The sequence below is a fragment of the Leifsonia sp. Root4 genome (assembly GCF_001425085.1).
Lineage (GTDB): Bacteria > Actinomycetota > Actinomycetes > Actinomycetales > Microbacteriaceae > Microterricola.
This window is the reverse complement of sequence record NZ_LMDN01000001.1, coordinates 1253199-1309205: the sequence shown is the minus strand read 5'-3', so window position 1 is coordinate 1309205 and position 56007 is coordinate 1253199. Positions and strand designations below refer to the sequence as shown.

Here is a 56007-nt window from a genome sequence, read left to right as displayed (position 1 = left end):
ATCTCGAGACGGAGCGCCCGCACCTTCTGCCAGTCGGACTCGACGATGAGGTGCAGCGTGAATGGCGATGTGGTCATCGCTCCATCGTTGCAGCTTCGACACGTGCGCTGCACCGGAGATTCGGGAGACACCCCGGTCGGAGCGTCGGACGAGACGGCGTGTCCGCCGAAACTCCGGCCGACGGCACGGCCCGCTCGCCGGCCGACGGGTCGACCGTGGTTGACCCGTGGTTGACCCGTGGTCAACGGGTGGAGCAGCTCAGGCGTGCTCGGCCGAGTCGGCCAGGTAGCGCGTGATCGCGTCCTTGTTGCGGCTCAGGCAGGAGATGCGACGCTCGAGTTGTTCCCGCTGTTCGGTGAGTGAGGCGACGATCTCGGGGTCGAGGGTCGTGATGCGGATCGACGGGCTGCCCGTGTTCAGGCAGGGCAACAGCTGCTTGATGATCCGGGTGGGGATGCCGGCCTCGATGAGTCCGCGGATCTGCTCGACCCTGTCAACAGCAGCCTCGGGATAGTCGCGATAGCCGTTGTGCGCCCGCTCCGGGCTCAGCAGCTCCTGTTCCTCGTAGTAGCGCAGAAGCCGCGCGGGCGTCGCGGTTCTGGAGGAGAGTTCCCCGATGCGCATGGGCGGCCTTTCGACTGGATTTGACCTTAACACTAATGGCAAGGTTCCACACTGGGGTCATGTCATCCACACTCGCCGTTCCGGCAACGGGTTCGACCCCACTTCCAACCGCGCGGCTCCCCCTCGGCGGCCTGCTCGCGCTCGCCGCCGTCGTGTTCACCGGCGTCGTCACCGAAATCCTCCCGGCCGGCCTCTTGCCGCAGATGAGCGCCGACCTCGGCATCTCCGATTCCCAGGTCGGCGCCCTCGTCGCCGTGTACGCGGTCGCGACCGCGATCACCGCCATCCCGCTCACCGCACTCACCCGGGCGCTCCCGCGCCGCACGCTGCTCGTCTCGCTGGTTCTCGGTTTCGCGCTCGTCAACGCCGTGACGGCCCTCGCACCGAGCTACGCCGTCATCCTCGTGGCCCGCGTCATCGGCGGAATGCTCGCCGGGCTGCTCTGGGCCATGGCGGCCGGCTACGCCATGCGCATGGTCGCGCCCGAACGCGCCGGCCGGGCGCTCTCCGTCGCCATGGTCGGCACCCCGCTCGCCTTCGCCTTCGGCCTGCCGATCGCCACGGCGCTCGGCTCGGCTCTGGGCTGGCGCGAGGCGTTCGGCGCAATGGCCGTGCTCAGCCTCGGTCTGGCGCTCTGGGCGGCACTCGCCCTGCCGTCGTTCCCGGGCGAGCGAGCCGGCGAGCGACCGTCGCTGCTCGCCGTGCTGCGGATGCCGGGGCTCGCCGTCGTGCTCGCGACGACCGGGGCGTTCGTGCTCGCGCACAATGTCGCGTACACCTATATCGCCCCACTCACCCGGGATTCCGGGCTGTCGGAGCACCTCGATATCGCGCTGCTCGTGTTCGGGGTGCTCGCGGTCGGTGGCGTGCTGACGGCCGGTGCTCTGGTCGACCGGCAGCTGCGCGGCATGGTCGTGATCGCCGCGATCCTGCTCGGCGTCGCCATGCTGGCCATCGCCCTGTGGGGCGGTGACCCCGTCGTCGTCTTCCTCGCGATCGGGCTGTGGGGCTTCGCATACGGCGGGGCGCCGACCCTGTTCCAGTCCGCGCCTGCGCGCATCGCGGGATCGTCGGCGGACGTGGCCCAGTCGATGGTGGTCGCCACGTGGAACGGCTCGATCGCGATCGGCGCCTTCGTGGGCGGGGTGGCGCTGGATGCCGCCGGCGTCTGGCTGCTGCCGTGGCTGACGATCGCGCTGCTGGCGCTCTCGGTGGCGCTCGTCGCGAGCTCACGCGCCGCGTTCGCCCGGCTGAGCTGAGCCAGGCGCGGACCACCCGGCCCGGGCGCGGCAGAAACTGCGCCTGCGCGGCAGGCGGTACCGGCGCGAACCGGTGGTTTCTGCCGCGGATGCCGGGGGAAAAGCGCGGGAGGGCGCGGCCGGGCCTAGTAGAACATCGGCCGATCGTCGTCGTCACCGTCGAGCTCGACGTCGACGACGACGGGCACGTGGTCGCTCGGGCCGTCGCCCTTGCGCTCCTCGCGGTGGATGGCGGCATCCGTCACCGCGTCGGCGAAGGCGGGCGAGCCGAGGATGAAGTCGATGCGCATGCCCTCGTTGCGGGGGAAGCGCAGCGCCTTGTAGTCCCAGAAGGTGTAGCCCTCCGGCACAAGCGGGCGCACGACGTCGCTGACGCCGGCGGCCTCGAGCGTCGCGAAGGCGGCCCGCTCGGCGGGCGAGATGTGCGTCGAGACGCCGGGCACGAAGCTCGGGTCACCCATGTCGCTCTCGAGCGGCGCCACGTTGAAGTCGCCCATCAGCGCGAGGGCGAGATCGGGGTTCGCCGCCAGCTCGGCGCGCGTGTGCTCGGTGAGGGCCGCGTACCAGTCGAGCTTGTACGTGTAGTGCGGGTCGCCGAGCGCGCGGCCATTCGGCACGTACAGGCTCCACAGTCGCAGATCGTTGACGGTCACGCCGATGGCGCGCGCCTCCTGCGGTTGGTCGGGCCCCTCGAGCCCCTTCAGGAAGCCGGGCATGCCTGCGAAGCTCGTGCTGACATCGGTCATCGGATGCCGGCTGGCGAACGCCACGCCGTTCCACTGGTTCAGCCCGTGCACGGCCAGCTCATAGCCGGCCTCCTCGAAGGCCTCTGCCGGGAATTGCTCCGGCTTGCACTTGATCTCCTGCATGGCGAGCACATCGATGTCCTCGCGTACGAGCCAGTCGGCGACGCGGCCGACGCGGGTGCGGATCGAGTTGACGTTCCAGGTGGCAATGCGCATGGAACCAGCCTATTTGGCCGAACGGTGCACGGACACATCCGAACGGGTGCCCCGGGCTGGCAAGATGGGGCTGTGACGGGATTGCAGATCGGCTACGCCGCCATGCTGGAGCGCTTCGCCCCGGCGGAAGCCGTCGCGCTCGCCGCGCACGCCGAGGCGCACGGATTCTCCGGCGTCATGGCCAGCGACCACTTCCAGCCGTGGGTTCCGGCGCAGGGCGAGTCCTCCTTCGTGTGGAGCGTGCTCGGCGCGATGGGGGAGCGCACCCGGGGCGCGCTCGGCACCGGGGTGACGACGCCGGGGTACCGGATGCATCCGGCGACGGTCGCCCAGGCATCCGCGACCCTCGCCGCGCTGAACCCCGGCAGGCACTGGCTCGGCATCGGCTCCGGTGACGCGCTCAATGAGCACGTCGTCGGCGGCTACTGGCCGGAGGCCCCCGACCGCATCAACCGCATGTTCGAGGCGGTCGACGTGATCAAGAAACTCTTCTCCGCGTCAGCGGCCGGGCGCGACGTGAAGCACACCGGGCAGTACTTCCGGCTGGAGTCGACGAGGCTCTGGACGATGCCGGAGGTGGCCCCGCCGATCTACGTCGCGACCGCCGGGCCGATCACGGCCAAGCGGGCGGGCAAGACGGTCGACGGCCTCATCACATCCGGGGCTCCGCGCGAGAAGCTCGAGCATCTGCTGTCCCGGTTCGCCGGGGGCGCGCGCGAATCCGGGCGGAACGCCGACACGCTGCCGAAGGTGCTGCAGCTGCACCTGTCCTGGGCTCCGAGCGATGAGGAGGCGACGGCGAACGCGCTCCGCGAGTGGCCGAACGGCGGCATGCGCTTCGCCGGGAGCGACATCCGTTCGCCATTCGAGTTCGACCAGATCGCGCGCATGGTGCGCCCGGCGGATTTCGAGGGACGCATGCTCATCTCGAGCGACCCAGACGCGCACCGCGCGCACATCCAGAGCTTTCTCGACCTCGGCTTCGACACCGTGCACCTGCACAACGTCGGCCGCAACCAGCGCGAGTGGATCGAAGTCTTCGGCCGCGACGTACTGCCGAAACTGCGGAGGTGACGCAATGGCACAGAATCGTTTCATCCCGAGTCGCCTCACGACGTGGCCGCTTCCCGGCATGCCGGAGGTGCGGCCGGGCGACGACCTCGTCGCCATGATCGCGGATGCCGCGCGAGCGGCCGCAGAGCCGGGCGAGCCCGAGTCGGGGCTGGTGGACGGCGACATCCTCGTGGTCACCTCGAAGATCGTCTCCAAAGCCGAGAGTCGCATCGTCGCAGCCGCCGACCGCGAGGATGCCATCACGGCCGAGACGGTGCGCGTCGTGGCCACGCGGGCGCACCCGGGCGGCGTCACGCGCATCGTCGAGAATCGTCTCGGAATCGTCGCCGCGGCCGCCGGGGTCGACGCGAGCAACACCGCCGACGGCACCGTGCTGCTGCTGCCGCTCGACCCCGACGCCTCGGCCCGCGAGCTCGCGGTCGGCCTCCGCGCGTTGACCGGTGTGCGCGTCGGCGTGATCCTCAGTGACACCCTGGGCAGACCGTGGCGCGACGGCCAGACCGATGTCGCCATCGGGGCCGCAGGGGTGCACGTGTTTGACGACCTCCGCGGTTCGACGGATGCCGCAGGCAAGCCGCTGCAGGTGACGATGCCGTGTGTGGCCGACGAGATCGCGGCCGCCACCGACCTCGTCAAGGGCAAGGCGAGCGGGTGCCCGGTCGCCGTCGTGCGCGGTCTCGGCCGTTTCGTCGGCGAGCTCGATCTGCCGGGAGCCGCCTCGATCGTGCGGCCCTCCGAGCGGGACATGTTCCGACTCGGCAGCGAGGAGGCCCGCGCAGAGGGCGTCGCGGCGGGCTACGAGGCCGGTCTGGTCGAGGGCCGAGGGCTCGGCTACAGCGACGGTTACGCCGACGGCTTCGCCGAGGCCGACGCCGAAGACGCCTGAGCGCGCCACCTGAGCGCGCCACCTAAGCGCGCCACCTAAGCGCGCCGCCTTAGCGCGGCGCCGTAGCCGGTCGGCGGATGCGCGCCGCGACACGCCGCTGGCTGCCGCCCGAATGGCCTGTTTCGGGCCTCGCATCCGCGCACCGGCTGCAGTCGTGCGCGGATCGCATGCCGCCGATCCACCGGTGCACCCCCCCGAACGAGGGGCATTCTCCCAGTGGGGTTCGCGGGCGCGGCGCCTGCTCGCGCGACACGCCGCGAGGCTCAGAGCGAATACCCCCCGTTTGGTGGGTCACGCGCCCACTGTTGCCCGGGGTCTGCGCCGTGAGAGCATCGGAACTATGACTCTCACGCTCGGATACAAGGCCTCGGCCGAACAGTTCTCGCCCCGCGAACTCGTGGAGATCGCGGTCTCGGCCGAGAAGCACGGCTTCGAATCGGTTGCGGCGAGTGATCACTTCCAGCCCTGGCGGCACGAGGGCGGCCACGCACCGTTCTCGCTGGCGTGGATGGCTGCCGTCGGTGAGCGAACGTCGACCATCCGCATCGGCACCAGCGTGATGACCCCGACGTTCCGTTACAACCCCGCCGTCATCGCTCAGGCCTTCGCCACGCTCGGCTGCCTCTACCCGGGGCGCGTCATGCTGGGCGTCGGCAGCGGCGAGGCGCTCAACGAGATCGCGACCGGCTTCCGCGGTGCGGGCGAGCAGGACTGGCCAGAATTCCGCGAGCGTTTCGCCCGCCTGCGCGAGTCGATCAGCCTCATGCGTGAGCTCTGGGCGGGTGACCGCGTCAGCTTCGAGGGCGAGTACTACTCCACCCACGACGCCTCCATCTACGACCGCCCCGACGGTGGCGTTCCCGTCTACATCGCCGCCGGCGGCCCCGTTGTGGCCAAGTACGTCGGCCGTGCCGGTGACGGCTTCATCTGCACCTCCGGCAAGGGCATGGAGCTCTACACCGAGAAGCTGCTGCCGGCTCTCCGCGAGGGCGCAGAGGCGGCAGGGAAGGACTACGACGCCATCGACAAGATGATCGAGATCAAGCTCAGCTACGAGGAGGACGAGCAGACCGCCCTCGACAACTGCCGCTTCTGGTCGCCGCTCTCGCTGAGCCCGGAGCAGAAGCACGACATCACCGACCCGATCGAGATGGAGAAGGCCGCTGACGCGCTGCCGATCGAGCAGATCGCCAAGCGCTGGATCGTCGGCACCGACCCGGACGCGACCGTCGCCGAGATCAAGAAGTACACGGATGCCGGCTTCAACCACCTCGTCTTCCACGCCCCCGGTCACGATCAGGAGCGCTTCATGGAGCTGTTCGAGCGCGACCTGGCACCGCGGCTGCGCGCGCTCTGACGACGCGGCCCCGGCCGATCCTGAGTGTTCTCCACTGATCGCTTGCGCTCAGGGGGGACGGGCGTAGCCTGAACACATGCGCGCCCAGAGCACTCGGGCGTCCGGGGCAACACGCCGCTGGATTCCCGCAACAGTCATACCGGCCATCGCCGCGCCGATCGTGATCGGTGTCGGTGTCGTGCTCGTGCCGATGGCGGCCAACGCCGCGGTCGACCTCCCCGATCTGACGCCGGCCGAGCTCATCGAGCTCGCCGCGTCGAGCGAGGTTGACGCCCTCTCCGGCACGATCGAGCAGCGCTCGGAGCTGGGCCTGCCCGATCTGGCAGCGCTCGGCGGTGCGATGGGTGGCGCGGCAGGCGGCACGGGCGACGACGGTTCCCCGGATGGTGCCACGGCATCCGCCAGCGATCTTGACGACCTGCTCTCGCTCGCCACCGGCACGCACACGGCCAAGGTCTACCTCGACGGCCCGAACGCGCGGATGCAGGTGCTCGACCGGCTTGCGGAGCGCAACGTCTACGTGTCGCCGGACGGCGTCTGGATCTACGACTCGGCCGAGAAGGCCGCCACCCACGTCACCGTCGACACCGCAGCGCTCGCCGCGCTGAAGGACGAGCTGCGGGCCGAGCACGCCGCCGATCCGCAGGCTGACACCGCACCGCTGCCGACCCCCGAGTACACGCTCGAGCAGGCGCTGGCGGCGGTGGACGAGACGACGGAAGTCACCGTCGGCACCGACGCCCGTGTCGCCGGCCGCGGAGCCTACGAACTCGTGCTCACCCCGCGCGACAGCGAGACGCTCGTCGGCGAGGTGCGGGTCGCGATCGATGCCGTGACGGGTGCGGCGCTCGCGGCATCCGTCACCGCGAGCGGCGAGGATTCACCGGCGTTCAGCGTCGCGTTCACGGAGGTCTCCTTCACGGCGCCGGACGCCACGGTGTTCGCCTTCACCCCGCCGCAGGGGACCGCGGTGACCGAGCACGCCGTTCCCGTGCCGACCGCCGCCGAGCTGCGGCAGCTGAAGGCGGACCACGAGGCGGGCGCCGACGGCACAGACAGCGGCCAGCCGCGTCCGATCGTGCACGGTGATGGGTGGAGCACGGTGATCGAACTTCCGGCGGGCTCGGACGGCGCTGCGGCGGGTCTGGGCGCGGAGGGGATCGCGATGCTCGACACGATCGCGGAGCGCGTGGACGGCGGACGGATTCTGGCGACCTCGCTCGTGACGGTTCTCATCACCGATGACGGCCGCGTGTTCGCCGGTTCGGTGAGTCCGGAGCGGCTGCTCGCGACCGCGGACGCCGCGAGTGAGCGCTGACGGGCGCCGCGAGTGGCCGACTTCGCGATCGAGACGCAGGGCCTGTCCAAGCGTTTCCGCTCGCAGCTCGCCGTCGACGGCATCGACCTCGCCGTGCCGAGCGGTGCCGTCTTCGGCTTCCTCGGCCCGAACGGCTCCGGCAAGACCACCACGATCCGCATGCTCCTCGGGCTCGTCGCGGCCAGCTCCGGTTCGGCGCGGGTGCTCGGCACCGAGATGCCCGGTGGAGTCGGCCGGGTGCTGCCGCGGGTCGGCGCGCTCGTCGAGGGGCCGGCGTTCTCGCCGTACCTCTCCGGTGAGGCGAATCTGCGCCGCTTCGACGCGGCCGATCGCGGTGCGCCGGGGCGGAGCAGGTCGGCCAGGGTCGCCGCAGCCCTCGACAGGGTTGGACTCTCACACGCCGCCGGCAAGAAGGTGCACGCCTACTCGCTCGGCATGAAGCAACGGCTTGGGCTCGCGAACGCCCTCCTCATGCCGCGGGAACTCCTCGTGCTCGACGAGCCGACGAATGGTCTCGACCCGCAGGGCACGCGTGAGGTGCGCGGCCTGATCCGCTCTCTCGCCGATGACGGCACGACCGTCTTCGTCTCGAGCCATCTCCTGGCCGAGGTGGAGCAGATCTGCTCGCATCTCGCCGTGATGCGGGCCGGGCGGCTCGTGGCGCAGGGCACCCTCGACGACTTCCGCAGCGCCGGAGAGGCGACTGTGCGGGTGCAGACGCCGGACCCTGCGGCGGCACGGGCGGTGCTGGCGGGACTCGGGCTCGAGCTGGAGCAGGCGGTCGGGCCGGATGCCGCGGCGCCCGCGCCCGGCGGGGCGGCCGGCGCCGTCGACGGCAACGCGCTCGTGATCGCCCGCCTCGACGGGCGCCCACCGGAGACCGTCGTCGCCGCACTCGTCGCCGCCGGTGTGCGCGTGCGCGGCTTCGAGGCGGCACACGCGAGCCTGGAGCAGCGCTTCGTGGACCTCACCGGGGAGGGGTTCGACGTTGTCCAGTGAAGCCCGGTCCAGTGACGCCCGCTCCAGTGAGGCTCAGCCAAGTGCGCCCCGGCACCCCGATATCGCCGTCGGCGCGTCGGCGTCTGGCCTGGCCGGTGGTTCCGGATCGGGCGGTGTCGCGGCATCCGCTGCGCTCGTCGGCTCGGAGCTTGCCACGCTGTTTCGCCGGCGTCGCACCGCGGCGCTCGCGGCGGCGCTCGCGCTGATCCCGATCCTGATCGGCGTCGCGATCCGCCTCGCCGGCGATGGAGGCAGCGGCCGCGGGCCCGCGTTCCTCGACCAGATCACGAACAACGGCCTCTTCGTCGGCGTCACGGCGATCACCGTCGCGACCCCGCTGTTCCTGCCGCTCACGATCGCCGTCGTCGCGGGCGACACGATCGCGGGGGAGGCGAGCCACGGAACGCTCCGCTACCTCCTCATCGCACCGGCCGGGAGGGTGCGGTTGCTGCTGGTGAAGTACCTGAGCGCCGCCGTGTTCTGCCTCGCCGCTGCCATCACGGTGGTCGTCGTCGGCACGCTCGTCGGCTGGGCGTTGTTCCCGATCGGGCCGGTCACCCTGCTGTCCGGAGTGACGGTCGGGGTCGGGGAGGGGCTGCTCCGGCTGCTCGGCATCGCCGCCTACGTTGCCGTGTCGATGCTCGGCCTCTCGGCGATCGGGCTGTTCTTCTCGACGCTCACGACCGTGCCGGTCGGCGCGATGGCGGCGACGGCAATCCTCGCCGTGACCGCGCAGATCGTCGGTGCGCTGCCGCAACTCGAGTGGCTGCATCCGTGGCTCTTCACGAACCACTGGTTCGGCTTCGCCGATCTGCTCCGGGCGCCCATCTCCTGGGACTCCTTCGCCGACAACGCGCTGCTGCAGGCCGGCTACATCGTGGTGTTCGGCGCGCTGGCCTGTGCCCGATTCCTCAGCAAGGACATCCTCTCCTGAGCGCCAGCCGGACCGCACGATAGTCTGTCGAGAGCATTGGCCGGGCCGATCTCAGTGAGCGTGACGACGGACTCGGCCGCAAGGGGGAGGAACGTGGGCGTGCCGGAGGCGACATCAACCATCGAGCGCCCCGATGGCGCAGGCACTGGCAGCTCCGAGCGCGGGTCGGTCTTGGCGAGCGCCACCCGCCACGCCGCCTGGGGCCTGCTCGACGGCCCGGAATCCCTGGTCGTCATTCGCGCTCTGCCCGGCATGGGCAAGACCCGGCTGGTGCGCTCCTGGGTCGAGGAGCGACGCCGGCGTATCGGCGACGATGTCGTGCTCCTGAGCGCTCGTGATCTGGGCGCACCCTTCCGCGAGGTCTTCCGCGACGAGCAGCGCCGGATCGTCGTGATCGACGACGCCGATGCGCTCTCCGGAAGGCAGCTGGCCGAGCTCTACGCCGAGCTGCTGGCCGACCAGACGCGCAAGGGGGTCGTCTGCTTCGGCACTCTGGGCGGCGCGAGCGAGATCGCCGCTCCCGACGGGCTCACCCTGCGGGAGATCGGCGCCGCCCATCTCAAGCTCTCGCTGGAGCAGATGCCCGCCGCGCTCGCAGACTGGACGGGCGGCGTGGTGTCCGCGGAGTGGGCCCCTGCCATCCACGAGGTGTCCGACGGCTGGCCGGGGTTGGCGCGTCTGCTGGCCTCGGAGCTGGCGCACCCCTCGTCCCCGGAGCCGGCGGCGGGCGAGCGCATGGGCCCGGCCGAGCTGATCGCGGTTCCCCCGGTGGAGAACTGGATCCGCGCCGCGGTCGATGCGGCGATTGCCGATGCGCGCGCGCAATCGGTGCTGCGCCGGATGTCGCTGGCCCCCGTGATCGTGCCCCGCCACCGGGAGCTCATGGCGACGCACGACGGCGCCGGCATCGACGACGCTCTCGTGCGGGCGCTGGGCGGGCTCGGACTCTTCGAGCAGAACAGAACCGAGCAGAACCGAACCGAGCAGACCAGAACCGAGCAGACGCGCAGCGACGACGGCCGCGGCCGCCTCCGGCTGGTCTCCGGCGTTCGCACCGTGGTCGAGAACGACACCCGCAGCACTCACGCCGCGGAGTACCGCCGCTGGAATCGGCTCTTCGCCGATGGCCTCGTCAGCCACGGCGGACGGGACGAGATCTGGATCGCGCTGACACACGCCAGGGCCGGTGAGGACTGGGACCTGATGGCCACGCTCTGGCCCCGGCACGGTCTCGGCCTGCTCAACCGCAATTTTGCGGCATCCGTCGCCGCCTATTCCGGGCTGCCAGAGGAGGCCGTGCAGCTGCACCCGGGGTTGCGGCTGGCCCAGGTGGTGCTCGCGAGCATCGGGGCCTCGGCCGGAGACGGGCCGGGCATCTGGCTGCGCTCGGCCACGGGAACGGCCAGGAAACTGGCGTCGGCCCTGACCGCCGTGCCGACCGCCGACGGGCTGATCGGGCTGCTGAGCGCGGTCATCGTGCACCAGCGCGTGACGGGGTCGATCGAGGCCGCGCGCGACACGGCGAACAATGTCGAACGCGAGCTGCAGTTGCGGGCGGGGCGCGGCGACCTGCCAAGCGACTCCAACCGCGCCTGGTGGCAACTGCAGCGCGCCGTGACCATGCTGCTCGTCGAGGAGCTCTCGGAGTCGATCGCGCTGGCCACCGACGCCTACGAGCTCGCGGTCGGCGCCGGCATCGATGCCGAGCACGTCGTCGCCAATGCGACATCGCACCTCGCGCTCTGCAACGTGCTCATCGGTTCGGAAGGTGAGGCGGCGGAGTGGCTGGCCGTCGGCGAGCCGAGAGGGCCACTCCGCTGGCACGATTCCGTCACGAGGGCCCCCGCTCGGGTGGCGGAGACGCTGCTGGCCACTGAACGGCTCGACCGAGCGCGAGCCGAGCTCGCCGCGGCGCCCATGGGCAACGGCTCAGGGCCGCTCGAGATGTGGCCGTTCATCGCAGCCGCCGCGGCGCGCCGAGAACTCACCTTCGGAGATCCCGTCGTGATGCTCGCCGAGTTCGACAGGGTCGAGCGCGCGCAGACGCTGATCGGACGCACCGGCACGGGCGGCGGCGCCATCATGCTGGCCCGCACCCGCGCAGACGGGCAGATCGCGGTCGGGGATGCCGGCCGGGCCGTCGACGTGCTCGAGACAGCAGCCAACACGCTCTTCGGCGCGAAGGTGGATGAGGTGCCAGAGCTGCTGCTGCCGCTCGCGCGAGCCCAGCTCTATGGCGGGCAGAGCAAGAAGGCGGCGCGGCTGGCGTTGCGGGCCGTGAACTCGACGAGCACCTGGCACGGCGACCAACTGGAGGCGTATTTCATCGTCGCCGAGGCGCAGCTGCGCGAGGGCTCGCACCGGGAGGCTGCAGCGACCTTCGCACAGGCGCATGCGCTCGCCACCCGTCGGCAGAACTGGCGGGCATACCTGACGATCCCTGCGGCATCGCTCAGCACGCTGCTTGCGGCGATCGGCTCGGTGCTGCCGGATGCCGCGCAGGCCAGCATCGCCGCTGCCACCCCGTTCTACCCCGAATCGGAGTCGATCGCCGAGCTCTCCGGGCGGGAGAGCATTGTGCTCGGCGCGCTCGCCGACGGCGGGTCGACGGCGACAATCGCAGCCTCGCTCTCGGTCTCGCCGAACACGGTGAAGAGCCAGATCGCCTCGATCTACGCCAAACTCGGCGTGCGCGACCGCGAGGCCGCACTCGTCGTCGCCGAGCGGCGGGGGCTCATTCAGCGCCAGGACTGAGCATGGCCTCAGCGCCGTGCCACCGAGCCGGCAGTCACGGATTCGGCCAAGGCGATGGCATCTGCGGCGATAGCGGCCGTCTCCTCGACGGAGTGGAACCAGAGCGGGCGCACGAGCGGGCGGATGCCTGCCTCCTCAAGTCGCGGGGCGGCCGCGGCATCGGCCGGGTCGACGAGCCACCCGTCGATGAGTCCGCCGCCGGGTCCGGCACCGTGGACCTCGCCGCTGGGCCCGCTGCCGCGCGCCCCGTAGTGCTCGGCGACGGCGACGGCGCTGGTCTCGACGCCGATCGCGTGCAGGCAGGCGTCGGCCATTCCGCGCACCACAGATCCGCCGATGATCGGGGAGACCGCGATGACGGGGGCAGCGGTACGGCGCACGGCCTCCGCGATGCCGGGGATGCCGAGGATCGTGCCGATCGAGACCACCGGGTTCGACGGCGCGAACAGCACGAGGTCGGCATCCGCGATCGCCTCGAGCACTCCGGGAGCCGGGCGCGCGTCGGCGACGCCGTCCTGGGTGAAGGCGAGCGCGGGCAGGGCGGCGCGGTGTCGCACCCACCACTCCTCGAAGTGCAGCTGGCGCGTGCCGTCTGGCGCATCGCCGTCGGCGACCGTCACGAGCGTCGGCACCTCGTCGTCGGTGGCCGGGATCAGGGTCACTCCCGGGCGCCAGCGGGCGCAGAGTCGCCTGGTGGCCTCACTGAGCGGCAGGCCGTCGCGCAACCACGAGCTGCGCGCGATGTGCGTGCCGAGGTCGAGGTCGCCCAGCGTGAACCACGGCCAGCCAACGCCGTAGGCGGTGAGCTCTGCGCTCACCCGCTCGCTCTCGTCGCGGCGCCCCCAGCCGCGCTGCTCGTCGGCCGCGTCGCCGAGGGCGTACATGATCGAGTCGAGGTCGGGGCAGACCCGCAAGCCGGCGAGCCAGAGGTCGTCGCCGGTGTTGGCCACGACGGTGACCGAGGCCGTCGTGCCAGAGCCCGGAACGCTCTCGGCCGAGCCCGCGGCGCCGGATGCCGGCCACTCCGTGCGCAGGTGGTGCAACAGCCCGCGGGTGAAGCGCGAGCCGCCGACGCCGCCGGCCAACACCACGATGTGCGGCGGGCGGCCATGCTCGACGCCGCTCACAGCGCGGCCGCCGTCTGGGAACCGATGGAATCGGCTTCGGCCGGCAGCGTCGAGAAGGCGAGCAGCAGCCGCCCGGTGCGCGGATGCGTCAGCGCCGTCGCGTCCACGCCGTAGACCGCGCGGATCAGCTCCTCGGTGAGCACGGAGGCCGGTGGCCCGGCCGCCACGACCCGGCCGGCTGCGAGCACGATCACGTGGTCGGCGAACGCCGCGGCCAGGTTGAGATCGTGCAGCGCGGCGAGCGCGGTGAGTCCGCGCTCGGTGAGGCCGCTGACGAGGGTGAGCGTGTCGAGCTGGGCCCGGATGTCGAGGTGGTTGGTCGGCTCGTCGAGCAGCAGCAGCCGCGGCTCCTGCGCCAGCGCCCTGGCCAGGTTGACCCGCTGGCGCTCGCCGCCGGAGAGCGTGCGGTAGAGCCGCCCTGCCAGCTCGAGGGCGCCGACATCGGCGAGGCAGCGCAGCGCGAACGCGCGGTCGTCGTCGCCCGGCGCGGCGAAGAGGCTGCGGTGGGGCGTGCGGCCGAGCAGCACGGCATCCGTCACCGAGATCTCCGACTGGCTGTCGGCGTGCTGCTCGGCCAGGGCCACGACGCGGGCCCGGCTACGGCGGGACGCCGTGTCCAGTCGCTCGCCGTCGAAGTGTACGGTTCCGGGCGATGCCACGGCGTGCGCGGTGCCGGGTGCCTGGCGCTGCGGTGCGGGGTCCTGGGTCAGGACCCCGGCGATCAGGTGCAGCAGCGTGCTCTTGCCCGCACCGTTCGGGCCGACGAGTGCGCCGAGACGGCCGCTCGGCAGGGTGCAGTCGACGCCGTCGATCACGAGGCGTCCGGCGCGGGTGATGCGCAAGCGCTCGGTCTGCAGGCCGGGCGCTGCGGCATCCACGAGCCCGAGGGCATCGGGCGCCGTTGTGCGCGTGATGGTCATTGCGCGCTCCGATTCTTGAGCATGATCATGGCGAAGACCGGCCCGCCGACGATGGCCGTGAGGATCCCGACCGGCAGTTCTCGCGGGTCGAAGAGGGTGCGGGCGCCGGTGTCCATCCAGAGCAGGAAGATGGCTCCGGCCAGGGCAGAGAGTGGCAGCAGGCCGCGGTGGCCGGGGCCGATGAGCAGGCGGACGGCGTGCGGCAGCACCAGCCCGACGAAGCCGATCGCGCCGCTGACCGCGACGAGGGCGCCGGTGAGCAGTGCGGTCGCGCCGAGCAGCGTCCAGCGCACCGGCGTGACCGGTACGCCGAGCGCCGATGCGGCCGTGTCGCCGAACGCGAAGGCGTCGAGCACGGTTCCGCTGAACAGCAGGGGAACGCCGATCACGAGCAGCGCGACGCCGGCGATCACGACGGCGGGCCAGCGGGCGCCGGCCAGTGAACCGAGCAGCCAGTTGAGGATCTCGCGGTAGCTGTCGCCGGTGGCGCTCCAGAAGATCACGAGGCTGGTCAGCGCGGCAAAGACCGCCGAGACGGCGATGCCGGCCAGGATCGTGCGGCTCGGGCTGAGGCCGCCGGCGGCGCTCGCGAGCCCGAGGGTGGCGACGAGCGCGAGCAGGGCGCCGACGAAGGCCGCGATCGGCAGGGCGATGGCCGCGCCGAGCACGATCACGATGACGGCTCCGAGGGAGGCGCCCGAGCTCAGGCCGAGCAGGTACGGGTCGGCGAGCGGGTTGCGCATGAGGGCCTGCATCACGGTTCCGCAGAGCGCGAGCCCCGCACCGACGGCCGCGGCGGTGAGCACGCGGGGCAGCCGCAACTCCCAGACGATGCCGTCGCGGAGCGCGGACGGGGCCTCGACCCCGAACAGCTCACCGAGGCCGAGGTGGGTCAGCACGCTCGCCAGCACCTCGCTCGGGCTGAGGTCTGCCGGGCCGATCGCGACGGCCAGCAGCACGGATGCCACGAGCACCAGCCCGAGCACCGCAGCCACGATCCCCGTGCGCCCGCGCCCGCCCGCCCGGCCCCCCTCCTCGGGGAGCGGGGCGGGCGCGATGGGGGAGCGGGCCGGGGCGGCGCTAGTCACCGAGCGACTCCAGCTGCGTGTTCAGCGAGGTGACGGCCTCGACGTTGCGGACTCCGGCCTCTCCGGCGGGGAAGGGCACGATCAGGTAGTCGCCTGCCTGCACCGCGCTGAGCTTCGCGGTCGCCGGGTTCGACTCCAACAGGGCGATCTTCGACTCCGCGGTGTTCCACGCGGCGTCGACGAGCACGATCACGTCCGGGTCGGCGGCCACGATGGCCTCCCAGCCGAGCGGCGACCAGCTGTCCTGCACATCGGCGGCGACGTTCTCGAGCTCGAGCGCGTCGAGGATCATCTGGGGTGCGCCGATGCCGGCGCCCACGTAGGGGGTGTCGCTGCCGGAGCTGTACCAGAGCGCGCTGCGCCCTGCACCGGCCGGTTCGACGGCGGCGAGCTCTGTGCGCTGCGCGGCGACGAGCTCTGCCGCGGCATCCTGCACGTCGAAGATCTCGCCGATCTGCGTGATCTCGGCGAAGACCTCATCGAAGTCGAGTGGGTTCGGGCGGTACGCCTCGCCTTTGCAAGCGGCGGGGGAGACGAAGCTGTTCACGCCGAGGGCTGCGAGGGTCGGGCGGTCGCCTGCGCCCTCCGCGCTGAGGTTGGACTCCCAGCCGGCGTAGACGAGATCCGGCTCGAGCTCGAGCGTCGCCTCCTGGCCCGGCACCTTGTCGCTGAGCACGGGGAGCGCGGCGGCCTCCGCCGCCCAGGCCTCGGACGCCGGCCCATCGCCGAAGGCGGAACCGACGATGCGGTCGCCGAGGCCGAGCGCGAGCAGCATCTCGGTCGAGGTCGACTTGATCGTGACGACGCGCTCCGGAGCCGCCGTGACGGTGACCTCGGTTCCGCAGTTGTCGATCGTGAGCGGGTAACCGGTCTGGCTGGTGTCGCTCGCTGCCTCCTCGGGTGCTGCCCCGATCGTGTCGGATGCTGGCGCGGCGCAGCCGGCGAGCAGTGCGAGCGTCGCGGCGGCGGTGGCCACGGCGGACACGCGGCGGCGAATCGGGTGCGCGGCGCGCGGCGCAGTGATGAACGGGTTGACGGGGAGCATGGAACCTCCGGACAGGGTAATGGCAGGGAGATCCGAACACAGTCGGTGACCTGCAGCCCAAATCCAGGCCGGCTCGACCCCGCCATGCAGGCGGGGGGTCGCGTTCAGCCTAGACCCACGACGCGTCCGAGCGCCAGAGATTTCTGGCTTTTGGATCCAGAAACTTTCGGAGTCCGCAGATGACGGTGCGTTTCCGTGGCCGGTCAGCGGATGCGTGCGCCCGAAACCGGCGAATCGGGGCTGCTCGGCGGCGTGTCGCGCCGCGCATCCGCGAACCGGCTGCGGGCAGCCGGCTAGGCCTCCAGCGTGTAGAACGCCGGCGGGCCCGGCAGCGCGGCAGCGGCCAGCGCCTCGGCCACCGCTGCGGCGTTGCCGCGCACCATGCCCGCCGTCACCCGCACGAAGCCGGGGCCGACCCCCGGCACCGAGCCGAGGCCCCTGGCCGTACCGGTGCCCGCGCCTGCGTGCACGGCCCCGCCGGCGAGGAAGGGTGAGCCGGGGGCGACGCGGATGCCGACCGCCGCCAGCTGCACGAGGGCAGCGCGCTCGTTGGCCACGGGCAACCACAGGTTGATGCCGTCGGGCAGCGCGGCGCCCTCCGCTCCGGACGCAGCATGCACCCCGCGGAGGGCGAGCTCGGCGCTCAGCGCCTTCTGCCTGGAGTAATACTGCCGTCTGGCCTCCGTCACCTCGTCCAGCGCGGTGCCATCGGTGAGCAGATCGGCGAGGATTCGCTGCACCATGCGGGACGTCCATCCCGGGCCGAGCATGCGCCGCGACACGATGCGGTCGATCAGCTCAGCCGGACCGCCGAGGGCGGCAATGCGCAGATCGGGCCCGTGCGACTTCGAGAAGCTGCGCACGTGCAGCACCTGCGCCGGAATCCACTGGCCGAGGCTCACCGCCGGCGCCGTGCTGATGGCGCCGGAGTGGTCGTCCTCGATCACCATCACCCTGGAACCGTTGCGGGAGGCCGTGATCACCCGCGCCAGTTCGTGGGCGCGCTCAACGGGCATCGAGGCGCCTGTGGGGTTCTGCGCCCGCGGCTGGAGCACAATGGCCGACGGGCCCTGCAGCATCGCGGCGGCCAGGGCGCTCGGCACGATGCCGTTCTCGTCGATCGCCACCGGAACCACCGTGGCGCCGAGGGCGCTCACCAGGTCGAAGAACGCCGGGAATCCGGGATTCTCGAGCACCACCGTGTCGCCGAAGCGCACCACGGCTTCGAGGCTGCGCGAGACGGCGTCCAGGGCACCGTCCACCACTGTCAGTGATTCGGCGCGGTACGGCCAGCTCTCGTCGAGCACCCGCCCGAGTGCGGGAATCACCGGCAGCTCGTGGTAGCTCGCGGTCTCCGCGTGCACCGAGACGCGGGAGAGTGCCGGCCCGAGCGTCGGCAGCAACAGGGGGTCCGGCGTTCCGCGGGAGAGGTCGAGGTGGGCGGCATCCGGGGCCAGCTCCGCACCGGCGGCCAATCCGAGCATGCGCGGCGGCAACCAGGCCCGCGGATGCTGCCGCACGAAGCTTCCGGCCCGGCCGCGTGATTCGATCAGCCCGGCTTGGCTGAGCGCCTGCCAGGCGTGGCTGACCGTCGCGGGGCTCACGCCCAGCGTCGCGCCGAGTTCACGCACCGTCGGCAACCGGTCACCGGGCGCGAGTTCGCCGCTCGTGATGTGCCTGGCGATGGCCGCAGCGATGCCGCGCGGCGAAGAATCGCCGATCAGTTTCCAGATCTCATTCACGAAACTCTTGCCTCCCGGAGCTTTCAGCAACATGATGATTAACGCGTGTGTCACACAGTGAAACAAAAGAGAAATGTTTACGCCGAACAATAACAGAACGAGCAACGGCGCTCGGTTCGGCTCAACCGCTCGGCGTTGGTGACTCACACGATTTGCCACCGCCGGCACCCCGCAGTGCGAAACGCATGGCGGCTCAAACCCAGTTTGATCAGGCGCAGTGGAGGCAAACATGACGGCAAACACGAGGACCGGCGACACCCCCAACATCGTTCGGGCAGCACTCACCCAGACCACCTGGACCGGCGACAAAGAATCGATGCTCGACAAGCACGAGCAGTTCGCCCGCACCGCCAAGGAGCAGGGCGCCGAGGTCATCTGCTTCCAGGAGCTCTTCTATGGCCCGTACTTCGGCATCACGGAAGACGCCAAGTACTACGACTACGCGGAAGCCTCCGACGGCCCGATCGTGCAGCGCTTCGCCGCGCTCGCCAAGGAGCTCGGCATGGTGATGATCCTGCCGATCTACGAGGAGGACCAGCCGGGTGTGTACTACAACACCGCCGTCGTCGTCGATGCCGACGGCACGATCCTCGGTCAGTACCGCAAGCACCACATCCCCCACCTCGACAAGTTCTGGGAGAAGTTCTACTTCCGTCCCGGCAACATGGGCTACCCCGTCTTCGACACCGCCGTCGGACCGATCGGCGTCTACATCTGCTACGACCGGCACTTCCCGGAGGGCTGGCGCGAGCTCGCCCTGAACGGCGCCCAGATCGTGTTCAACCCGAACGCCACCAAGCCCGGCCTCTCTAACCGGCTCTGGGAGATCGAACAGGCCGCTGCCGCCGCCGCCAATGGCATGTTCGTCGTGGCATCCAACCGCGTCGGCAAGGAAGACAACGAGTACGGCGATCTCGCCGTCAGCTTCTACGGCTCGAGCCAGGTGCTCGACCCGCGCGGCAACTGGGTCGGCGAGCTCGGCTCGGCGACCGAGGAGGAGGTGCTCGTGCGCGACCTCGACATGAGCCTCGTGCGCCAGGTGCGCAACGACTGGCAGTTCTTCCGCGACCGCCGCCCGGAGTCCTACACCTCGATCCCGAAGCCGTAACCGAGCTCGACCAGACGCAAGGAGGATGACATGGCAACGACTCTCATCACCGGCGGAACCGTGGTCACGTCCACGGGCAGGGCGGATGCCGATGTGCTCGTCGACGGCGAACGCATCGTCGCCGTGCTCCAGCGCGGCAGCGTGCTGCTCGGCACCGATCTCCGCGCCGGCGTCGATCACGTGATCGACGCGACGGGCAAGTACGTGATCCCGGGCGGCATCGACGCGCACACCCACATGTCGCTGCCATTCGGTGGAACGGCGGCATCCGACACCTTCGAGACGGGCACCAGGGCGGCGGCCTGGGGCGGCACGACGACGATCATCGACTTCGCCGTGCAGAGCCACGGCCAGAAGGTGCAGGACGGCCTCGCCACCTGGCACGGCATGGCGGCCGGCCAGTGCGCCATCGACTACGCCTTCCACCAGATCATCGGCGACGTGAACCCCGACTCGCTGGCCGCCCTCCGCGGGCTGCCGGACGAGGGCATCTCCAGCTACAAGATGTTCATGGCCTACCCGGGCGTCTTCTACAGCGACGACGCCCAGATCCTGCGCGCCATGCAGGTCGCGGCCGACACCGGCATGATGACGATGATGCACGCCGAGAACGGCCCGGCGATCGACGTGCTCGTCGAGCAGCTCCTCGCACAGGGCAAGAGCGACCCGTATTACCACGGGGTCGCGCGCGCCTGGCAGATGGAGGAGGAGGCGACGCACAGGGCGATCATGCTTGCCAACCTCACCGGGGCGCCGCTCTACGTCGTGCACGTGAGCGCCAAGCAGGCCGTCGAGCAGCTCGCCGCGGCCCGCGACAACGGCCAGAACGTCTTCGGCGAGACCTGCCCGCAGTACCTCTACCTCTCGCTCGAGGACAACCTCGGCGCGTCGAGCGAGGAGTGGGGCAGCTTCGAGGGCGCCAAGTGGGTGTGCTCGACGCCGCTGCGCTCCAAGGAGGAGGGCCACCAGCACCACATGTGGCAGAGCCTGCGCACGAACGACATCCAGATGGTCTCCACCGACCACTGCCCGTTCTGCATGAAGGGGCAGAAGGATCTGGGCCTCGGCAACTTCTCGAAGATCCCGAACGGAATCGGCTCGGTCGAGCACCGCATGGACCTGCTCTACCAGGGCGTCGTCGACGGCCAGATCTCGCTGGAACGGTGGGTCGAGATCACGAGCACGACCCCGGCGCGCATGTTCGGCATCTACGGCAAGAAGGGCGTGATCCAGCCGGGGGCGGATGCCGACATCGTCGTCTACGACCCGAACGGCCACACCTCGATCGGCTACCCGGTCGACGCGGACGGCAACCCGACCGGGCGCAGCCACCACATGAACATGGACCACTCCGCCTGGGAGGGCTACGAGATCGACGGCCACGTCGACACCGTGCTCTCGCGCGGCAAGGTCGTCGTCACCGACCGACAGTACGTCGGCGCGAAGGGCGACGGGCAGTTCGTCCGGCGCGGCCTCAGCCAGTACCTGATCTAGGCGGCACCCGCGCACGTCATCGCCCGCATCGCATTCTTCGCACTTGGAAAGGGAAACAGATGGATTTTGGAGCGGTACTGCAGACAAACCCGCCGTCTGCACGCACGGTGCAGCTGGCCAAGCTCGCCGAGGACCACGGCTTCACCCACGTGTGGACCTTCGACTCGCACCTGCTCTGGCAGGAGCCCTATGTGATCTACAGCAAGATCCTGGCCGAGACGCGCAAGGTGATCGTCGGCCCGATGGTGACGAACCCGGCCACCAGGGACTGGACGGTCACCGCCTCGACCTACGCGACGCTCAACGAGATGTACGGCAATCGCACCATCTGCGGCATCGGCCGCGGCGACTCGGCCGTGCGCGTCACGAACGGGGCGCCGACGACGCTGAAGACGCTGCGGGAGTCGATCCACGTCATCCGCGAGCTGGCGAACTCGCGCGCGGTCGAATACAACGGAGCGACGCTGCAGTTCCCGTGGAGCACGGGATCGACCCTCGACGTCTGGGTCGCCGCGTACGGCCCGCTCGCGCTCAAGCTGGCCGGCGAGGTGGGCGACGGCTTCATTCTGCAGCTCGCCGACGTCGACATCGCCGCGTGGATGATCAAGACGGTGCGGGATGCCGCGGAAGCGGCGGGGCGTGACCCGATGTCCATCAAATTCTGCGTCGCGGCGCCGATGTACATCGGCGACGACTGGGAGCACATGCGCGACCAGTGCCGCTGGTTCGGCGGCATGGTCGGCAACCACGTGGCCGACATCGTCGCCAAGTACGGCATGCACGGTGACCCTTCGACAGGCTCAGGACGGGGCGTTCCGGAGGCGCTCACCGACTACATCGCCGGTCGTGAGAGCTACGACTACAACGAGCACGGCCGGGCGGGCAACACCCACGCCAGCTTCGTGCCGGACGAGATCGTCGACCGCTTCTGCATCATGGGAACGGCCAAGGAGCACATCGAGAAGCTCGAGGCGCTCAAGGCGCTCGGCGTCGACCAGTTCGCCGGCTACCTCCAGCACGACAACAAGGAGGAGACGCTGCGGGTCTACGGCGAGACCGTGATCCCGGCGCTCAGCGAGCACATCACGGCCAAGGCATGACGATGACCGCCTCCCCGATGGGCGACCCGCCGGCATCGCTGGTCGAATCCGACGCGCCGTTGGTTGAGCCTGTCGAAACCCCGCGAGGGGATGTCGACCCGTCGACGGGCCCGGGGCGGGCCACGCGGGGACAGCGCGGCGCCCCGGCGCGCGGCGTGCGCGAGCTGCAGGCGTGGGGCTACGGCGCCCTCGGACTCGCCGCGATCGTCGTGATCTGGGAGCTGTACAAACTGCTCGCCCCCGCCGACGGCGTCGTGATCGGCGAGACCCGCGTGCTGCCGCGCACGACAGACCTGGCGATGCCGCACATCTGGGACATGCTCGCGCGCCTCTTCGAGCCCGTCACCCGCGCAGACGGCGCGGCGCCGCTCTGGGCTGCCGTCGCCGCCGGTGCGCTCGTCACCCTCGGCATCGCGGCCGTCGGCTGGCTGGTCGGCCTCGTCGTCGGCATCGGCCTCGCCCTGGTGATGCTGCGCTGGCGACTGGCCGAGTGGGGCCTGCTGCCCTGGATCATCCTCAGCCAGACCGTTCCGCTGATCGCCTTCGCCCCGATCGTGCGCAGCTGGGGCTCCCGCATCGAGATCGGCAGCTTCCAGTGGGACGACTGGATGTCGGTCGCCCTCATCGCCAGCTACCTGGCGTTCTTCCCGATCGCGATCGGCGCGCTGCGCGGCCTGCAGTCGCCGGATGTCATCCACCTCGAGCTCATGCACAGCTACGGCATCGGCTGGTGGCGGACCCTGCTGAAGCTGCGGGTGCCGGCATCCGTGCCCTATCTGCTGCCCGCCCTCCGCCTCGGTGCGGCCAACGCGGTGATCGGCGCCGTGGTCGCCGAGGTGTCGACCGGGCTGCAGGGCGGGCTCGGCCGCATCCTCATCCAGTACGCGGGTCAGGCCAGCGGCGACCCGGCCAAGGCGTGGGGGCCGATCTTCGGCGCCATCGTGCTCGGCCTCGTTGTCGCCGGGTCGATCGCGCTGCTCGGCGTATTTCTCAAGAACTACCGACGCGTGGAGGTCAACGCATGATTCGACAGGCTCAGCACGGCGCCCAGGCTCAGCACGGCGTCCAGACCCAGTCGCGGAGCGCGGACGCCGTCACCGTCAGCGCCGTCGACAAGACCTTCGAGACCCGGAGCGGGCAGGTGCGCGCCCTCCAGGGCATCGACCTCACCGTGCAGGCCGGCGAGTTCGTGTCGCTGATCGGGCCGAGCGGATGCGGCAAGTCAACGCTCATGCGCATCATCGCCGACCTCGATCAACCCACCGTCGGCACTGTCGCCGTCTTCGGCAAGAGCGCTGCCCAGGCCCGTCTCGACCAGGACTACGGCATCGCCTTCCAGCAGGCCGGGCTGCTGCCGTGGCGCACTGTCGCGGCGAACGTCGCCCTTCCGCTGGAACTGCACGGCGTGGCATCCGCCGCCCGCACTGCACGCGTGGCCGAACTGCTCGACATGGTCGGGCTCGCCGAGTTCGCCGATCGCTACCCCGATCAGCTCTCCGGCGGCATGCAGCAGCGCGTCGCCATCGCCCGCTCGCTCGCCGAGAGTCCGAGCCTGCTGCTGATGGACGAACCGTTCGGAGCGCTCGACGAGATGACGCGAGAGCGGATGCAGACGGAGCTCGTGCGCATCTGCGCCGAGACGAAGGCCGCGGTCGTCTTCGTGACGCACTCGATCCCCGAGGCCGTCTACCTCTCCGACCGGGTCGTCGTGATGTCGGCTCGGCCGGGCCGGATCCAGCAGATCGTGCCGATGCGCCTCGGCAGCGGCGATCGCGCGGAGAGCCGCACGGAGGCGCTGCGCGAGGACACGAGCTACTTCGAGATGATCACCGCGGTGCGGGAGGCGCTGCACGCCGGCAACACCGGTGGGCTGGCCGGAGCGGCAACCGGGGGAGTCGCCACTGCCGGGCTCGGAACGGCGCCGGTCTCCGTGCGCGGGGCGGAGACGCGCTGATGAGTGCGGCCAGCGTCCCGGCAACGGCACCGGGCAGGCGCCGGGCGCCGATGAGCGCACGCACCGAGTCGTGGCTGCGGGTGATCGCGCCGGTCTCGGTCGGCCTCTTCGTGCTCGGGCTCTGGCAGTTCCTGGTGAGCGTCGTCGGCGTCAGCGAGTACCTGCTGCCGAGCCCGGCGGCCATTGCGGAACAATTCGTGCTGTACCTGCCGTCCATCCTCTCCGCCATGGCCATCACCGGCACGAACGCCCTGATCGGCCTGCTCGTCGGCTCGATCCTCGGCATCGGCTTCGCCGCCCTGGCCGCGAACTTCCGCTCGATCGACGGCATGAGCGCCCCGGTCGTCGCCTCGCTCGCCGTCATCCCGATCGTCGCTCTGGCGCCCGTGCTCAACTCGATGTTCGGCGCGGACAGCCAGTTCAGCCGGCAGGCGATCGCGGCGCTCGCCACCTTCGTGCCCGTGTTCATCAACACCCTGCGCGGCTTCCGCCAGACCAGGGCCGTGCACCGCGACCTGATGAAGGTCTACGCGGCCAGCACCGGCCAGGTGCTGCGCACCGTCACGCTGCCGACCGCGGCACCATTCATCTTCACCGGCATCCGCATCGCATCATCGCTCGCCGTGATCTCCGCCCTCGTCGCCGAGTACTTCGGCGGGCCGCGCGGCGGCCTCGGCGGGCTCATCTCGACCTCGGCCGCGTCGAGCGCCTACGCCCGCGCGTGGGCCTACGTCGTGGCATCCATCGTGCTCGGTCTCGTCTTCTACCTGGCGACGCTGCTCTTGGAGCGGCTCGCCAACCGGCGGAGAGGCGACTCCTAGCCGACACACGCGTCCCACCGCCCACGAGGCGATGTGGCAGGCAACACCACCCACTAGGCACAACCCACCAGGCACAACCCGATAGGCACGGTTCCACACGCACCACCTCATGCATCACTGGGAGCAGGGAAAGGACTGAAAATGAAACACAGCACACGTCGCATCGCGACACTGGGCGCATTCACTCTGTCGGCAGCACTCGTACTCTCCGCGTGTTCCGGATCCGGCGACACCTCGGGCGGGTCAACGGAGGGCTCGGGCGGTGACGAGCTCACCTCGGTCAAACTGCAGCTGCAGTGGCTTCCGCAGGGACAGTTCGCCGGCTACTTCGCCGCCGCAGACCAGGGCTACTTCGAGGAGGAGGGCCTGGACGTCGAGATCATCCCCTCCGGCGGTGACATCGTGCCGCAGGACGCCCTCGCCAACGGCGACGTCGACTACGCGATCGCCTGGGTGCCGAAGGCGCTCGGATCGATCGAGGCCGGCGCCGAGATCACCGACATCGCGCAGATCTTCCAGCGCTCCGGCACCCTCCAGGTGTCGTGGGCGGATTCCGGCATCGACTCCGTCGCCGACTTCGAGGGCAAGAAGATCGGCTCGTGGGGATTCGGCAACGAGTGGGAGATCTTCGCGGCCATGGCCGCGGAGGGCCTCGACTCCTCGACCGTCGAGATTATCACGCAGGACTTCAACATGAACGCCTTCCTGCAGGGTGACATCGACGCGGCCCAGGCGATGACGTACAACGAGTACGCGCAGCTGCTCGAGGCCGTCGACCCCGACACCGGTGAGCAGTACACGGACGCCGACTTCAACGTGATCAGCTACCAGGACACGGTCGGCGCCATGCTGCAGGACGCGATCTGGGCAGACACCGCCCGCCTCGCCGACGACGCCGACTACCAGGACACGACGGTCAAGTTCCTCAAGGCCGTCGTCAAGGGCTGGATCTACGCCGCGGAGAACCCGCAGGAGGCTTCGGAGATCACCATCGCCGCCGGCTCCAGCTGGGGCCCGAGCCACGAGCTGTGGATGGTCAACGAGACCAACAAGCTCATCTGGCCGTCGCCGGACGGCATCGGCATGATCGATGAAGCAGCATGGGACGCCACCGTGAAGGGCGCGCTCTCGGCCGTGAACGAGACGGGGGCATCGCCGATCACGGAGGAGCCGCCGGCATCCGCCTGGTCGAACGACTGGATCACCAAGGCTCTCGATGAGCTGAAGGCCGACGGCGTCGATGTGACGGGCGACGGCTTCGAACCCATCGAGGTCACCCTCAACGAGGGCGGCAACTAGCCCTCCCCGTTTCGACAGGCTCAACCACCGGGACTTCGCTGGTTGAACCGTAGCTTCGCTGGTTGAGCCGCAGCTTCGCCGGTTGAGCCGCAGCTTCGCTGGTAGAGCCGCAGCTTCGCCGGTTGAACCGCAGCTTCGCTGGTTGAACCGCAGCTTCGCTGGTTGAGCCTGTCGAAACCCTCGCACCACACGAAAGGCAACGCAGCCATGTCTGAGCCGTCTCAATCACAGATGTCCAACCCCGATCTCGACTCCCTCACCGGAGAGCTCGATGAGCGGCACGTTTTCCACTCCTGGTCGGCGCAGGGTGCGCTCACACCGTTCGTGATCGCCAGCGGCCGGGGGTCGCGGGTCTGGGACCACGCCGGCAACAGCTACCTCGACTTCTCGAGCCAGCTGGTGAATGTGAACATCGGCCACCAGCATCCGGCGGTCATCGAGGCCATCCGCGAGCAGGCCAGCCTGCTCGCCACCGTCGCACCGGCCACGGCGAACCTGGCACGCGGCGAGGCGGCCAAACGCGTCGCGGCCCTCGCGCCCGACGGCTTCAACAAGGTCTTCTTCACCAACGGCGGTGCGGATGCCAACGAGAACGCCATCCGCATGGCCCGCCAGTTCACGGGGCGCGACACCGTGCTCAGCACCTACCGCTCGTACCACGGCAACACCGGAGCCGCCGTCGTCGCAACGGGCGACTGGCGCCGCATCCCGAACGAGTTCGCCCGCGGCCACGTGCACTTCTTCGGCCCGTACCTCTACCGCAGCGAGTTCTGGGCGGACTCCCCTGAGCAGGAGTCGGAGCGGGCGCTGCGCCACCTCGAGCGCGTCATCCAGAGCGAGGGGCCGTCGTCGATCGCCGCGATCCTGCTCGAGTCGATTCCGGGCACCGCCGGCGTTCTGCTGCCGCCGCCCGGCTACCTGGCCGGCGTGCGCGAGCTGGCCGACCGCTACGGCATCATGCTGATCTTCGATGAGGTGATGGCCGGCTTCGGGCGCTCGGGGCGCTGGTTCGCCTTCGAGGGCTACGACGTCGTACCCGACCTCATCACCTTCGCCAAGGGCGTGAACTCCGGCTACGTGCCGACCGGCGGCGTGATCATCAACGACCCGATCGCGCACTTCTTCGACGAGCGGGTCTTCCCCGGCGGGCTTACATACAGCGGCCACCCGCTGGCGATGGCCTCGATCGTGGCGGCGCTCGACGCGATGGCGTCTGAGGGGATCGTGGAGAACGCGGCATCCGTCGGCCGGGAGCACATCGCACCCGCGCTCGCCGCCCTCTTCAACGACCACCCGATCGTCGGCGAGGTGCGCGGCGAGGGAGTGTTCTGGGCGCTGGAACTCGTCACCGACCGCACGAGCCGCGAGCCGGTCGGCGCGGCCGTGATGGGGCGGATCAAGAAGGAGCTGCTCGCCCGCGGGCTGCTGCCGTTCCTGGCCGACAACCGCATCCACGTCGTTCCACCCTGCGTCGTGACGCCGGAGGAGGTGGCCGAGGCGGCCGCCATCTACGACGAGGTGCTCTCGCTCGACCTCCTCTGAATCGCACGTTGATCGAGTAGGCCCTCTAGGGCCGTATCGAGATCCCGACACCGCGAGACCAGCGGTCTCACGCCATAACTTCCACAGATAGGACCCACTCATGACCGACCTTCCGACACTCGACCACTGGATCAATGGCGCTCCGGCATCCGGAGCCTCGACCCGCACGGCGCCCGTCTTCGACCCGGCCCGCGGCGTCGCGCAGAAGAACGTGCGCATGGCCAGCACCGCCGACCTCGGCACGGCCGTCGCGGCAGCCCGCGCGGCGTTCCCCGCTTGGCGCGGCACCTCGATCGCCAAGCGCCAGAGCGTGCTCTTCACCTTCCGTGAGCTGCTCAACAAGCGCTCGGGCGAGCTGGCCGCGATCCTCACCAGCGAGCACGGCAAGGTGCTCTCGGATGCCGGCGGCGAGATCGCGCGCGGCCTCGAGGTCGTCGAGTTCGCCTGCAGCATGCCGACGCTGATCAAGGGGGAGTACTCCGAGAACGTCTCAACCGGCATAGACGTCTACTCGCTCAAGCAGCCGCTCGGCGTCGTCGGCATCATCAGCCCGTTCAACTTCCCCGCGATGGTGCCGCTCTGGTTCTTCCCGCTGGCGATCGCGGCCGGCAACACGGTCGTGCTGAAGCCGTCGGAGAAGGACCCGTCTGCGGCCAACTGGATGGCGGAGCTGATGAAGGAGGCCGGGCTGCCTGACGGCGTCCTCAACGTGGTGCACGGCGACAAGGAGGCCGTCGACGCGCTGCTCACGCACCCGGACGTCGCCTCGATCTCCTTCGTCGGCTCGACTCCGATCGCCCGGTACATCTACGAGACCGCGAGCGCCAACGGCAAGCGGGTGCAGGCGCTCGGTGGCGCGAAGAACCACATGCTGGTGCTGCCGGATGCCGACCTCGACCTCGCCGCGGACGCCGCCGTCAACGCGGGCTTCGGCTCGGCCGGCGAGCGGTGCATGGCCATCTCGGTCGTGCTCGCCGTCGACGCCGTCGCCGACGCCCTGATCGAGAAGATCACCGAGCGCATGGCGACGCTGAAGACCGGTGACGGCCGCCGCGGCTGCGACATGGGGCCGCTCATCACGGGTGTGCACCGCGACAAGGTCTCCGGATACATCGACGTCGCCGCCGCCGACGGGGCGACCGTGGTCGTCGACGGCCGCGGCGTCACGCCCGACGGCGATGCGAACGGCTTCTGGCTCGGCCCGACGCTGCTCGACAAGGTGCCACTCGGCTCAGCCGCGTACACCGACGAAATCTTCGGGCCGGTGCTCTCCATCGTGCGTGTCGACGGCTACGAGCAGGGACTCGACATCATCAACTCGAGCCAGTACGGCAACGGCACGGCGATCTTCACGAACGACGGCGGTGCTGCCAGGCGGTTCCAGAACGAGGTGAGCGTCGGCATGATCGGCATCAACGTGCCGATCCCCGTTCCCGTCGCGTACCACTCCTTCGGCGGCTGGAAGGAATCGCTGTTCGGCGATGCCAAGGCCTACGGCCCGTCGGGCATCGCCTTCTTCACCCGGGAGAAGGCCGTGACCTCGCGCTGGCTCGACCCAAGCCACGGTGGCCTGAACCTCGGCTTCCCGCAGCACGACTGAGCACCTCGCAGCCACTCCTTGCTGGTTGAGTAGCGAGGAACTCCGTTGCCGGTTGAGCAACCAGGAACCCAGTTGCTGGTTGAGTAGCGAGGAACGAGCGTATCGAAACCTCACGGGCCGGAGCTTTCGCACGGGCCTCGGTTTCGATACGGCCGTAGACGGCCTACTCAACCAGCGGCGGGTTCCCCGTTGGTTGAGCCTGTCGAAACCCCGGCGGCGTCATGCGACTGCGACGACGACCTTGCCTGCCGGGTGGTCGTCGCGCCAGTGGCGGATCGCCGCCGGTGCCTCGGCCAGGGGGTAGCTGGACTCGACAACGGGCCGGAGCGTGCCGGCGTCAACGAGTTCGGTGAGGTCCAGCAGCAGCCCGGCGCTCTCGCCGGCCACCAGCATGCGCAGGTTGTGCCCCACGAAGGGCGACTTCAGCGCTGCCCCCATCGGCCGGCCCATGCCGCCGAAGACGGGGGCGTCGACCTCCGAGCCCACGATCACGAGCGTGCCGTGCGGGGTTAGTGCCCCGCGCAGCTCGGCGACCGAGCGGTGCCCGGCTGTGTCGATGATCACGTCGAAGAGTCGGATGCCGCTGGTGAACGACTCGCGCGTGTAATCGATCACGTGGTCGGCGCCGAGCGAGCGCACGAGCTCGATCTTGCCGGTGCTCGTCACCCCCGTCACGGTCGCTCCGAGCTCCTTCGCGATCTGCACCGCGAAGGCCCCGACCCCGCCGGCCGCTCCGATCACGAGCACGCTCTGGCCGGCCTTGACGGCGCCGCTGTCCCGCACCGCCTGCAGTGCCGTCCCCGCCGAGATCGGCAGGGCCGCAGCCTGCTCGAAGCTCAGCGAGGCCGGCTTCGGCGCGATCCGGTCGGCCCTGGCACAGACGAACTCCGCAAAGGAGCCCTCGCAGTATCCGTAGACCTCATCGCCGATCGCGAAGCCGTGCGGGCGCTTGCCGGGCTCGCCAATCGCCTCGACCACCCCGGCGACCTCGCGGCCCTTGACCTTCGTCTTCGGGCGGCGCAGGCCGAAGCCCATCACGCGGGCCAGGTAGGGCCGCCCGGTCATCAGGTGCCAGACGCCGGCATCGACGCCGGCCGCCCTCACCCGGATGAGCACCTCCCCGGCTCCGGGGGTCGGGGTCTCGATGTCGGCCAGGCGCAGCGCGTCGACGTCGCCGTACTCGTCTTGAACGATTGCTCGCATGATCCTGCTCCCTACGGTTGTTGCGGGTATTGGAAGACCGCGTCGAGCGGAACGCCCAGCGCGTTGGCGATCTGGAACGCCATCTCGAGCGATGGCGAGTAGCGTCCCTGCTCGATGGCGATCACGGTCTGCCGGGTGACGCCGATGCGTTCGGCGAGCTCGGCCTGGGTCATCTCGCCGCGTTCGAAGCGCAGTCGACGGATGTCGTTGGTGACCTGCGTCGGCTTCACCATGACTGGAACCCCCGGCGGTAGGCGATGATGCGGGCCGTGCAGCTCAGGATGGCCGAGAGCACGAAGCACAGGTAGAGCACGTTCGCGATCCAGAAGTAGCCGAGCTCGAACATGGCCAGCAGCATGGCGACCACGCCGCCGATCACGAGGAAGGACTGGCCGATGCGCTCGCTGGTCTGGTAGATCTCGCGGTCGCGCTGATCCTTCGTGGCGCCAGCCCGCGGGGTGAAGATGCCGACGACGATGTTCAGCACGATTGACACGAGGATGGCGCCGCCGATCGTCCAGAGCATGGCCGGCACGTAGTCGACCTCCGGCAGTGGCGCGCCTGCGCTCAGCAGGATGACGAGGTAGGTGAGGTAGCCGCCGACGGCGACGAGCCCCATGATCCAGGTCCGCTTCTCTTCGGATGACATCACAACTCCGTCCATGTAAAGAACTCTTGACATTGAATGTATGCCTTTCCATACATCGTGTCAAGAGTTCTTTACACGCCGGGTTCCGGATGCGGAGCCCGCGCGGCGGCGGCGCGGCATCCGGTTACAAGGACATAGTGCGGTTGCAAGGACGTTCCGGCGAGAATCGTCCGTGCAACCGCACTATGTCCTTGCTCGGCGCGGCGCAGCTACCGGCTCAGCGTGATGCCGATCGTGGCGAGGGTGCCGAACACGACGCCCCAGATCGTGATCGCGATGATCTGCCAGAGGATCACGGCGTTCTTGGATGCGCCGAAGGAGACCATGGCCGCCGAGGTGAACTGGCTCGGCAGGATGACGGGCCCGACCAGGCTCACGCCGGCCACCCCGTACCTGTCGAACCACGACCGCACCTTCTGGCGGCGGGGCGACTCCTCCTGCGGCGCCTTGCCGTTGAGCACACCGGAACGCACACGGTGTGCGGCGAACACGAAGATCAGCATCGCGATGACGTTGCCCACGATCGCTGCGCCGATTGCGACCACGGGGTTGAGGCCGGCGAGAACGCCGATCACCGAGCCGAAGTAAGAATCGACGAACGGGATGGCTGCGACGAGCATCACGCCGACCCACTGCAGAAACGTCGGGAAGGAGGAGGTGAAGTCTTGCAGCGCATCGATCATTCGGGGGGCCTTTCGTGGCGGTTGGAGTGTGGGGCAGTGGTGCGATGTGTCCATCCTCCAAGCGCGGCCGAGCCCGGGGTAGTGCCGTGCTGTCACCGCATTCGTGGCATTTCTGCACGCGAGATCGTGACAAATGTCACTGCTCTACGCTGGACGGCATGCACCGAATCAACCACCGCAGGCGCTCGTGACCGCCGCTCAAGAACGGCCGGATCACGGCCGTGGCGTCGCGGCCACCTGGAGCTACACGCTCGGCTCCATCGTCTTCGTGATCGTCGCGCTGACGGGCGCACTGCTGCTGGTCGCCGCCGAGAACTTTGCGGGCTCCCCCAGCGCTCTGGAAGCCGTGCTGCTCTGCCTCTCGCTTGTGGCCGCGGGCGTGCAACTGCGCTACTGCTGGTTCCTGCGGGTCGGCCTCGCGGGCGGGCTGCCCCGCCCGGCGTGGACCGCCGCCCTCCTCGCGCCGGCCGCCGCCGTGTGGGTGCTCGGACTCTTCGCCCCCGGTGCCGGGGTGGTGACGTCGTTTCCGCTGTGGATCGCGGTCTGCCTCATTGCCTGCGTGATCCCAGCGCGGCAGCGCTGGATGCTGCTGGCCGCCGGGCTTGCCGCAGTCGTCGGCCAGCCGCTGCTGGCGGCGGCGCTGACCGGGCAGGAGTGGGCGAACCCGCTGGGCTCGAGCGGTTGGCTGCTGCCGCTCTATGGCGTTCTGCTGCCGGCCATGCTGCTCAGCGGGCTGTGGTGGTGGGAGATCGTTGTCGAGCTCGACCGCAACCGCCGCGCGGCAGCCGAGCTGGCCGTCGCCAAGGAACGCCTGCGCTTCGCCTCGGATCTGCACGACATCCAGGGCCACCACCTGCAGGTGATCGCGCTCAAGTCCGAGCTCGCCGAGAGGCTGCTCGACCTCGACGTCGAAGCGGCCAGGGCCAACATCCACGAGACCCGCATCATCGCGAAGCAGGCTCTGGAGGAGACCCGGCTGCTCGTGGCCGGCTACCGCGAGGTCGCGCTCGACGAGGAGCTGGAGAACGCCCGCGAGGTGCTCTCGGCGGCCGGTGCCGACTGCGACTTGAACGTCGATGCGCTTCCCGCCGATGCCGAGCTGCACCGTGCACTCGCGATGACGGTGCGGGAGGCGACGACCAACATCCTCCGGCACAGCAGCGCGACCCGCGCGGCGATCCGGCTGCGCGTCACGCCGGACGGCTGCTCGCTCTCGATCAGCAACAACGGTGTGTCCGCCGCGGGCGATGCCGACGATACGCGCGGATCCGGCCTGGCCGGGCTGCGCGAACGCGTCGCCGCTCTCGGTGGGCAGCTGGATGCCGCATCCGACGGCGACAGCTTCGAACTCCGTGTACAGGTTCCGGCGCGTGTCGGGGCGGCGGCATGAGCGGGGCGACCCAGCCGCGCGTCATCCGCCTGCTCATCGCCGATGACGAGCACCTGATCCGTGGCGCGCTGGAGGCGCTGCTCGGGCTGGAACCGGATATCGAGGTGGTGGCCAGCGCCGACAACGGCCTGACCGCCGCCGAGCTCGCGCTCGAGACTCGGCCGGACATCTGCCTGCTCGATCTGGAGATGCCCGGCGCCGACGGGATCGAGGCGGCCGCACGCATCCTGGCGTCGGTCGCGACGAAGGTGATCATTGTCACCCGTCACGCCCGGCCTGGAGTGCTGCGGCGCGCGCTGGCGACCCGAGTTTCGGGCTTCGTGCCCAAGTCCACGCCGGCCGAGGAGCTCGCCAACGTGATCCGGGATGTCGCGGCGGGCAAGCGCTACATCGACCACGAGATCGCCGCCGCCGCGCTCACGGCCGAGCGCTGCCCGCTCACCGACCGCGAGCTGGATGTGCTGCGGGTCAGCCGGGGCGCCGTCGGCGTGCAGCAGATCGCCGATCAGCTGCACCTCGCATCCGGCACTGTGCGCAACTATCTCTCATCGGCCATGACCAAACTCGACGCCGCATCCCGCCACGACGCCGCCGAGCGGGCGTGGCAGCAGGGCTGGATCTAGCGCTGCCCGCGCCTCCACCCCGCTGATCGAGTAGCCCTCCGCGCTCCGCTGATCGAGTAGCCGTAGCCCTCCGCGTAGCCCTCCGCGCTCCGCTGATCGAGTAGCCGTAGCCCTCCGCGCTCCGCTGATCGAGTAGCCGTAGCCCTCCGCGCTCCGCTGATCGAGTAGCGAGGAACGAGCGTATCGAGATCGAGGCCGCCAGGATCTCGATACGGCCGCAGACGGCCTACTCGATCAGCGGGAGGCGTGCGCGTGCATCGTCTGCTCAGTCGTGCAGGATCTGCTGGAACAGCATGTGGTCCTGCCACTCGCCGGCGATCTTGAGGTAGCGCGGGGCGAGGCCGAACTGCTCGAAGCCGGCGTTCAGCAGCACTCGCTGCGACGCCGCGTTGTGCACCAGCGTCCCCGCCTCGACACGGTGCAGCCCCAACTCGTCGCGGGCGAGCGCGACCGCGTGCTGCACCGCGGCGGTCGCAATGCCGCGGCCGGTGTGGGCGGCATCCACCCAGTAACCGAGGCTCGCGCTCTGGAATGCGCCGCGCACGATGCCGGAGATGTTCACCCGGCCGATGATGTCGGCGCCCAGCGTGACCACGAGCGAGTGGGCGGTGCCGGAGGCGTGCTGGTTGAGCTGGCTGTAGGTGACGGCCCGCTGCCCGGCCGGGGTGAAGTAGTCGTCGGCCCGGGTCGGCTCCCACGGAGCGAGGTGCACGCGGTTGCGCCAGTAGGCGTCGGCGAGCGCGGTGGCATCGCCAACGCGCAGCAGGCGGATCTCGGCTCCTGCGGGCAATCTCGCGGATGTCGGCATCGAACGATGCTAGCGCTCGCCGGGCGTCGCGACGGTGTGGGGCGGCGTCCGCCGGTCATAGGCTCGACATCATGGCCGAGCTGGAAGCCCAGGCGCGCGCACTCGGCCTGGCCGCCCTCCGCCTCGACACCCGCGCCGACCTCGTCGAGGCCCGCCGGCTGTACGCGCGACGCGCAGCGTCGCGGAAGCCGGCAGCCCACAATCAGGCAGCCTCAGGAACAGCGACCGATGCTTGCCGGGTTTTGCGACGCAGCCCGGTTTCGACAGGCTCAACCAACGGGCCTCCCGCCGGAACCGCGCGGTTTCGACACGCTCAACCAGCGTGCCACCCGTTGATTGAGCCTGTCGAAATCGGTCGGCGCTACAGGCTGCGGCCGGACTCCCAGAGGTTGTCCGAGGTGCCGCTGATGAGCGCGGCGACCGACATCGCCTGGGCGTCGGTGAACGAGGCGATGTAGTCGACGACGGCACGGGAGCGGCCGAAGCGCGCGATGTCGTGGTCGCTCGTGCCGGCACCGACGGCGGCGAAGTACTCCGGGGCGTTGTTGCGCAGCTCCCGGTACTCGGCGGTGGCGGCTTCGATCGAGTCGATGAGCCGGCGGGGGGCGCGGGCCGCGTCATCCGCGTCGTTCAGCCAGAGGTGGAAGCCGTCGGCGAGCGTCTCGAGCACGCGGGCCTGGCCGCGCTGGTAGACGGCGAGGTCGCTGCGGTCGAGCACGAAGCGGGTGTGCACGAACTTGAGCACGACGACGTCGTGCCAGGCGTCGCTGCCGAGGCGGACGTGGCCGCTGCGCACGTTCGGCGTGCGCTCCACCCGGATTGAGCCCTTGAGGCGGTCGATCCAGCGCCGGGTGAAGGCTGCGACGGCGCGGTCGGCCTCAAGGCCGCCGTCGTAGGGGATTGTCAGCAGTCCCTCGACGAGGTCGTAGGTCACGCGCACGACGGAGGCGCGGAATGCCTCGGCGTTGGCGATCCAGGAGTCCTTGGCGTAGGTGTGCCGCCAGGCCGCCTCGAGCGCGTAGCCCGGGCGGCGCAGCGCGACGCCGGCCATGAGCTCGCCGGTGGTGAGCGCGGCGAGCGCACTCTGCGCCTGCAGCCAGCCGTTCAGCTCTGCCGAGACCGCCGTGAACTGCAGCACGCCCGCCCGGTAGAAGTCGTCGAGGTCGTGCACCGAGTAGGCGATGTCGTCGGCGATGTCCATCACCGAGCATTCGAGGGTCTGCTGGTGCCGGCCGATCGCGGGGAAGGCCGAGAGCACGTTGGCCATCTCGAGTGCGTCGATCGAGTAGGCCGAGAATTTGAGTGCCCCGGATGCCGAGTCGGGGCCGACCCCGCGCGGCAGCCGTTCCGCGGGCTGCGGCGGTAGGGAGCGCCACTCGTTGCGGGTCCACGGGTACTTGAGTACGGCGGCGCGCACGGCCTTGGTCAGGTTGAGGCCGCGCGCCGTGGCGTCGCAGCTGTCGAGCGCGGTCAGGATGCGGAACGTCTGCGCGTTGCCCTCGAAGCCGTCCGGCAGGCCGAGCCTGCTGCGGGCGACGCGGTCGAGCACCTGCTCGCCGAGGTGGCCGAACGGTGGGTGTCCGAGGTCGTGCGCCGCGGCGGCGGCCTGTACGACGACGGGGTCGCAGCCGCCGAGGTCGGCGACGATCTGGCGGGCGGCCTCCGGGGCATCGCGGAAGCCGACGGCGATGGAGCGGGCGACGGCCGAGACCTTGAGCGAGTGGGTGAGGCGGTTGTGCACCGTCGTGCCGGAGCCGGCCTGCGGGATCACCTGCGTGACGGCAGAGAGCCGCGAGAAGTAGGGCGAGAAACGGATGCGCTCGACGTCGACGCGGAACTCGTCTTCGCCGGCTGCGCCGCCGGTTGTGGGCTCCGGGATGGCGCGGTCGCGCCCGCCGCCGGTGTGGGATCGCGCAAAGTTCTGCATGGTGCGCTCAGCCTACCGAGCCGCGCTCAGCTCCGCCGGGCGGTGCGCGGAAGCGCGTGCGCTCGGCCGGTGTTTCGGGCGGCGCGCCGCAGTCGCCGGCCGGCCCGACGGTGTGTCTGCCGGATCTCCGGCCGAGCGCGCGCCCATGCGCGAGCGGATGCCGCCGAGCTCAGCGCGAGGAGGTTCGAGCCGAGAAGGCGCTCACGCGGGCACGCGCCTCCGCGCTGTCGAATGCGACGCCGATGGTCACGGCCTCGTCGTCGAGGGAGTCCTGGAACGAGCGGGTGCGCCCGGCGTGCACGAGGCGCTTGGCCTGCCCGTATGCGGTGGACGGGCCCTGCACCCAGTGCGCGGCGATCGCGGCGGCGCGGTCGGCGACGGCATCCGGGGCCGTGAGCTCGGTGACGAGGCCCCAGTCGAGCGCCTCGGCGGCGGAGAGCGTGCGCGGTGTCAGCAGAAGCTCGAGTGCGCGCCGGCTGCCGATGGCCTCGGGCAGCAGCGTGCTCACGCCGCAGTCGGGGGTGAGCGCGATGTCGGCGTACTTGCTGGCGAAGCTCGCCGCCTCCGAGGCGACGATGACGTCGGCGACGAGCATGAAGCCGAGGCCGCCACCCGCGACGGCGCCCTGCACCGCCGCCACGATCGGTGTCGCACTGCCCCGCAGCAGGCGATGGCCGTCGTGGATCACATCGGCGAGCTCCCGCACCGCCTCGCCGGCGCTGACCTCGGCGGAGCCGAGAGCCGCCATGGCGAGGACGTCGCCGCCGGCGCAGAATGCGCGGCCACGGGCATCGAACAGCACGGCGCGGATGTCGGCTCGCTCGGCGATCTCGGTGGCGATCGCACGCCAGCGGTACGCGGCATCCGCATCGATGGCGTTGAGACGCTCCGGGCGGTTGAGGGTCACGTGGGCGAGCCCATCGCTCACCGTGAACAGGATGCTGTCGCTCATGGCTGCAGTCTACGGAGCCGCCCCGCGTGCGCCAGCGCCCCTCCCATGCATTCCGCCAGCCGCAGGCCACGCGAGATGTCACAGATGGCCCCTTCGCGCGTGCTCAAGGGGCCATCTGTGACATCTCGTGGCTGGAGTCGCGAGACAAGCAGATGCTTGCAAGTATCTTGTGATGCATGAGTGACGACGTCGGGGCTCAGCTCCGCAAAGGCGTGGTCGAGCCGTGCGTGCTCGGCCTCCTCGCGCGCGAGCCTATGTACGGCTGGCAACTCTCCGAACAGCTCGTCTCGCACGGCATGATCGCAAGCATCGGCACGCTCTACCCGATCCTCGGTCGGCTGCGCGCCCAAGGCCTCGTCAGCAGCTTCGACGAGGCGTCACCCGCCGGCCCTGTGCGCAAGTTCTACGAGCTGACGGATGCCGGCCGCGGCCGCCTGCGCGCCTTCCAGCAGCAATGGGCCCCGTTCTCGGCCACCGTGCTCCAGCTCGTCGGAAAGGACGACTCCCATGACTGACGCCACCCTCGCGCCTGCCGCACGGGACTACCTGGACCGCTTGGACGCGGCACTCGCCGGCATCGACGCGTCGACACGGGCGGACATCCTCTCCGGGGTGCGCGAGGTGCTCATCGGCCGTGACGCGGATGCCGTCGCCGCCCGCATCCGCGAACTCGGCGACCCCGACTTCATCGCCGCCGAAGCTCGGGCGGTCCCCGTCGCGGCGGAGGTATCGCCGGACGGCACTCCGCGCGCCCGCCGCCCCGAACCGGCCGGGCTCGCGATCGTCGCCGCCGTGCTCGTCATGATCGGTGGGGCGCTCGTGCCCATTCTGGGCGCGGTCGTCGGCTATGTGCTGGTGTGGATCTCGACGGTGTGGACCACTCGCCAGAAGTTGATCGCCACGCTGCTTCCTGTCGGCACGGCTCTGGCGTTGGCGCTCGTCCTCGTCGCTGTGAGACTCGGTCTCGACCCGTCCGGCGAAGCAGGTGCGGCCAACCCGCAGTCAGCAATCTCACCCACCATGGTGTTGTGGAACGGAATCGTTCTCATTGCCGCTGTGCAGCTCATGGTCGGCATCTGGCTGCTCGTGCTTGCGCGCCGCAGCTGGGCCGCGCGCGCCTGATGCAGCCAGTCCGCGGATGCGACGGCCGCGGCGCCCCGAATCCGGCCGGAACTGCGGCGTGTCGCGCGCCTCATCCGCGGACCGGCTGCATCCGCTGACCGACTTCTGGGCCGCTACTGCGCGGCGTCATGCGCGGCCTGCACCTGCGCGGCCTGAGCCTGCAGCGCGGCGAGCACGGTGCGCACGGCGAGGCGCTCGGCGACATCCGGCCGCATCAGCGCCACCACCTGGCGCGTCGACTCCACCCCGCGCAACGGCTTGAGCACGACGCCGTCGCGCCCGCTCGAGGTATAGCGGGGCACGAGGGCGATGCCGAGGCCGGCCGTGATGAACGCCTCGACGACGCGCATGTCGGAGAAGCGCTGCGTGACCGTGGCCCGTCGGCCGGTCTGCTGCTCGATCTCGTGCAGGATGCGTTCGAAGGGGAAGCCGGTCGGAACGCCGATCCACTCCTCGTCGACGACATCCGCCGGGGCCACGAAGCTGCGGCCGGCGAGGCGGTGCCCGAGCGGGAGCCCGACGTCGAGCGGTTCGGTCATGAGCGGGATGACGCGCAGCCCGCGGCCGCCCCAGCTCTGCTGGCCGGGCATGGCATGGGCCAGCACGATGTCGTGATCGGCGGTGAGCGCGGGGAAATCGGCCTGCTCCGGGTCGAGGTCGGTGCAGCGCAGCACGAGACCGTCGGGGAGCGCGGCGAGGGTGCCCGGCAGCAGCATCTGCCCGGCGGTCGGAAAGGTGACGAGGCTCACCTCGCCACTCGGGTGGTTGCGGAACTCGTCCCAGAGCGCGCCGGCCTTCGCCAGGGCGACGGCGACGTCGCCCGCACTCCGGGCCAGCGCGATTCCGGCGCTGGTCAGGGTGAGCCCGCGGCCGGAGCGTTCGGTGAGCGGAACGCCCACCTCGCGTTCGAGCTTCTTGAGCTGCTGCGACACGGCGGAGGGCGTGCGGTGCGTCGCCGCGGCGACGGCCGTGATGCTGCCGCGCTCAGAGAGCTCGCGCAGCAGGTCGAGTCGGCGCACATCCATGAAGCAAAGCTACAGCGTCAGTGCAGAAACATTCGCTTGTTCTGCACGATTACGCGCGGTGTACTTGAGGTACAGCAACCACGCAACGGCGCGCGCGTTCACCGTCATCCCGTGCCGAAAGGTCTCACCATGTTCGTTCTCATCGCAGCGCTCGTCGCCACCGCAGTACTGGCCGCCATCGGCAGCATCGTGCTCGTCTCCCGCGACGGCTACGGCCGCATCGCCGAGCGCAAGCACGTGCGTATTTACTGAGCCGTCGCCCCTGCCCGCTCGGCGGCGCGGCCGGCACCGGTGATGTGCGGAAAATCCTTGCCCCTCGCAGTCCGCCGCCGATAGCGTGATGCCGACGGGCCGAATCATGGGCCCTTCGCGATCGAGGGGGACATCTGATGGCGCACGTCGTGGCATCCGGGGCTGGCAAGGCACTGATGGATCGGCGCACCGATCCGACGCACGAGTACATTCTGCGGCTCACCGGCACGGAGCGCCCGCGGGTGCTCTTCGTGGGAACGGCGACCGGAGATGACCCTGCCTACATCCTGAGTTTCTACCAGACGTACGATTCCGACCGCTGCGCCCCGCACCACCTGCCCTTGTTCCACCGGCCGATGGACGACCTGGCCGGCTTCGTGCGCGACTTCGACGTGATCCACGTCGGCGGCGGCAACACCGCCAACATGCTCGACGTCTGGAAGCGCCAGGGCCTCGACGTCATCATGCGCGAGATGTGGGAAGACCCGGCCTCGAACGTCGTCTTCACCGGTGGCAGCGCCGGCGGCATCTGCTGGTTCGAGGGCGGGACCACCGACAGCTACGGGCCGACCCTGCAGGTGCTGCCCGAGAGCCTCGGCTTCCTCCCCGGCAGCTTCTCGCCGCACTACGACGCCGAAGATCAGCGCCAGCCGCCTACCACGCGGCGCTGAAGAGCGGCCAGCTCGGCCCGGGGCACGCGGTCGGCAACCTGCAGTCCGTGCACTTCCACAACCAGGAGTTCGTGCGGGCGATCAGCCCGGTCGAGGGCGGGCTCGCGCTCACCGTCGAAGCGGTCAACGGCGCGATCGTCGAGACGCCGCTCCCACTGGTCATGCTCGACTCGGCGGAGGCCGCCGGCCGGATCGCGCAGGGTCACACCGCATGAACGACAGCGTCGTCATCCTCGTCCTCCAGCTACTGGTCGTCATCGGTGCCATCTACATGGGCACCCGCACGAGCGGAATCGGACTCGGCGTGTGGGGCCTCGTCGGCGTCGCGGTGTTGTTGTTCGTCTTCCAGACGGCGCCGGGCAATGCGCCCGTCGACGCGGTGTTCATCGTGCTCACGGTCATCACCGCGGCATCCGTCATGCAGGCGGCCGGCGGCATTGACTGGATGGTCTCGATCGCCGCGAAGGTGATCAAACAACGCCCGAAGAGCGTCGTCTTCCTGGCGCCGGCGATGTCGTTCCTCTTCACCGTCGGAGCCGGAACCGGCAACATCTTCTACCCACTGTTGCCCGTGATCTACGACGTCTCGTACCAGCAGAAGATCCGTCCGGAGCGCTCGCTCTCTGTCGCGGCCGTCGCCTCCCAGGTCGGCATCCTCTGCAGCCCGGTCTCGGCGGCCACCGCCTCCATGGTCGTCCTGCTCGCCCCGAGCGGCTTCGACCTCGGCATGCTGCTGCTCATCATGTGGCCGGCATCCATCGCGGGCCTGTTCGTGGCCTGCCTCGTCATGGTGCGCTGGGGCAAGAACCTCGAAGACGACCCCGAATTCCAGCGCCGCCTCGCCGCGCACGCGATCAAGCCGCCGGCCGAGCAGGATTCAGAGGTGAAACTGCCGAAGACGGCGGCGCTCTCGGCGTCCCTGTTCCTGATCGGCGTCGGCATCATCGTGCTCACCGGACTCTTCGAGGGTCTGCGGCCGATCATCGGCACGGATGTCGACGGCGACCCCGTCCGCGTCTCGGTCACGATCATCATCGAGGTCGTCATGGGCGTGATCGCCGCCCTGATCTTCCTCACCTGCAAGGTCAAGGCCGCGGATGTGCCCAAGCAGTCGACGTTCCCCGCCGGCATGGTCGGCGCCTTCGCCCTCTTCGGAATCGCCTGGCTCGCCAACACCTTCGTCGCCAACAACAACACCCTGATCGTCGACGGTCTCGGCGCGGTGGTCTCCAACTCCTCGGCCTTCTTCGGGGCGCTGCTGTTCGCGCTCGCGCTCGCCGCGGTCGCGATGCTCACGACCAGCCAGTCGAGCGCGACCAACGCCATTGTGCCGATCGGTATCGCCATCGGGCTGCCCGCCCCGTTGCTGGCCGGACTCTGGCCAGCCGCGATGGGCATGTACATCCTGCCGGCGAACGGCAGCCAGGTGGCGACGGTGGCCTTCGACCAGACCGGAACGACGAAGATGGGCAGGTTCGTCTTCGACCACTCCTTCCAGATCCCGAACCTCGCCTACATGGTCGTCGCGATCGCCGTCGGTGTTGCCATGTCGTTCGTGGTCGGCAACTGACGTGCCCGTGCCGAACTCCGGTCGGGAGGCTTTCACGCCGCTCCGGCTCGTCCGCGTAGAATCGGGGGGTGACTGACGTGCGTGCGCAACTTATCGACTACATCTCGGCCGAGGCCGTCTTCCACGGTGACTTCACCCTGACCAGCGGCAAGAAGGCGACGTACTACGTCGACCTGCGCAAGGTCAGCCTCGACCACCGTGTCGCGCCGCTGATCGGTCAGGTCATGCTCGACCTCATCGCCGAGATTCCGGATGTCGCCGCCGTCGGTGGCATGACCATGGGCGCCGACCCCATTGCCGCAGCCGTTCTGCACCAGGGTGCGGCCCGCGGTGCCAGCTACGACGCCTTCGTCGTGCGCAAGGAGCCCAAGGACCACGGCCGGGGCCGCCAGGTCGAAGGTCCCGATCTCGAGGGCAAGCGCGTGATCGTGCTCGAGGACACCTCGACAACCGGCGGCTCGCCACTGGCCGCCATCGAGGCGCTCAAGAAGGTCGGTGCGATCATCGCCGGCGTCGCCGTGGTCGTCGACCGCAACACCGGTGCCCGCGAAGTGATCGAGGCAGCGGGATACCCCTACTTCTATGCCATCGGCCTCGACGATCTGGGTCTCTCGGGTGCCTGAGCAGGGTGACAAGGCGACGCCCGGTGACGCCGGAGCGCCCGAACCCGCCTTCGGCAGCGCCGAGTGGCTGCTCGCGCAGCTGAATGGCGGCCGCACGCCGGCCGCGTCACCGCGCAGCCCGCTGCTGCCGCCCGCGACGGAGCCGGCGGAGCAGTCGGCGACCGAGCCGGTAGCGAAGCCTGTCGCTGAGCCGGCCGATGAGCCAGTGGATGAGCCGGCCGCCGAGACCCCCCGCCCGGCCGAGACCGTTGCGCTCCCCGTCGTTCCGCCCGCTCCCGTCGAGCTCGCGGAAACCATGCCCATGGCGCCTCTGCCGTCAGCACCCCTCGCCTCTCCTGTCACGCCGGGTACGCCCGCGCCGCCGCCCGTCACGCGCGCCGCCGCGCGCGCAGCGGCGCCACCCGCAGCCGTGCCACCCGCCGCCGTGCCACCGCTCGCGGCATCCGCGGCATCCGACGAATTCTCGGCCCCGCGCTCGGCGCAGCCCGACTTCTTCGAGCTGGCCCCGCCGATGTTCAAGGCGCCGCCCGCACCGCTGCCCGCCACTCCGGCTGCCCCCGCCACCCCGGCTGCCCCGGCAGCACCCTCGGCCCCGGCACCCGCGGCCCCGGCGGCCGCTGAATCGGCGGCGGCTGCGTCGGCTGCGCCGATGGCCGAGCAGTCCGTGGCCGCGGCCGAAAGCGAGCCAGAGCCCGCCGCTGGCGCGGTCTCCGCCTCGGTTCCGCCCGAGTTCGATCCGGCCAGCCCCGAGTTCGACCAGTCGTTCACCGCCGCGATCCTCATTCCCGGCGACGAGCCCGACGCGTACCTCGACGAGGACGACGAGGTCGAGACCCCGAGTGGGCCGGTGTTCCAGTGGGGCCTCGTGCCCGATGCCGACGTCGTGGAGCCCACCGCACAGCCTGCCGCGCAGTCCGCTTCAGCACAGCCCGAGGCAGCCGGATCCGACACTGCGCAGCCCGATTCGAAGCCCTTTGCTCCAATCGCCGTTGCTCCAATCGTGGCCGCCCCGATCGCTGCAGTGCCGTTCAGCGCTGCTCCGGTTGACGCTCCGAGCGAAGCGGTCGAGACCGCGCTGCCGCCGGCGACAGCCGGTGCTGCGTCGGGCAGTGCCGAGCCCGCCGGTGCCGAGCCCGCCGGTGCCGAGCCCGTCGCGCCGATCGTGCCCGCCTTCTTCGCCAACGCCATCGGCGAGCCCATCTCCGATGAACCCGCCGGAGAACCCGCCGACGAAGCCACCGTTGACGGCTCCGTTGAAGCCGAGCCCGTGACTGCGCCCGTCACGGCGGCCGCCTTCGCGGAGCCGACGGCAGAGCGTGCCCCCGAGCCCGAGCCCGAGCCCGAGCACGAGCCCGAGGCCGATCAGGATTCCACCTCGGACGACGATCTGGCGGACTGGTTCGCCGCGAGCCTCGCCGCCGCCGCCGCTCCGAGCGGTCCCGCAGCCGTCGACGCTGAGGAGGCAGAGCCCGCAGCCGAGCCCGCGACGGAGCTGATCGCCGCGTCCGCTGTCGAACCGATCGAACCGGCGGAACCGCCCGCCGCGGAACCGCCCGCCGAGACCGTGGCCACCGCCGCGGCGCAGCCGCCCACCCTGATCGTGCCGCCCGCTCCGGACGTGGCCCCGATTCCGATCCCCGGCGTCACCGCGCCGCGCCCGTTCCAGGCTCCCAGCTACGGCGCAGGAGGGGCGTTCACCCCCGTCTTCGCCGCCTCGGCGAACGGCCAGCAGCCTCCGCAGGCGCCGCAGCCACGCGGCGCCGGCGCCCCGGCATCCGCGGCCGGTATGGGTCAGGGATCTGGGGGTTCGGGATCCGGCCAGCGTCGAGGCTCGGATGGCGGCAAGCCGCCACGCGCGCTGATCATCACGCTCCTCGCCTTGCTCGGAGTCGCCGTTCTCGTCGGACTCTTCCTGCTCGGCACGACGCTGCCCGCGCTGTTCGGCACGACGCCGGCACCGGAGGCCAGCGCCACGCCGAGCGCCGAGCCGACGACGGAAGCTCCCGTGGCGCCGCCGGCGCCGACCGCGATGCAGCCGGCAGGCGAGCACAAGTGGGACACGCTGTTCGGCGGCGAGTGCCTCGACCCGTTCACCTCGCCGTGGGCGGAGACGTTCACGGTCGTCGACTGCGCGGCGCCGCACGCCGCCCAGCTCGTCTACCGCGGCAGCTTCGACCCTGACCCCGCTGCGACCTTCCCCGGTGAAGAGGCGCTCGCCGGCCAGATCAACGCCCTCTGCGGCACCCCGGGAATCGTCGACCTCGCCGCCGCGGCAGCGTTCGGCGAATTGCAGCTGCAGGGCAGCTTCCCGGTGACGGCCGAGCAGTGGGATGCCGGGCAGCGCAACTACTACTGCTTCGTCACGCAGGTCTCCGCAGAGCCCATCACGGGCAGCGTCGCCGGCCCCGGCCCCGCAGTCTGATCACACGGGCGCGGCAGTACTGACCGTGCCGTCACACCCTCGCAGCACCTCCGTGCGCAACGCCGCGTCGGAGCAACACACGAGCACCAGGAGATTTCTCACATGACTGAGTCCGCCACGCCCCGCCTCGTCGTCGTCGGCTCGCTCAACGTCGACAGCACCAGCTACGTCGGGCACTTTCCGGCACCGGGCGAGACGGTGGAGAGCACCGGATTCGCCGTGGCGCTCGGAGGCAAGGGCACCAACCAGGCCGTCGCCGCCCACCTGGCCGGGGTCGGGACCGAGCTCATCGCCCGCGTCGGCACCGACAGCTCCGGCGACTTCGCGCTGAGCACCCTCGACCAGCTCGGCGTCGACACGAGCGGCATCCAGCGGATCGCCGACGTCACCACCGGCGTCGCGCAGATCACCGTGGCCGCCTCCGGCGAGAACACCGTCATCGTCACCGCCGGAGCGAACGGCCTGCTCGGCCCCGAGCTCAGCGACGCCGATGCCGCCGCGATCGCCGCGGCCTCTCTGGTGCTGACGCAGGGAGAGATCCCGGCCGCGACCGTCGAGGCGCTGGCGGCCTCCGCATCGGCCGCCGGCACCCGCTACGTGCTCAACCTCGCGCCCCCCGTCGCCGTCGCGCCCGCGGCGCTGGCCGTCTGCGACCCGCTCGTCGTGAACGAGCACGAGGCGCGCGCCGTCGGCCTGGTGCCGGATGCCGCGGCCGACGACACGCTGTCGATCGAGCGGTGGCAGCAACTCGCGGCATCCGCCGTCGCAGCCGGACACTGCCGCTCCCTCGTCATCACGCTCGGCTCGGCCGGCGCCGTCGCGGCCGATGCGGCCGGCAGCTGGCACCGGCAGGCGCCGCGGGTGACCCCGGTCGACACGACCGGTGCCGGCGACTGCTTCACCGGCACGCTCGCGGCCTTCCTCGCCGAGGGCCGCTCGCTGGCCGAGGCCACGGGGCTCGCGGCCGCAGCGGGCGCCCTCTCGGTGCAGGCACGCGGCACCGTCGGGTCCTACGCGCCACGGGCCGCCGTGCTCGCCTTCGCGGCCGAGCACGGCCTGGCATAGCCGGGCGTCGGGGTAACCGTCCGGCGCCTGTGGCCGCCGCTCGCTAACGTGGAGGCATGCCGACCCTCCCGCAGCTGATCGCGATCCCCGCCGGCGTCGTCGAGCTGCGGGACGCCAGGGCCGGCGCGGACGGCAGGGCCACGGTCCGAAGCGTGGCGCTGCAGGCATTCGAGATCGGCCGAACGCCGCTCACCCGAGCCGAGTATGACGCGGTCGTCGACCCCACCCCGCACGCGGGCGCCGCGGGATCGCTGCCCGTGCACCCGGTGACGTGGTTCGCTGCGGTGCGATGGTGCAATCTGGCCTCGGATGCCGCCGGGTACGGCCGTGCGTACCTCGTCGATGGTCGCAGGGTGCGCTGGGACGTGAGCGCCTCCGGATTCCGCCTTCCCACCGAGGCCGAATGGGAATGGGCCTGCCGCGCAGGATCGACAGGGCCGCGCTATGGTCCGCTCGACGAGATCGCCTGGTCAGCTGCCGAGGAGCTCGACGGCGCGCAACCCGTCGCGGGCAAGGCGGCGAACGCATTCGGGCTCTTCGACACGCTCGGCAATGTGTGGGAGTGGTGCTGGGATTACGCCGACACGGCGCGCTACGGGGACTATCGAAGCCTCCGCGGCGGCGGTTGGGCCGATAGCGAGTGGAGCCTGCGTGCCTCCGTTCGGCGCGGCAGCGCCCCGGACGCCGTGCTGGAGGACGTCGGCTTCCGCGTGGCGCGCGGCGCGGTCGGTGGGCCGGGTGCCGAGGCCGCACAGGGGTGGTCGGCGGCATCCGACCGGGACAGGGCCGAGGTGCGCGGACCACGGCCGATCGGGTGGACCCCACTGCGCGACGCGTAGCGTCGCGAAAGGCGGCAGCCCTTCTCAGGACACCTCCGCGAGTGCCACCGCTGCTTGCCCGGTTCCCCGGTTGGGCCGAGCAACGACGGCTGGACGAATTGTTCGCTGTGTCGAGTTTCGGCGAGCAAGAGTCGCCCGCCGTGCGCTACGAGCCGGACGAACTGGACTGAAAGTCGACGATTTAGAAACGTGTGGCTGATCCTCCATACTCGTGACCGTGACTGCTGAAACGACCACCGCCGCCATCCCCGCATCGATCGACGACCTCGAGTTCGTCATGATCTCCTCCTCGGGAAGTGCGGTGTCCGAGACGGCGCCGACGCGTTTCCGGTACCAGCAGCGTGGCCAGATGCTGTGGGGCGCGTACATCGGCGACACCGTGCAGCTCGGCCGTTTCGTCGGCCGTCGCGACGGCGATGAGCTGACGATCTGCTTCGCACACAAGCCGATCGACGGCGGAGAGGTCATCCTCGGGACCGCACAGAGCGTGCTGCGTCGCGGCGATGACGGCAAGCTCTACCTCGACGAGACCTTCGAGAAGGACGGCGCCCCGCACCTGAGCGCCTGCGTCGAGTCCGCACCGCTCGCCCTCTGGCCGGCGCTGGACCCAGCGCGCCGGAGCGAACCGCGGCTCGACGGCACCTCCTTCGTGCTGCAGAGCTCGACCGCGAGCACCGTCAGCGAGACCGCTCCCACCCGCTTCGAGTTCAGCGAGAACTCGGGCATCATCTGGGGTCACTACTTCGGCGACACGGTCACGGGCGGGCGCTGCGTCGGCCGTTACCGCGACGGCGTGCTCGAGGAGTACTTCGTGCACCACGTTGTGGCGACGGATGCCACGCTTCTCGGTGACAGCACGACGGCGGTGAAGCAGCTGGATGACGGCCGCTTCGAGCTCATCGAGGACTTCGTGCTCGACGGCGTTCCCGGCTACAGCGTCTGCGTGCAGCTCGCCTGAGCGGGGGTTTCCGTTGATTGAGCCTGTCGAAATCCCAACCGGCGCGGTCCGCGCCTAACCGTTGAGGCTCGCCCGACCCGGGTTCACACGGGTGAAGCGGGTCAGGCCCAGCTGGGCGACCTCTTCGTCGCGCGGCGGGAGGTCGGTGGGCAGCAGATACGGGCGCTGGAAGACCTCGTCGAGCACCAGCACGGTCTCGACCGACTTCACCTCGGGCAGCGCCGCCAGGACACCGATGACGAAGGCGTGGATCGCGCCGACCTCGTCGCCGCGGATCAGCAGCATGGCGTCGTGCTCGCCCGTCGTGATGCGGCAGGATTCGATCTCGGTCATCTGCGTGATGCGGGTGCGGAAACTGCTCCAGGTCTGCGGGTGCACAGAGAGGAAGACCAGCGCACAGATCCCGAGGCCGGCCTTGGCCGGGTCGATGCGGGCGCTGAAGCCGGTGATCACGCCGTCTGCCATGAGTTGCTCGACGCGAGTGTAGACATTTGCGCGGGAGACATTCACGCGCTCAGCCAGTGCCGACATTGATATTCGTCCGTTATCTCGCAGTTCGGCCAAGATTTTCAGGTTGATGTCGTCGAGTACGTGCTGCGATTGTCCAGTAGCGACGTGGGCGCTGCTCGGTTTGCTAGACATACTGGCGGACATTCCCCTCGTTGGTGATGCAATTTCCGGCGCATGCGGCCTTTGATTGGACAGAGTAGCGCTCTTTGTGCAAATCTCATGCAAAGCCGTCCAGTGGTAATTCGGATGGTGGTGTTGAGTTCCCATTCCGCATGCCGACTCTGACAAGCACGCTAGCGGCGATGGCGCTCGACTCTGGTCCTGTATTTCATGACAAGGAGTTCCCCCGTGCGCACAAAAATCCGCTACGTCGCAACAGCCCTCGGGCTGAGTGCATCGCTCGTTCTCGTCGGTTGCGCAGCGACCGCCCCGGAAGGCGGCAGCGGCAGCGCTCCGAGCAGCATCGTCATCGACACCGCCTTCACCCTCGAGACCGGCGACCCGGGCCGCAACTACGTCCCGACCGGCTACATGGTCTCCAAGGCCCTCTACGAGACCCTCCTCGACTTCGCGGGGTCCGACGAGTCCACCCCGGTTCCCGGGCTGGCCAGCTACGAGCAGAACGAGGACGCAACCGTCTTCACCTTCACGCTCGCCGACGGCCGCGTCTTCTCCGACGGCACCCCGATCACCGCAGACGACGTCGTGTTCTCGCTCAACCGCGTCAAGGGCATGACCGAGAGCAAGGCGAACTTCCTCATGGAGGGCATCGAGGTCACGAAGGTCGACGACAAGACCGTCGAGCTCAGCACCGCGACCCCCTCGCTGAAGCTGCCCGCCCTGATGACCAACCCGTCGCTGGCGATCCTGAACTCCAAGCTCGTGATCGAGAACGGTGGAACCACCGACAACTCCGACACGGCAGAGAAGTTCCTCAACACGACCTCGGCCGGTTCCGGCCCCTACGTGCTCGACTCGCTCGACTTCGAGTCGCAGGTCGTCCTGACCGAGAACGAGAAGTACAACGGCGAGGAAGACATCGACTTCACCCGCGTCGTCATCCGCAGCGTCTCCGAGAGCGCAACGCAGAAGATGAACCTCGAGGGCGGCGACTCCCAGGTGGCCGTCGACCTGAGCGGCGACCAGGTCGCAGGGCTCGGCGACGGTGTCAACGTGTTCTCGACCCCCTCGGCGCAGACCATTTTCCTGCTGCTCAACCAGAGCCCCGAGGTCGCCGGTGTCACCGCCAACCCCGAGTTCGCCTCAGCCGTGCGCTACGCGCTTGACTACCCGGCGCTGCTCGAGCTGGCCGGAGCCGGTTCAGAGCAGGCGACCGGCGTCATCCCGCCGTCGTTCCTCGGTGCGCTCACCGACGGCGTCGAGCAGGACCTCGCCGCGTCCAAGGCGGCCCTGGCGGCATCCGGATACGCCGGTGAGACCATCACCCTCGAATACCCGAACGACTACCCGGTCGGCGGCGTGAGCTTCACCCCGCTCGCCGAGCGCGTGCAGTCGCAGCTGGCGGATGCCGGCATCACCGTCGAGCTCGCACCGGCACCGTTCACCACGCAGATCGACGAGTACGTCAACGGTCGCGAGGCGTTCAGCATCTGGTTCTGGGGCCCGGACTACGCCGACTCGGCCAACTTCCTGCCGTTCGCGGCGGGTGCGAAGGTCGGCCTGCGCGCAGGCTGGACCGCCGAGCAGGACCCGGCCGTCGTCGGCCTCGCCGCCGACGCGGAGAACGCGACGAGCATGGACGAGCGTGAGGGTGCGTTCAGCGCCTTCGCCGCGGCTCTGCAGGAGCAGGGTCCGTTCGTTCCGCTGATCGTGCCCGGCTCGAACATCGCAACCGCCGACTACATCGACGGCGTCGCCTACAACTCGACGTGGACGATGGACATCGCCGAGCTGCAGTCCAAGTAGAAGGAACCACCAGCGTGGGACAGAACACCCGCGCGACCCGCGAGTACCCGGCCACGGCCGCGCAGAGCGACACCGCTCCGCGCACATCGCCAGAGCGCACAGCGCCTCGGCGTAAATCACCCCTGGCCGGGTATTTGCTTCGTCGCCTCGGAATGTCAATATTGTTGCTCTTCGGCGTCACGCTTGTGACGTTCAGCCTGGCGAACCTCGTGCCGGGAAACCCGATCGTCGCGGCGCTCGGTGAGGGAGCGGCGAGCAACCCGGCTACCGTCGCGGCGTACATCGAGAAGCACGGACTCGACCAGCCGCTGCCCGTGCAGTACCTCAACTACCTCGTCAACCTGTTCCAGGGCGACATGGGTGTTTCGTTGCGCACGGGGCAGCCGGTGGCATCCGATCTGGCCAAGGCCGTTCCCGCCACCATCGAGGTCGCCATCGGCGCCATCATCGTCAGCCTCGCCGTCGGTGTCGCGCTCGGTGCGCTTGCCGCCTACCGTCGCGGCAAGATGAGCGACCAGGTCGTGCGGGTCGTCTCGTTGCTCGGCCTCAGCATCCCGACCTTCTGGATGGCCCTGGTCGCGTTCAACATCTTCTTCCTGCAGTTGGGCATCGCGCCAGGCTCCGGGCGGCTCTCGCCGATCCTGGCCCCGCCGCCGACGGTGACGGGGCTGTACACGGTCGATGCGCTGCTCGCCGGGCAGTGGGTGACGTTCATGGACGCCATGGCCCACCTGATGCTGCCCGTGTTCGTGCTCTCGCTGTTCACGATCGGACTCCTCACCCGCTTCGTGCGCACCTCGGTGCTCGAGGTGCTGGATGCCGACTACATCCGTGCCGGGCGGGCCAAGGGGCTCTCCGGCCCCCGGATGCTCTTCGGGTACACGCTGCGCGGGGCATCGCTGCCGATCCTGACGATCGTCGGTCTGGCCTTCGGATCGCTGCTCTCCGGCACCGTGCTGGTCGAGGCCGTGTTCGCCTGGCCCGGCCTCGGCAGCTACGCGTACAACTCGGCCACCAGCCTCGACCTGCCGGGGGTGATGGGCGTCGGACTCGTCGTCGGCGTGATCTACCTGGGCATCAACTTCGCCGTGGACATCCTCTACGGCGTGCTCGACCCGAGGGTGAGACTCGCATGACGCAGCTTTCAGTGAATAGGCCGGCGCCGTACAAAGCTGGGCCCAAACGCCGCTGGCTGAACATCCCATCCGCCTGGGTGACCCCGCTCGGCGTGATCGGGGCGCTGATCGCGGCCTTCTGGGTCGTCGTGGCGTTCACCGCACCGCTCTGGGTGCCGTACGACCCGCTCGCTCAGACGCTTCCGCGCCTGCAGCCGCCCGGAATCGACACGCTCATGGGCACCGATGCGCTGGGCCGCGACGTCTTCTCACGCCTGATGACCGGTGCGAGCGTCACGATCCCGCTCGCGCTGCTGCTCGTGGTCATGTCGATGCTCGTCGGCACCCTGGTCGGCGCGATCGCCGGATACTTCGGCAAGTGGGTCGATGAGGTGCTGATGCGCATCACCGATCTGGTGATGGCATTCCCCACCGTCATCCTGGCCATGGTCGTCGCGGCATCCCTCGGGCCGTCGCTGTTCAACGCGGTCATCGCCGCCTTCGTCGTCTCCTGGCCGCAATACGCCAGGATGACGCGCAGCATCGTGCTCGGCCTGCGCACCCAGAACTACGTGATGGCCGGGCGCCTGCTCGGCTTCTCGCCGTTCAAAACCTTGCGCGTCGACATCGCCCCCAACGTCGTCGGCCCGATCCTCGTCTTGGCCAGCCTCGACGTCGGCACCGCCATCCTGCTGCTCTCCGGGCTCTCCTTCCTCGGTCTCGGCGCCCAGCCGCCGACACCGGAGTGGGGCTCGATGATCTCAGCGGCCATGGAGAACTTCGACGCGTGGTGGCTCGGCGTCTTCCCCGGTCTCGCGATCCTCACCGTCGTGATGGCGTTCAACTTCGTCGGTGACTCGCTGCGCGACATCTTCGACCCGACTTCCCAGATGAGCCGAGTGGGGGCCAGCGCATGAGCACGATGGAAATGACCGCGGATGCCGTGGCAGTCGGCACGACGCCGGTGCTCAGCATCACGGGCCTGACGATTGGCATCGGGCCGCGCAAGGCACCGAAACCGATCGTCACCGGCATCGACCTCGACCTCACGCCCGGCCGCGTCCAGGGCCTGGCGGGGGAGTCGGGCTCCGGCAAGACGGTGTCATCGCTGGCGATCCTCGGGCTGCTGCCTGCCAACGCGGTGGTCGGCGGCTCGATCACCCTCCGCGGCGGTGCCGGCGACGGCGCGATCGAGCTGATCGGCATGGGGCGTCGTCAGCTGAACACGATCCGCGGCCGCCGCATCGCGATGATCTTCCAGGACCCTTCGTCGAGCCTGCACCCGCAGCTCACGATCGGCTCGCAGCTGACCGACCACGTGCGCACGCACCTGGGGCTCGGCAGGGCGCAGGCGCGCGCGCACGCGATCGAGCTGCTCGAACGCGTGCGGGTGCCCGACGCCGAGGAGGCGCTCGGGCGCTACCCGCACCAGTTCTCCGGCGGGCAACGGCAGCGCATCGCGATCGCGATCGCCCTCGCCTGCGACCCCGTCGTGCTGCTCGCCGATGAGCCGACCACGGCGCTCGACGTCACGGTGCAGGCCGGCATCCTGCACCTGCTGCGCGACCTCGCCACCGAGCGGCAGCTCGCCGTGTTGCTGGTGACGCACGACCTCGGTGTCATGAGCGCCATCGCCGACGACGTCGCGGTCATGCGGCATGGCGCGATCGTCGAGGCCGGCTCGCGGGAGCAGATATTCGGCAACCCGCAGCACGAGTACACGCGCGAGCTGCTGGCGTCGCTGCCGAGTGCGCAGGCCGTGCCTGCCGCACTCGCGAACGAGGAGGATGCCCGATGAGCGCGTTGCTGAACGTCGACGATCTGGTCGTCGAGTACCACGGAACGTCTGTCGTGCGTGCCGTCGACGGCGTCTCGCTGTCGATCGCGCCCGGCGAGGTTCTCGCCCTCGTCGGTGAGAGTGGCTGTGGCAAGTCAAGCCTCGCCCGCGCGGTTGTCGGCATGGAGAAGCCGCACTCCGGCAGCGTCCGCTACCGCGGCGACACGGTGCCGCTGCTCGGCGTGCGGCGCAGGCAGAAGGCGTTCACCTCGATCCAGATGGTGTTCCAGGATCCCAACTCGTCGCTCAACCCCCGCATCAGGGTCGGTGCGCAGATCACGGAGGGCATCAGGACGGCGCTCGCCCGCGGCGACGCTGGTTCTACGCCGGAGGAATGGCTGGAGCGCGTCGGCCTGCCGACCGCGATGGTCTCCCGCTACGCGCACGAACTCTCTGGCGGGCAGCGCCAGCGCGTCGCGATCGCCAGGGCGCTCGCCGCCCGGCCCGACCTGCTCGTCGCCGACGAGCCGATCTCGGCACTCGACGCCTCCAGCCAGGCCTCCGTCGCCGACATGATGCGCCGCCTCGCGCTGGATGCCGGTGCCGGCCTGCTGTTCATCTCGCACGACCTCGCGATCGTGCGCCTGATCGCCGACCGCACCGTGGTGATGTATCGCGGCGCGATCGTGGAGTCCGGCGTGTCCGAGCGCATCTGGGATGAGCCGGTGCACCCGTACACGCAGGCGCTGCTGGCCGCGATTCCGGAGCCGGACGGGCTCGGCGTACTGCCGGCCGCACCGGCCGCCGAGGCGCCGCTGTCGTGGCGCACGCCGGTTCCGACCGCGCTCGATCGGGTCTGAGCCGGGGGCAGCGCCGGAGAAAACGCAGGAGCAGAGCTCCGGCGAAGCCGTAGGGGGCTCGCCGGAGCTCTGCTCCTGTTTTTTGTGCGGTGAGGCGCCGCATCAGCGAGGCCGCGCCGGATGTCGGCGCCACCATGGTCGCGGATCCGCTCAGGGCTTCGGGGGCGGCCTCGTTCCTCGGCTGCTCCCTCAAGCCAGCGTGAATGCACGCTGGCTTGAGCGAGCGCCGCAGCGACGAAGGAGCAGCGACGCACGCGAAGCCCTGAGCGTCTCGCCTGGACGGGCCGCTCCGGAGCTCGGGCTAGAGCTCTGTCTCCAGCGGCTCCGGGTGCACCAGCTCGTGCACGCCGGCGAGCACCTCGTCCGGGCGGAACGGGTAGCGGTTGATCTCCGCGTCGTCGCTGATGCCGGTGAGCACGAGGATCGTGTGCAGCCCCGCCTCGATGCCGGCGACGATGTCGGTGTCCATGCGGTCACCGATCATCGCGGTGTTCTCCGAGTGCGCGCCGATCTTGTTCATCGCCGAGCGGAACATCATCGGGTTCGGCTTGCCGACGATGTAGGGCTCCATGCCGGTGGCCTTGGTGATGAGGGCGGCGATGGCGCCCGTAGCGGGCATCGGGCCGTCGGCGCTGGGGCCGGTGGCATCCGGGTTGGTGGCAATGAAGCGGGCGCCGGCGCCGATCAGGCGGATCGCCTTGGTGATCGCCTCGAAGGAGTAGTTGCGCGTCTCGCCGACGACGACGTAGTCGGGGTTCGTCTCGGTCATGATGAAGCCGGCCTCGTGCAGGGCGGTCGTGATGCCGGCCTCGCCGATGACGAAGGCGCTGCCGCCGGGGATCTGAGACTTGAGGAATGCCGCCGTGGCCAGGGCGCTGGTCCAGATGGAATCCTCCGGCACGTTGAGGCCGGAGGCGCGGAGACGCGCGCTCAGGTCGCGCGGCGTGAAGATGGAGTTGTTGGTGAGCACCAGGTAGGGGTTGCCCTGGGTGCGCCACTGCTCGAGCAGCTCGGCTGCTCCCGGGAGCGGGTGGTTCTCGTGCACAAGCACGCCATCCATATCGGTGAGCCAGCATTCGATTTCGTCGCGACGAGCCATGGACAACCTTTCCTCACGCACCAGCCTAGGGCGGATGCGCGGCGCTCAGGTTACGAGGTCAGGTCGGCTGCGTTTCGAGCGACGGCAGGCTGCGGCTCAGGCGCGCGGTTCCGTGCTGATCCAGATGCTGGCGAGGGCGTCGGCGCTCAGCGCGAGGGTGTTGCCGTCCGGCAGGAGCACGCCGGCATCCGCGAGCTCAAGCACCGTGTCGAGGCCGATGGCGTTCTCGGTCAGCAGGCGCAGCACGGCGGGGTCGCGGTCGCTGATGCGCACCACGGCGCCGCGGCTCCCCGCGGTTGCGGCGGCCAGGAGGACGGCGTCGGGGCGCAGCAGGCTCCCGTCGGCGGCCGGAATCGGGTCGCCGTGCGGGTCGCGGCGGGGGTGGCCGAGGCGAGCGTCGATGGCCTCGAGCAGGCGGTCGCTGAGCGCGTGCTCAAGCACCTCGGCCTCGTCGTGGACGGTGTCCCAGGTGTAGCCCATCTCGTTGACCAGCCAGGTCTCGATCAGGCGGTGCCTGCGCACGACCTCGAGTGCACGGGCGGTGCCGAGTTCGTTGAGGCGCACGGCACCGTACGGCACGTGCGTGACGAGCCCGAGCGCTGCGAGCTTCTTGACCATCTCGGTGACCGAACTGGGAGCAATGCCGAGCTTCCCCGCCAGCGCGGAGGGCGTGATCGGCTCCGGCTGCCACTCGGTGTGGGCGTAGATGGTCTTGAGGTAGTCCTCAACGGCGGGAGTCGTGGCTGGCATTTGATCAAGAGTAGCCCGCAGGGGTTTCGACAGGCTCAACCCGCTTCGCGGTTTCGACAGGCTCAACCCGCTTCGCGGTTTCGACAGGCTCAACCCGCTTCGCGGTTTCGACAGGCTCAACCAGCGGGGGTCGAAATCAGCCGAACAGCAGCACCAGCAGTGTCACGTTCAGCGCGATGAG

The 56007-nt window shown here is 70.0% G+C and carries 55 protein-coding genes (2 of these 55 running past the window's edge); 35 read left to right on the top strand and 20 right to left on the bottom strand.

The genetic code is table 11. The features are described 5' to 3' along the window. Together ASC66_RS05915 and ASC66_RS05910 are read right to left on the bottom strand one after the other, a co-directional pair. Positions 1-77, bottom strand: partial view of a GNAT family N-acetyltransferase gene (locus tag ASC66_RS05915; protein ID WP_055835862.1) — the start only. The gene continues 484 nt to the left of window position 1, outside the view; the window shows 77 of its 561 coding nt (coding positions 1-77); the start codon lies at positions 75-77; its stop codon lies beyond the left edge, outside the window. 181 nt (positions 78-258) lie between these two features. Next, positions 259-624 (bottom strand): MerR family transcriptional regulator, encoded by a 366-nt coding sequence (locus ASC66_RS05910; protein ID WP_055835859.1) that lies wholly within the window; start codon positions 622-624, stop codon positions 259-261. 59 nt (positions 625-683) lie between these two features. Between ASC66_RS05910 and ASC66_RS05905 the strand changes: the two genes are divergently transcribed. Further along, a complete protein-coding gene (locus tag ASC66_RS05905) occupies positions 684-1883 on the top strand; it encodes an MFS transporter (protein WP_055835857.1) in 1200 nt (399 codons plus the stop codon). Between the two features lie 125 nt (positions 1884-2008). On the opposite strand, the gene ASC66_RS05900 is transcribed toward ASC66_RS05905, so the two are convergent. Then, positions 2009-2845: an exodeoxyribonuclease III gene (locus ASC66_RS05900; RefSeq protein WP_055835855.1), complete on the bottom strand. Its 837-nt coding sequence runs from the start codon at positions 2843-2845 to the stop codon at positions 2009-2011. 72 nt (positions 2846-2917) lie between these two features. Here ASC66_RS05900 and ASC66_RS05895 point away from each other — a divergent pair, with 72 nt between their 5' ends. The 7 genes from ASC66_RS05895 (at position 2918) to ASC66_RS05865 (ending at position 12167) form a co-directional block, all read left to right on the top strand. Then, a complete protein-coding gene (locus ASC66_RS05895; protein ID WP_286145578.1) occupies positions 2918-3919 on the top strand; it encodes a TIGR03557 family F420-dependent LLM class oxidoreductase in 1002 nt (333 codons plus the stop codon). A 4-nt stretch (positions 3920-3923) separates the two neighbouring features. Continuing rightward, complete coding sequence (locus ASC66_RS05890) at positions 3924-4805, top strand: coenzyme F420-0:L-glutamate ligase (protein WP_055835852.1); 882 nt, start codon at positions 3924-3926, stop codon at positions 4803-4805. A gap of 340 nt (positions 4806-5145) precedes the next feature. Beyond that, entirely contained in the window at positions 5146-6162 is a 1017-nt protein-coding gene (gene fgd, locus ASC66_RS05885) for a glucose-6-phosphate dehydrogenase (coenzyme-F420) (protein WP_055835850.1), read from the top strand. A gap of 76 nt (positions 6163-6238) precedes the next feature. Next, positions 6239-7480 carry a LolA family protein gene (locus ASC66_RS05880; protein WP_055835847.1) on the top strand — a complete coding sequence of 414 codons (1242 nt, stop codon included), beginning with the start codon at positions 6239-6241 and terminating at the stop codon, positions 7478-7480. A gap of 12 nt (positions 7481-7492) precedes the next feature. Then, on the top strand, positions 7493-8479 hold the full coding sequence (locus tag ASC66_RS05875; RefSeq protein WP_055835845.1) for an ABC transporter ATP-binding protein: 987 nt from the start codon (positions 7493-7495) through the stop codon (positions 8477-8479). Positions 8480-8567: 88 nt separating this feature from the next. After that, positions 8568-9413, top strand: coding sequence for an ABC transporter permease (locus ASC66_RS05870; protein WP_200944764.1), 846 nt, complete (start codon positions 8568-8570; stop codon positions 9411-9413). A 93-nt stretch (positions 9414-9506) separates the two neighbouring features. Next, the gene (locus tag ASC66_RS05865) at positions 9507-12167 is read left to right on the top strand and encodes a helix-turn-helix transcriptional regulator (protein ID WP_055835840.1); all 2661 of its coding nucleotides are present in this window, start codon (positions 9507-9509) and stop codon (positions 12165-12167) included. 8 nt (positions 12168-12175) lie between these two features. Here ASC66_RS05865 and cofD read toward each other — a convergent pair whose 3' ends face one another. From cofD to ASC66_RS05840, 5 genes are all read right to left on the bottom strand, one after another. Beyond that, positions 12176-13294: a 2-phospho-L-lactate transferase gene (gene cofD / locus ASC66_RS05860; protein ID WP_055835837.1), complete on the bottom strand. Its 1119-nt coding sequence runs from the start codon at positions 13292-13294 to the stop codon at positions 12176-12178. Further along, positions 13291-14214, bottom strand: coding sequence for an ABC transporter ATP-binding protein (locus ASC66_RS05855; protein ID WP_082492041.1), 924 nt, complete (start codon positions 14212-14214; stop codon positions 13291-13293). Before ASC66_RS05855 ends, cofD begins: the two co-directional genes overlap by 4 nt. Beyond that, a complete protein-coding gene (locus ASC66_RS05850; RefSeq protein WP_082492040.1) occupies positions 14211-15302 on the bottom strand; it encodes a putative F420-0 ABC transporter permease subunit in 1092 nt (363 codons plus the stop codon). Before ASC66_RS05850 ends, ASC66_RS05855 begins: the two co-directional genes overlap by 4 nt. After that, complete coding sequence (locus tag ASC66_RS05845; protein WP_082492039.1) at positions 15295-16347, bottom strand: putative F420-0 ABC transporter substrate-binding protein; 1053 nt, start codon at positions 16345-16347, stop codon at positions 15295-15297. The genes ASC66_RS05850 and ASC66_RS05845 overlap by 8 nt, the downstream gene beginning before the upstream one ends. Before the next feature lie 293 nt (positions 16348-16640). Then, a complete protein-coding gene (locus tag ASC66_RS05840) occupies positions 16641-18089 on the bottom strand; it encodes an aminotransferase-like domain-containing protein (protein WP_235496709.1) in 1449 nt (482 codons plus the stop codon). Between the two features lie 229 nt (positions 18090-18318). On the opposite strand from ASC66_RS05840, the gene ASC66_RS05835 reads away from it, so the two are divergent. The 9 genes from ASC66_RS05835 to ASC66_RS05795 all read left to right on the top strand — a co-directional run bounded on the left by ASC66_RS05835 (position 18319) and on the right by ASC66_RS05795 (position 29007). After that, positions 18319-19197 carry a nitrilase-related carbon-nitrogen hydrolase gene (locus ASC66_RS05835; protein ID WP_055835832.1) on the top strand — a complete coding sequence of 293 codons (879 nt, stop codon included), beginning with the start codon at positions 18319-18321 and terminating at the stop codon, positions 19195-19197. 30 nt (positions 19198-19227) lie between these two features. Continuing rightward, a complete protein-coding gene (gene hydA / locus ASC66_RS05830; protein WP_055835829.1) occupies positions 19228-20691 on the top strand; it encodes a dihydropyrimidinase in 1464 nt (487 codons plus the stop codon). A gap of 59 nt (positions 20692-20750) precedes the next feature. Then, on the top strand, positions 20751-21791 hold the full coding sequence (locus ASC66_RS05825; RefSeq protein WP_055835822.1) for a TIGR03842 family LLM class F420-dependent oxidoreductase: 1041 nt from the start codon (positions 20751-20753) through the stop codon (positions 21789-21791). A gap of 2 nt (positions 21792-21793) precedes the next feature. Next, on the top strand, positions 21794-22816 hold the full coding sequence (locus tag ASC66_RS05820; protein ID WP_235496706.1) for an ABC transporter permease: 1023 nt from the start codon (positions 21794-21796) through the stop codon (positions 22814-22816). Beyond that, positions 22813-23745, top strand: a complete 933-nt coding sequence (locus ASC66_RS05815) for an ABC transporter ATP-binding protein (RefSeq protein WP_082492038.1) — start codon at positions 22813-22815, stop codon at positions 23743-23745. Before ASC66_RS05820 ends, ASC66_RS05815 begins: the two co-directional genes overlap by 4 nt. Positions 23746-23795: 50 nt before the next feature. Next, positions 23796-24566: an ABC transporter permease gene (locus tag ASC66_RS05810; protein WP_157509657.1), complete on the top strand. Its 771-nt coding sequence runs from the start codon at positions 23796-23798 to the stop codon at positions 24564-24566. A gap of 141 nt (positions 24567-24707) precedes the next feature. Next, positions 24708-25865: an ABC transporter substrate-binding protein gene (locus tag ASC66_RS05805; protein WP_055835816.1), complete on the top strand. Its 1158-nt coding sequence runs from the start codon at positions 24708-24710 to the stop codon at positions 25863-25865. 207 nt (positions 25866-26072) lie between these two features. After that, positions 26073-27407, top strand: coding sequence for an aspartate aminotransferase family protein (locus ASC66_RS05800; RefSeq protein ID WP_200944740.1), 1335 nt, complete (start codon positions 26073-26075; stop codon positions 27405-27407). A gap of 100 nt (positions 27408-27507) precedes the next feature. Next, positions 27508-29007, top strand: a complete 1500-nt coding sequence (locus ASC66_RS05795; RefSeq protein ID WP_055835809.1) for a CoA-acylating methylmalonate-semialdehyde dehydrogenase — start codon at positions 27508-27510, stop codon at positions 29005-29007. A gap of 219 nt (positions 29008-29226) precedes the next feature. Here ASC66_RS05795 and ASC66_RS05790 read toward each other — a convergent pair whose 3' ends face one another. The 4 genes from ASC66_RS05790 to ASC66_RS05775 form a co-directional block, all read right to left on the bottom strand. Beyond that, complete coding sequence (locus ASC66_RS05790) at positions 29227-30210, bottom strand: NAD(P)-dependent alcohol dehydrogenase (RefSeq protein WP_055835806.1); 984 nt, start codon at positions 30208-30210, stop codon at positions 29227-29229. Between the two features lie 11 nt (positions 30211-30221). Then, positions 30222-30443, bottom strand: coding sequence for a helix-turn-helix transcriptional regulator (locus tag ASC66_RS05785; RefSeq protein ID WP_055835803.1), 222 nt, complete (start codon positions 30441-30443; stop codon positions 30222-30224). Further along, a complete protein-coding gene (locus ASC66_RS05780; protein ID WP_200944738.1) occupies positions 30437-30874 on the bottom strand; it encodes a hypothetical protein in 438 nt (145 codons plus the stop codon). The genes ASC66_RS05785 and ASC66_RS05780 overlap by 7 nt, the downstream gene beginning before the upstream one ends. Before the next feature lie 194 nt (positions 30875-31068). After that, a complete protein-coding gene (locus ASC66_RS05775; RefSeq protein ID WP_055835800.1) occupies positions 31069-31542 on the bottom strand; it encodes a hypothetical protein in 474 nt (157 codons plus the stop codon). Positions 31543-31729: 187 nt separating this feature from the next. Here ASC66_RS05775 and ASC66_RS05770 point away from each other — a divergent pair, with 187 nt between their 5' ends. Together ASC66_RS05770 and ASC66_RS05765 are read left to right on the top strand one after the other, a co-directional pair. After that, positions 31730-32932, top strand: a complete 1203-nt coding sequence (locus tag ASC66_RS05770) for a sensor histidine kinase (RefSeq protein ID WP_235496704.1) — start codon at positions 31730-31732, stop codon at positions 32930-32932. After that, the gene (locus ASC66_RS05765; protein ID WP_055835794.1) at positions 32929-33555 is read left to right on the top strand and encodes a response regulator transcription factor; all 627 of its coding nucleotides are present in this window, start codon (positions 32929-32931) and stop codon (positions 33553-33555) included. The genes ASC66_RS05770 and ASC66_RS05765 overlap by 4 nt, the downstream gene beginning before the upstream one ends. A gap of 265 nt (positions 33556-33820) precedes the next feature. Here ASC66_RS05765 and ASC66_RS05760 read toward each other — a convergent pair whose 3' ends face one another. The 3 genes from ASC66_RS05760 to ASC66_RS05750 all read right to left on the bottom strand — a co-directional run bounded on the left by ASC66_RS05760 (position 33821) and on the right by ASC66_RS05750 (position 37242). Further along, the gene (locus tag ASC66_RS05760) at positions 33821-34363 is read right to left on the bottom strand and encodes a GNAT family N-acetyltransferase (RefSeq protein WP_055835791.1); all 543 of its coding nucleotides are present in this window, start codon (positions 34361-34363) and stop codon (positions 33821-33823) included. 361 nt (positions 34364-34724) lie between these two features. Next, positions 34725-36290 carry a deoxyguanosinetriphosphate triphosphohydrolase family protein gene (locus tag ASC66_RS05755; RefSeq protein ID WP_055835788.1) on the bottom strand — a complete coding sequence of 522 codons (1566 nt, stop codon included), beginning with the start codon at positions 36288-36290 and terminating at the stop codon, positions 34725-34727. A 169-nt stretch (positions 36291-36459) separates the two neighbouring features. Continuing rightward, a complete protein-coding gene (locus ASC66_RS05750) occupies positions 36460-37242 on the bottom strand; it encodes an enoyl-CoA hydratase/isomerase family protein (RefSeq protein ID WP_055835785.1) in 783 nt (260 codons plus the stop codon). A 176-nt stretch (positions 37243-37418) separates the two neighbouring features. Between ASC66_RS05750 and ASC66_RS05745 the strand changes: the two genes are divergently transcribed. Together ASC66_RS05745 and ASC66_RS05740 are read left to right on the top strand one after the other, a co-directional pair. Beyond that, on the top strand, positions 37419-37757 hold the full coding sequence (locus ASC66_RS05745) for a PadR family transcriptional regulator (RefSeq protein ID WP_055835782.1): 339 nt from the start codon (positions 37419-37421) through the stop codon (positions 37755-37757). Then, positions 37750-38364, top strand: coding sequence for an HAAS signaling domain-containing protein (locus ASC66_RS05740; protein ID WP_055835778.1), 615 nt, complete (start codon positions 37750-37752; stop codon positions 38362-38364). Before ASC66_RS05745 ends, ASC66_RS05740 begins: the two co-directional genes overlap by 8 nt. Before the next feature lie 113 nt (positions 38365-38477). Here ASC66_RS05740 and ASC66_RS05735 read toward each other — a convergent pair whose 3' ends face one another. Beyond that, positions 38478-39389, bottom strand: a complete 912-nt coding sequence (locus ASC66_RS05735; RefSeq protein WP_055835777.1) for a LysR family transcriptional regulator — start codon at positions 39387-39389, stop codon at positions 38478-38480. Positions 39390-39518: 129 nt separating this feature from the next. Between ASC66_RS05735 and ASC66_RS18550 the strand changes: the two genes are divergently transcribed. The 9 genes from ASC66_RS18550 to ASC66_RS05700 all read left to right on the top strand — a co-directional run bounded on the left by ASC66_RS18550 (position 39519) and on the right by ASC66_RS05700 (position 47789). Beyond that, positions 39519-39641 (top strand): hypothetical protein, encoded by a 123-nt coding sequence (locus tag ASC66_RS18550; RefSeq protein WP_286145577.1) that lies wholly within the window; start codon positions 39519-39521, stop codon positions 39639-39641. Between the two features lie 137 nt (positions 39642-39778). Then, positions 39779-40312 (top strand): Type 1 glutamine amidotransferase-like domain-containing protein, encoded by a 534-nt coding sequence (locus tag ASC66_RS05730; protein WP_235496702.1) that lies wholly within the window; start codon positions 39779-39781, stop codon positions 40310-40312. A gap of 47 nt (positions 40313-40359) precedes the next feature. Then, positions 40360-40527 carry a hypothetical protein gene (locus ASC66_RS18425; protein WP_235496700.1) on the top strand — a complete coding sequence of 56 codons (168 nt, stop codon included), beginning with the start codon at positions 40360-40362 and terminating at the stop codon, positions 40525-40527. Continuing rightward, entirely contained in the window at positions 40524-41882 is a 1359-nt protein-coding gene (locus ASC66_RS05725; protein WP_055835774.1) for an anaerobic C4-dicarboxylate transporter family protein, read from the top strand. Before ASC66_RS18425 ends, ASC66_RS05725 begins: the two co-directional genes overlap by 4 nt. Before the next feature lie 68 nt (positions 41883-41950). Then, positions 41951-42505, top strand: a complete 555-nt coding sequence (pyrE, locus tag ASC66_RS05720; protein WP_055835769.1) for an orotate phosphoribosyltransferase — start codon at positions 41951-41953, stop codon at positions 42503-42505. Then, positions 42498-44927: a septum formation family protein gene (locus ASC66_RS05715; protein ID WP_157509656.1), complete on the top strand. Its 2430-nt coding sequence runs from the start codon at positions 42498-42500 to the stop codon at positions 44925-44927. The genes pyrE and ASC66_RS05715 overlap by 8 nt, the downstream gene beginning before the upstream one ends. 102 nt (positions 44928-45029) lie before the next feature. Continuing rightward, a complete protein-coding gene (locus ASC66_RS05710) occupies positions 45030-45992 on the top strand; it encodes a ribokinase (RefSeq protein WP_055835764.1) in 963 nt (320 codons plus the stop codon). Between the two features lie 56 nt (positions 45993-46048). Further along, positions 46049-46831, top strand: a complete 783-nt coding sequence (locus ASC66_RS05705; RefSeq protein WP_055835761.1) for a formylglycine-generating enzyme family protein — start codon at positions 46049-46051, stop codon at positions 46829-46831. A 217-nt stretch (positions 46832-47048) separates the two neighbouring features. After that, on the top strand, positions 47049-47789 hold the full coding sequence (locus ASC66_RS05700; protein ID WP_200944736.1) for an avidin-fold protein: 741 nt from the start codon (positions 47049-47051) through the stop codon (positions 47787-47789). Between the two features lie 54 nt (positions 47790-47843). Here ASC66_RS05700 and ASC66_RS05695 read toward each other — a convergent pair whose 3' ends face one another. Then, positions 47844-48431 (bottom strand): Lrp/AsnC family transcriptional regulator, encoded by a 588-nt coding sequence (locus ASC66_RS05695; RefSeq protein WP_055835758.1) that lies wholly within the window; start codon positions 48429-48431, stop codon positions 47844-47846. Between the two features lie 216 nt (positions 48432-48647). On the opposite strand from ASC66_RS05695, the gene ASC66_RS05690 reads away from it, so the two are divergent. The 5 genes from ASC66_RS05690 (at position 48648) to ASC66_RS05670 (ending at position 53977) form a co-directional block, all read left to right on the top strand. Next, positions 48648-50225, top strand: a complete 1578-nt coding sequence (locus ASC66_RS05690; protein ID WP_055835756.1) for an ABC transporter substrate-binding protein — start codon at positions 48648-48650, stop codon at positions 50223-50225. 122 nt (positions 50226-50347) lie between these two features. Continuing rightward, a complete protein-coding gene (locus ASC66_RS05685) occupies positions 50348-51361 on the top strand; it encodes an ABC transporter permease (RefSeq protein WP_055836438.1) in 1014 nt (337 codons plus the stop codon). Next, positions 51358-52257 carry an ABC transporter permease gene (locus ASC66_RS05680; protein ID WP_055835754.1) on the top strand — a complete coding sequence of 300 codons (900 nt, stop codon included), beginning with the start codon at positions 51358-51360 and terminating at the stop codon, positions 52255-52257. The genes ASC66_RS05685 and ASC66_RS05680 overlap by 4 nt, the downstream gene beginning before the upstream one ends. Next, positions 52254-53138 carry an ABC transporter ATP-binding protein gene (locus ASC66_RS05675; RefSeq protein WP_235496694.1) on the top strand — a complete coding sequence of 295 codons (885 nt, stop codon included), beginning with the start codon at positions 52254-52256 and terminating at the stop codon, positions 53136-53138. Before ASC66_RS05680 ends, ASC66_RS05675 begins: the two co-directional genes overlap by 4 nt. Beyond that, the gene (locus ASC66_RS05670) at positions 53135-53977 is read left to right on the top strand and encodes an ABC transporter ATP-binding protein (RefSeq protein WP_055835751.1); all 843 of its coding nucleotides are present in this window, start codon (positions 53135-53137) and stop codon (positions 53975-53977) included. Before ASC66_RS05675 ends, ASC66_RS05670 begins: the two co-directional genes overlap by 4 nt. A 301-nt stretch (positions 53978-54278) precedes the next feature. On the opposite strand, the gene ASC66_RS05665 is transcribed toward ASC66_RS05670, so the two are convergent. The 3 genes from ASC66_RS05665 to ASC66_RS05655 form a co-directional block, all read right to left on the bottom strand. After that, positions 54279-55076, bottom strand: coding sequence for an HAD-IIA family hydrolase (locus ASC66_RS05665; protein WP_055835748.1), 798 nt, complete (start codon positions 55074-55076; stop codon positions 54279-54281). Positions 55077-55172: 96 nt separating this feature from the next. Further along, positions 55173-55826, bottom strand: a complete 654-nt coding sequence (locus ASC66_RS05660) for a metal-dependent transcriptional regulator (protein WP_055835743.1) — start codon at positions 55824-55826, stop codon at positions 55173-55175. A 136-nt stretch (positions 55827-55962) separates the two neighbouring features. Continuing rightward, on the bottom strand, positions 55963-56007 hold the 3' end of the coding sequence (locus ASC66_RS05655; RefSeq protein WP_055835740.1) for an Nramp family divalent metal transporter. Its footprint extends 1218 nt past the window's final position; only the last 45 of its 1263 coding nucleotides appear in the window; its start codon lies off the right edge, out of view — the gene reads right to left on this strand; it ends in the stop codon at positions 55963-55965.

Excerpts from the sequence above, each read along its gene's own strand:
- ASC66_RS05670 (WP_055835751.1), top strand. The coding sequence starts at position 53,135 with ATGAGCGCGTTGCTGAACGTCGACGATCTGGTCGTCGAGTACCACGGA.
- ASC66_RS05815 (WP_082492038.1), top strand. The coding sequence starts at position 22,813 with ATGATTCGACAGGCTCAGCACGGCGCCCAGGCTCAGCACGGCGTCCAG.
- fgd (WP_055835850.1), top strand. The coding sequence starts at position 5,146 with ATGACTCTCACGCTCGGATACAAGGCCTCGGCCGAACAGTTCTCGCCC.
- ASC66_RS05805 (WP_055835816.1), top strand. The coding sequence starts at position 24,708 with ATGAAACACAGCACACGTCGCATCGCGACACTGGGCGCATTCACTCTG.
- ASC66_RS05845 (WP_082492039.1), bottom strand. The coding sequence starts at position 16,347 with ATGCTCCCCGTCAACCCGTTCATCACTGCGCCGCGCGCCGCGCACCCG.
- ASC66_RS05800 (WP_200944740.1), top strand. The coding sequence starts at position 26,073 with ATGTCTGAGCCGTCTCAATCACAGATGTCCAACCCCGATCTCGACTCC.
- ASC66_RS05795 (WP_055835809.1), top strand. The coding sequence starts at position 27,508 with ATGACCGACCTTCCGACACTCGACCACTGGATCAATGGCGCTCCGGCA.
- ASC66_RS05780 (WP_200944738.1), bottom strand. The coding sequence starts at position 30,874 with ATGGACGGAGTTGTGATGTCATCCGAAGAGAAGCGGACCTGGATCATG.
- ASC66_RS05790 (WP_055835806.1), bottom strand. The coding sequence starts at position 30,210 with ATGCGAGCAATCGTTCAAGACGAGTACGGCGACGTCGACGCGCTGCGC.
- ASC66_RS05775 (WP_055835800.1), bottom strand. The coding sequence starts at position 31,542 with ATGATCGATGCGCTGCAAGACTTCACCTCCTCCTTCCCGACGTTTCTG.
- ASC66_RS05725 (WP_055835774.1), top strand. The coding sequence starts at position 40,524 with ATGAACGACAGCGTCGTCATCCTCGTCCTCCAGCTACTGGTCGTCATC.
- ASC66_RS05660 (WP_055835743.1), bottom strand. The coding sequence starts at position 55,826 with ATGCCAGCCACGACTCCCGCCGTTGAGGACTACCTCAAGACCATCTAC.
- ASC66_RS05735 (WP_055835777.1), bottom strand. The coding sequence starts at position 39,389 with ATGGATGTGCGCCGACTCGACCTGCTGCGCGAGCTCTCTGAGCGCGGC.
- ASC66_RS05730 (WP_235496702.1), top strand. The coding sequence starts at position 39,779 with ATGGCGCACGTCGTGGCATCCGGGGCTGGCAAGGCACTGATGGATCGG.
- ASC66_RS05750 (WP_055835785.1), bottom strand. The coding sequence starts at position 37,242 with ATGAGCGACAGCATCCTGTTCACGGTGAGCGATGGGCTCGCCCACGTG.
- hydA (WP_055835829.1), top strand. The coding sequence starts at position 19,228 with ATGGCAACGACTCTCATCACCGGCGGAACCGTGGTCACGTCCACGGGC.
- ASC66_RS05745 (WP_055835782.1), top strand. The coding sequence starts at position 37,419 with ATGAGTGACGACGTCGGGGCTCAGCTCCGCAAAGGCGTGGTCGAGCCG.
- ASC66_RS05675 (WP_235496694.1), top strand. The coding sequence starts at position 52,254 with ATGAGCACGATGGAAATGACCGCGGATGCCGTGGCAGTCGGCACGACG.
- ASC66_RS05760 (WP_055835791.1), bottom strand. The coding sequence starts at position 34,363 with ATGCCGACATCCGCGAGATTGCCCGCAGGAGCCGAGATCCGCCTGCTG.
- ASC66_RS05810 (WP_157509657.1), top strand. The coding sequence starts at position 23,796 with ATGAGCGCACGCACCGAGTCGTGGCTGCGGGTGATCGCGCCGGTCTCG.
- ASC66_RS05820 (WP_235496706.1), top strand. The coding sequence starts at position 21,794 with ATGACCGCCTCCCCGATGGGCGACCCGCCGGCATCGCTGGTCGAATCC.
- ASC66_RS05890 (WP_055835852.1), top strand. The coding sequence starts at position 3,924 with ATGGCACAGAATCGTTTCATCCCGAGTCGCCTCACGACGTGGCCGCTT.
- ASC66_RS05910 (WP_055835859.1), bottom strand. The coding sequence starts at position 624 with ATGCGCATCGGGGAACTCTCCTCCAGAACCGCGACGCCCGCGCGGCTT.
- ASC66_RS05835 (WP_055835832.1), top strand. The coding sequence starts at position 18,319 with ATGACGGCAAACACGAGGACCGGCGACACCCCCAACATCGTTCGGGCA.
- ASC66_RS05740 (WP_055835778.1), top strand. The coding sequence starts at position 37,750 with ATGACTGACGCCACCCTCGCGCCTGCCGCACGGGACTACCTGGACCGC.
- ASC66_RS05905 (WP_055835857.1), top strand. The coding sequence starts at position 684 with ATGTCATCCACACTCGCCGTTCCGGCAACGGGTTCGACCCCACTTCCA.
- ASC66_RS05665 (WP_055835748.1), bottom strand. The coding sequence starts at position 55,076 with ATGGCTCGTCGCGACGAAATCGAATGCTGGCTCACCGATATGGATGGC.
- ASC66_RS05680 (WP_055835754.1), top strand. The coding sequence starts at position 51,358 with ATGACGCAGCTTTCAGTGAATAGGCCGGCGCCGTACAAAGCTGGGCCC.
- ASC66_RS05880 (WP_055835847.1), top strand. The coding sequence starts at position 6,239 with ATGCGCGCCCAGAGCACTCGGGCGTCCGGGGCAACACGCCGCTGGATT.
- ASC66_RS05695 (WP_055835758.1), bottom strand. The coding sequence starts at position 48,431 with ATGTCTAGCAAACCGAGCAGCGCCCACGTCGCTACTGGACAATCGCAG.
- ASC66_RS05855 (WP_082492041.1), bottom strand. The coding sequence starts at position 14,214 with ATGACCATCACGCGCACAACGGCGCCCGATGCCCTCGGGCTCGTGGAT.
- ASC66_RS05710 (WP_055835764.1), top strand. The coding sequence starts at position 45,030 with ATGACTGAGTCCGCCACGCCCCGCCTCGTCGTCGTCGGCTCGCTCAAC.
- ASC66_RS05825 (WP_055835822.1), top strand. The coding sequence starts at position 20,751 with ATGGATTTTGGAGCGGTACTGCAGACAAACCCGCCGTCTGCACGCACG.
- ASC66_RS05785 (WP_055835803.1), bottom strand. The coding sequence starts at position 30,443 with ATGGTGAAGCCGACGCAGGTCACCAACGACATCCGTCGACTGCGCTTC.
- ASC66_RS05705 (WP_055835761.1), top strand. The coding sequence starts at position 46,049 with ATGCCGACCCTCCCGCAGCTGATCGCGATCCCCGCCGGCGTCGTCGAG.
- ASC66_RS05755 (WP_055835788.1), bottom strand. The coding sequence starts at position 36,290 with ATGCAGAACTTTGCGCGATCCCACACCGGCGGCGGGCGCGACCGCGCC.
- ASC66_RS05900 (WP_055835855.1), bottom strand. The coding sequence starts at position 2,845 with ATGCGCATTGCCACCTGGAACGTCAACTCGATCCGCACCCGCGTCGGC.
- ASC66_RS18550 (WP_286145577.1), top strand. The coding sequence starts at position 39,519 with ATGTTCGTTCTCATCGCAGCGCTCGTCGCCACCGCAGTACTGGCCGCC.
- ASC66_RS05765 (WP_055835794.1), top strand. The coding sequence starts at position 32,929 with ATGAGCGGGGCGACCCAGCCGCGCGTCATCCGCCTGCTCATCGCCGAT.